A 57671-nucleotide genomic window follows, 5' to 3' on the forward strand; every position below is an offset into this window, starting at 1 on the left:
TTATCACATAATGTTTTATAAGTTTTAATCCAGGCAGTAGAGGGGTGCAATTTATATTCTTCGTATAATTCATCTATTGATTTCAGATCACCTTTAACAACCTCAACGTCATAACTTAGCTCTTTGGCTTTACCAAGAATGTTTTCTATATTACCAACGCCCCACTGATTGCAAACATATACCTTAATGCCATCATCGGTTTTTAGTGATTCAGAGTCTTTCTCAAAATATCTTTTTTTTGGATCATTACTGTGTTTATTTTTTTCTATTAAATCTTCCTCGGTTATCAATAAACCTCTAGTTCCCTGAAGATCTTGAGGAAATACTTCCTTCAACTCTGATAAGCTAGGTGAATTGGAAGTAACATAATACTGAACAAGCGCCAGAGCTAAGCGACCTTTACCATATGTTTCGCCATTAAAAATATATTTAGTTGTATCTTTTGCCACATTAATACCCTCTTATTTACTTTAATTACGCAAATTTTTTAATTTTTGTTCAAATGACTCTTCAACACCTGCATGTAACTCTTTTTCATCAGGGAAACAGCGCATGTAGCCTTTTTCGCTAAGTGAGAGCCACTTTTCGATGGCTAGTTGTACAGAGTGACCATCTCTAGTATTCAAGCCTTTTAGATAGCTATCAGGCATTTCGACGAAGTCAGAAACTATCCAAGAGCCGATGGTAGGGAAGTTAACACCGCCGTAACGCTCGTCAAAGTCATAACTAAGCAATTCCTGCCCTTCATAAACCTTGCTTAACCAATCTGGTTCAACAAATTTCCCAGTTACTAAAAAACCATGTTTATAAAGTAATGCACAACACGCTGTAAAATAAGCGCGTGATTTCCAGTAGTGAATACCCCAACGACCTAATAGGTGATATTTATATATTTCGCGTTGGTTTATTTCACCAATTGGTTCTGCAATAACGAATAACGAGTCATTATATTCATATATCGACTTTTTATGAGAAGTTAGTACGTAAGCTGATGGCTTGTATGCATTAGTATTATTTAACAATTCAGTTAGATAAAAATCAAAGTCTTCAGGGTGTTTGTAAAAGTCAGGAATATTATAAATTTCATTTGAACTGCCTTCGAGCCAATCTTTATTAACCCCGAATAATTTAGCGGCATCAGTGATTATTTCAGGGGTAAGTTTTTTTAGTAGTTCATCGTCAGTCGTACATGACGGAATATCTAAGCCATGACCGAAGAACTCTTCAATTTGATTACGGTGAACACCGTGAGATTCAAATAAAGCGACTAATCGTTGAGTAATGGTTGAAAATGGTTCTGTTGCCTGTGTTCGATTAAAGTATTTATTCTTAAAACGATCAAATAATTGAAACCCGGCTAAAATATCACCTAACATTTAAAATCCTTCTTATATAATTATGGTGTCAATTTAGAATTGTGTTTATTTACCACCCATTGGTGTATATGTGGTGCATTCAATAACCCATGTATAAATATGGAATGCCAATTATTAGGCGTCCCAAACTCATTATCATAATCATCTAAGCAATCAGTTATAAAATCAATAATTTCATTTCGACTTATTGGCTGTCTTTTAGGCAAAGTTTTAATAACTGTTCTGGGCTTTTCAAAAAGTTTATTAACTTCAGCTCTTAACCATTTCTCTATACCAATCTTAAGAATTATATTCTGTGTATGATATCTGATAGACGCAATATCAGGATGTAATAAATTAACATAACTAACCTTAGCTCTTATCCATCGAAAATCGTTAGCGTGAGTTATAACACAAGTTAAATGCCTATCATTCAAAATAGTATCAAAATAAGGATGTAAAACTCGTACACCTTGTGTATTTCCTTTTAATGCATTGCCTCGCTTCATATTGCAACCACATGCCGGCACCAAATTCTTAGAGTATAATGACCAAGCAGGGTAATCATCTTTAGGTAAAATATGATCTAAAGTAGTAGGGTGAAATCCGCCACACATAGGGCAAACATCAGCTGAAGAATCTCTTAATTTATCAAGATAAGTTATCGATACTGGTGGTGAGTTATAGTGTTTAATTAAGGCTACTTCTAGATTGTTGGAAAGCTTAAGTGGTGCAATATTCCAAGCGTTACCTTGATTATTCAAGTAATCTTGATAACCACGTTTAACCGCTGTTATTTCTCTTTTTAAATGAGGGTAACTAGTGCCTAATAACGCTTGGTTTTCAGATAATACATCGATGAAGCCTTCATCTCTTACTGTAGGCAATGGTAATTTTTTCATTGCCCTTCAATCCTATCTTTTAACTCCATTAAAGCAGACATAGATAATTCATTACCTAACAGTGCTTCCACTTGCTCAAAGCTTTGCCCTTTTACTTTTTGATATATTTTATCTGTCAGACGATTTTCAATATCTTCATTAAAAACAAATTGAGAAATTGAATCAATATCAGCGCCAAAGGTTTTTAATCGTGGTTTTAATATTGATATATGACCATTGTCACTTTCCTTAAAAACGTGCACTTGTTCGCCTGAGACTTCTCGTACAAAATAAGCAGAATGCGTAGCAACAATAGCTACTGAGCCAGTTTTTTCTAACAAGAAATCTAACATTTCAACAAATTCACCAATAAAATTGGGATGTAAGTGTGTTTCAGGTTCGTCTAATAAAATCAAGGTACCATTTTCAATATATAAACAGCATTGTAGTGCAAATTTAAAAAACGTTAATTGCCCACTACTAAGTTCATGATAATCATCTTTAATTTTTATTAAAGGTTTATTAACCTTGGTGAAAGCAGCACTTAATCTTACAACCTGATCTCCATTACCGTCTAGATAGGTACAATGTTGAATTGGCAAATAATAATCGTCACTTACTTTTAAATAAACCGATTTGATATCAAACGCTTTCGATATTACCGATTTAAAAATTTCACACCGTAAGGTTTCTCGTATTGTATTTTTACTTCGAAATATTTGAGAAAGTAGACTACCTAAATTTCGCTGAGATGATGAACGAGCATTAAGATCGATTCTTCGATAAAAAAGACGTTGGCTTTTTGCATACTCTCCAGGAAAAGTTGTATTAGTTTCTCCTGGAGTAACTAAAGCAATGATTCTATTAATCATAGGACGTTGAATATTTGAAATTGTATCAAATAACTTTGTAGATATAGGCTCAGGCCGTTCTAATGCTGCACGACAAAACTTTTGAAGTGTTTGACTTTTACCCAATCCATTTTTTCCAATTAAAACATTTATTCTCTTTGGAATTATACTGGCGTTATCAAACTTAAAATCAATAAAATGCTCGTTTGTAAAGCCATCAAGTTTAAATGTTAGCCTGAGATTTTGTGAAATAGCTAAATAGTTTTCTAACTCTATGCCTTGTAAGATAGTATCCGCATTATGAAAAGCGAAAAATTGCTCCGAATTCCGCATGAAAGCCATTTCAAATGGTGGAGATCCTAACGCATCTTTAAGCCAAGTTTCTTTTTTACTTTTAGTGTTGTGAAAAACTAAATCATTAATTGAATTTAAAAAATCATGTGCGTTGTTAACTCCTAATTCAGTAACAGCATCTCTATATGCTTGCATATTAGGTAATAAACAAAAATATTTAATTAAATGTTTGGTATCTTTATCCATTAATGACTGACAGCGAGATGACCAATCAGTATATTCATCACTTACTCTTTTTAGCCTTCCATTAAGATCTTCATAAGTTAGAAATGCCAATAACACTTCACCTGATAATATATTCTTCCCATCATGTGAACACGTTATAAATTCACAACGAACATTATAACCAAAGTCATTCCATGAATTACTTTGAGTAATGATAATTTGACCTGGTAAAGGTGGTTTTTCATAATGACTCTGAGCTTGTAAAATAACTTCGAATTTTGATTTATTACTATTTTCCATAATATTTTTCTTCTTTTGTACTTACAAAGTTAAGGTTAGCGAACATAATATACGCAAGTGGATTTGGGGTAGCCGGTTGGCGTTCTTGCCTCAGTGATTTTCATTGGGACTTTTCGCTTTTTAGCGACGGATAAATTTTCACCAATACTTTGCAAGCTATGATCACCGTTTTCATCAACATATACGATATATTTAGCAAACTCTGATTCAGGTAAAGGTTGTAATTGTTTTGTTTTAGTTTCCTGTGACTTAACAACCTTAGCTGTTAATTCGTCATCATCTAACTAAAATAAGGGGAGCTGCTGATTACCTGTAATATTGGATTTTTTAGGCATTAGCGACCTTTTTATTTACTGTTAATTTTTTCGCTATTTTTTTAATTTTTATATGCGTACCTTCTTGCTCGGTTTTTATTCGCGCTAACAACTTGCTGGCAGGTTCGTAATTTTCATCTTGTGGAACAAGTTCACCGCGAAAGGCTTTAGCTAAAATGGATTGAGTTAAGCGGTTAGTTCGTGCTTTGGCCACTTTGTATTGTTTTTCTAAGGAATCCGCCATAGTAAATAAAGATTCAACCCTCCGAAAGATTTCATTTTGTTCTTCAAAAGAAGGAAAATGAATACTTAATCCTTTTATAATTTTCTGATTTAAATTCACCATCGTTGAACCAACTGAGTTTGATGTGAAATAGTTAACTGCATTCTGAGATCGAAGTATTAAACATAAATAAGATGGTAATAAACCCGAATCATTTACCCTTAAAACCATCGAGCCAGTTCCACACAGCATTCCATTTTTTATATTTTTAACTTCAGCAGCCCTTCCCATTTCACCTCTGCGCCCTAAAATTATATCTCCAACTCTTAGATGCCATGCTTGAAGCTCATTGAACTTACCTAAAGTAATAGACATAGAATCACGTGGAGTAATGATGCCGTCATTTATATGCATTGGATTTATTACAGAAATTCCATTATTTATATAATCTGATTTGTGTAAAGCACTACCAAACGGACCCGTTTTAATGCTTACACCTGTGTCACCAAGTAACTTATAAGTCAATTTTTCATCATGCTGACCACGCCATTCTTTTGTTAACTCACCTGAGGTAGCGGCGGCGAGGACGGATTGGCGGAAGCGTTTTAGGATGTTGGGAATTTTGTCGAGGCGTGCTTGAGCGGCATCCACTTTAGCTAACATTGAATCGAGTTTATCCAAGATACGTGTTTGTTCATTTAAAGGGGGGATCGGAAAATCAAATAAAGCCAACTTCTTTCTAGTTATTCTTCGACGTGTAGTACCTGATGCTTGCATATCAATTAAGTTACGAATCGTTGGTGAATTTACCCAATACATAAATAATTTGTTTTTTAAAGCAGAACTAGGTGTTAATCGTATTAAGCATACATCCACAACTGTAACAGCATCATTTGGCAATTTAGGAAATAAACACGCTCTACCAAGAGGATCGGGCATTCGTGCAATTAAGACATCGCCTTCTTTTAATAAAGTACAACGTAACCTCTTAGTTTGCTCATTGTTCATAAACCGATTAGATTTATTTATGAATTTCCCATCACCTATGTCAGCAAGTTGTATTAATCTAACGTCACCATTTGGATCTTGGTCTTTTGATTCGACCCAATCACCATCCGATACAACCCCATCTAAAGATGTTATTCCAGATAGGTTCGATAATGCCCAACCTTTTGGTAATTCACTCACGAAGTTACCTCATCATTTTCTTCTGCGGCACCTAATTCGACTAAAATCGACTTCAATTCAGACATAGCGCCAGCCATTTCTTCTATCGCTTCGTTAATCAGTACATCTGGCTCAGGTAAGCTGCTAGCATCTTCGGTACTGTCGTCGCGGATCCAAGCTAAATCAAGTGAGTCGCCTTTTTTGGCAATTTCTTCACGGGTAAAACAACGCAATCTACAGGTATCAACATTACCTATTTCGCTGCCTTTACCTTGAGGTGAAGTACTGTGCTCGGTGATAAATTTCGCTCTTGCTTTTTCATCAACATTCGTTAGGTCGCTACCAACCGCCTCATAAAACTCTTTAAAGTGATCTTTGCCTAATACAGTACGTTTACCAAACATTGGTATATTTGATCGTAAATCATAAACCCAGACGTTTTTAGTTTGCGCTTTATCCTTCCTTACATCTTCCGGTTTAGAGAAAAACAATACGTTGGTTTTAACGCCAGCCGCATAAAAAATACCGGTAGGTAAACGTAAAATGGTGTGTAGGTTACATTTTTCCATTAAGTCGTTACGTATGGTTTTTCCTATACCACTTTCAAACAATACGTTGTCGGGTAATACCACGGCTGCACGGCCACCAGGCTTTAACATTTTGTGGTACATAAGGTGTAAAAAGGCAAGTTGCTTGTTACTGGTGTAATGCACTAAATCGTCACGGGTTGGTATGCCACCGCCCATTTTGGTGCCAAATGGTGGGTTAGCTAATATCAAATCAGCTTGAGGTAGCGCCTTACCTTCGTTTGATAGGGTATCACCGTAAAGAATACCTGCATTTTCATCATCAACCGCTATGTCATGTAGCATGAGGTTCATCATCGCTAAGCGACGCGTGTCTGGCACTAATTCCATACCAAAAAAAGTGCCGTGCTGGTATTTGTCGTAGGCCTTTTCGTTTAACGACATGATGTCGTTATTTTCTTTAATGTGATGGTGAGCGCTAATTAAGAAGCCTCCGGTTCCGGCTGTTGGGTCCACTATTACATCGTCTAGGGTTGGGTTCATTAACTCAACCATCACGTTGATTAACGTACGTGGCGTAAAGTATTGGCCTGCGCCTGATTTTTTCTCGCTGGCATTAATTTCTAGCAAGCCTTCGTACATATCGCCTAAGCCTTCTTCTTTGGCGCTGTACCAATCAAGCTTATCAACTTCAGTCACTAGTTTGCTTAACGTGGCCGGTTTACGAATTACCGTGCTTGCATTAGCGTAAATAGCTTTTGTTATTTGTGAGCCATGAGAGCCAAGGTGAATTAAGAGTAATTTATATTGTTCTAAGCGTGATGCGGCATCGTAGTTTTCTAGCTCTTTCCAACGGTAACCTTCAGGTATACGCACTTCGCCTGATTGGCTGTCGGTTTCAGTATCTGTTTCTTGCACCATTTTTAAAAAGATTAAATAGGTCAGTTCGTTAATGTATTCGTGATACGTAACGCCGTCATCTCGTAATAAATTACATAGATTCCAAAGTTTTGCGACTAATGCTTGCGTGCTCATAATGTATGTTTCTCTACTCTTATTTCAGAGTTTTTGGGGAAATTAAATAATTTTTATTTTGTCTGCTATTAACATTTTGTCTGCTATTAACTTTGGTTAATCAGACAACAGCGTATACAGTTCGTTGTTTAGGTAGTAATTGTCTTTACCTAATTTATGTTTAGTTAACACGCCAGCATCTACTAATTGATTTAAATATTTACTGGCGGTATTACGGTGTATGTTTAAGTCTTGCGTTATAAATTCTACTTTGGTGTATGGGTGCGTAAATAAGTTATTAATTAACTCGTGGCTATAAATTTTAGGCAATTTAGCTTTAATGATTTGCTTAGTACTTTGCATTAACGCAATTAAACCTTTAATGGTTTTTAACGTGTCTTGGCTGGTAACTTGTAAGGCTTTTAACATAAACAGCAACCATGATTCCCAATCCTTACTTCCTGTATTATTACCTGTATTGCTATCACGAACGGCTTGCAATAATTGATAATACTGCGCTTTGTTTTTATTGAGGTAGCGCGATAAATACAAAATAGGTGCACCTAATAAGTTTTGTTTACTTAGGTATAAAATATTTAAAATACGCCCTGTTCTGCCGTTACCATCGTAAAACGGATGAATGCTTTCAAACTGGTGGTGAATAAGCGCCATTTTAACAAGGTCGTCGTAGTCACTTAGCTCGTCGTTATTAATAAAGTTTTCTAATTCACCCATTAGGTCAACAATATGTTGTGCTGTTTGCGGCGGCGTATAAACCACTTGTGCATTTTGTTGACTAACGAGTTGTGTACCACCTTGGGTTCTAAAGCCAGCATTGTTGTTTTCAATAATTTGTTGAATATCAATAATGGTATTATTGGTAAGTAACCCTGTAGTTTTAATGGTATTAAAACCTGTTTCTAACGCTTTAGCGTAGTTGTGTACTTCTTTAGCACTTGACGATAAAAACTGTTGAGATTGATAGTTACTGCGGTACAAATCGTCTTGAGTGGTAATGATGTTCTCAATTTCAGAGCTTTCTTTAGCTTCTTGTAACGATAATGTGGCTAATAAAAGGTATTGATTTGGCATGGTAACCGCTAAACCTTTTAGCTCACCAAGGGCCTGATGCGCCTTAGCCGTGGCTTTAAGTACGGCTTTGGTCTCTATATCACCAAGCTGCTCTAACGGTATAAAATTATAATTACAGTTCACTTTAATTGCCCTAAACCTTAAACACCAAAACCTAATACATAAACTTAAGTTAACTTAAAATAAACATTGTTTGTGCACGTTTATTTTATATGCACACAATTTTACACTTATGTGTGCATGTAGCAATAACATAAACACTTATTTATCGTTATATGTGCATATGATTCTTTAATTGTGCTTTTAAGCTAATCGAAAAGCTAAGAAGTTAAGCCCAAAGCTCTCGGTTAAAATCTAACAACACTTCGGTAATCGGTTTTTCAAACAGTTTATTAGCGCGTTTAATACCGCCAAGTTGTTGTTTAAATATTCCGCTATCAAGTGCTACATCATCTACAATGGTGGTTGCTTTCATTTGTTTGGCGATGGCTTGTAACCATTGTTTTTGCGGTGTTTTCCATTGTTGTCTCAATAGTATTTTTTCAAGGGCATTATCTACGCGCGTTTCAAACGGTATTAACGCTTCGCCAATAGCTGCTTGTCTGATAAAACCTATAATACGAGCGGCAATTTCTTCGTTTTTAACTTCGTTCCATGCGGTATGTAAGGCTTGTTCTCTAAATTTGTTTTTTTCTAATTCATACGCCAGCTCTTTAAGGCTTTGGCGAGTTAATTCCCATGGGCGTTGTATTACGGTTTGAATAGCAACTAAGCGGTTACTGTTAGCGTTAATAAAGTCGGTAAACGATTGTAGATAATCTTCAGGCTTTTGGTTGTCGCCATAACCATGGCTAATGTCGGTAACTTCGTCTTGATGATCAGATAGGAAAATCGGGCTTGTTCCACCACCACTACCTCCTACTTTCATATCAAGTAATTCACCTAAACCTGGATGGTTTGTAAACCATTGTGCAACTTGTTCTGGTTTCATGGCTTTTAAGTCTTCTGCAAACTCTTGCGGTGTATTACCAACAATACGTTCAAAGTTACTTGTTTGCATATCGGTTAAATGGCGTTTTTTACTTTGCAATTTGGCTAAGAACTGATTTTTAGCCAGTTGTTGTAATTCAGTAGACTCTGATTGTTTTAGCTCTTGCTCAAGTTCTGAAAAGGTAATATCAACTTTAGTGACCACAGGCTTCATGCTATTTACGTGCTCAAGCTGTTTATAAATATCAACAGCATCGTAAATTCTAAATGTTTCTTTGCCGATATCGTCACAACGGCGTGTTGCTCGCCCTAACATTTGTTCGTAAAGTATTCGGCTATTTACGCGACGTAAAAACACTAAATTACAAATGGCAGGAATATCGACACCTGTTGTTAATAAATCAACGGTTACTGCTATATTAGGTAAACGATCATTTTTATAACGTTTAATTTTTTCTAGGGGTTTGTCGCTTGCACCTGTAATTTTTTGAATAGCGTCATCGTCAATTTCACCATGATATTTTTCACAGGCTTTTTTAAATGCTTCAACAACTTGATCCGCATGTTTGTCAGTAACACAAAAGACTAGGGTTTTAGCTGGGGAATACGGATCTATAGCATCGCTCTCAATAAGCCACTTTGTAACTTCTTCTGTAAAATTAGGCGATATAACTTTTCGGTTAAATTGAGCTACATCAAAATCTAATTCGTCTGGCGTTTTGTAGGTTTCTAACTTACTGTTTTGAGCATCATAAACCTGTACCTCGTCATTAACTTCGTAATGAATGCCCTTTTCCGCTAATTTGGTATGAATTCGAATAGGTGGTAAGTGATCAATTAAATGTCCGTCTATAACTGCATCGGTATAAGTATAGCTATACACGGGTTCGCCAAAAATAGCGCTTGTATGTAATGCAGGGGTTGCTGTTAAACCTATTTTAAAGGCATCAAAATACTCAATAACTGCACGATATTTTGACTGGTAGTCTTCTTGGTTTCTAAATTCTAATTCGGTATCGCTTAACTCTCGGTCAAGCAAGTAACCTCGGTGACATTCATCAACCACAATACAGTCGTATTGACCTACCCCTGGTTTATTGTCGTTATCATTAGGGTAAAGAATTTTCTGCACTAAACCTTGTACTGTTGTTATATGTACTTTGGTTTCATCTTCTGGCTTTTTACCTACAGGTTTATTAATTTGCATACCCATAATATCGAAAGTATCTGCAAATGTTTGTAAGTTTTCCATTCGCACTTCAGTAAAGTCATCGGTTGCTTGTATACCTAATGCAGAGCGATCAACTAAAAACAATATACGTCGAAAACGCTCTGATTTTAATAAACGGTAAACTAAAGCAATACAGGTTTTAGTTTTACCCGTACCTGTTGCCATAGCAACTAAGGCTTTAGATTCGCCTTGTTTGATTGTTTTTTCAATTGCTTGAATTGCATCAATTTGGTAATCGCGCAGTTTTAAGTCGTAAGCAAAGTTCATGTCATCAAGCTTCTTATCTGCTTGCTGTGGTGTTTGCTTTAAGTATTTTTTAATTTCGCTTGGTGAGTACCAACCTTTTAATGCTCTACGGCGATTGCTGTTATCCCGAACATCTAAGAACCAGATACCACTTTCTTGCTCTAGTTGCTTTAGGTAATGACGACCATTTGTTGCGAAAGTTAATGGTACTTTAAAGTCATTCCAGGTTTCTTCTATTTCAAAGCTTCCTTGTGGCTTTAATCCATTAGCATAACGCTTTGCCTGGTCAATGGCTGAATATACATTTTTACGACTTCGTTTTGCTTCTACCGTTGCTACGGGGGTTAATCCTATAAATAATACGTAATCTGCAGGACCCGACTCTGTTGGCCACTCTGCTATCGCTTTATTTTTATTAAGTTCTGGCCTGGTACCTATAGAATAACGAAGGTTCGTTGTATCAGCTTCCCAGCCGGCTTCGTTTAGCTGTTCGTCAATAATTATGCGTGTAGCGTCTTCGTCTAAATGGAAGTTTGATTGTTCTACTCTAGATATTTCTTGTGCTTTAGCCTGATTATCTTGCTGAGCAAATGTTTGAAAATACATAACATTAGCAGCATCCATCTTCGCTCTGTATTCAGTTAACTTGTTTTCATGTTCTTCAGCGACAGATTCCCAAACGGCTTTTTCTTCCGACATTTTATCGGCACGTTGCTTTTCAGCAATGGCTTTTTGTTCTGATACTTGGTTTAACTGTTCTACTGCTGCGAGGCGATCTGATGAGCGTTGTGATTCAATTTTTAAAGAGTTGAATTTTTCTTCAAGCTCTCTAACATATTGAGAAGGATCTACCGGCTTTATAAATGGTTTAAACTTGAAGCCTTTAGCTTTATTGCCTCCAAAGGTTATATGATACCAACCACTTAAGGCACAGCCTACTTGCATACACTTAAGAGCATCTCGGTGACTGGAAGATAAGTATTCATGATTAGCAATGTTGCCTAGCTTGCGGATAGTATGAAATGCATCTTTAACATTTTCTGCAAGTTTGAGGGTATATTCTAAGTTGTTGAGTAGATCTATTTGTTTGACGTTTTTACCAAAATCGACACCAACACGAGAGGCAATATTTTGTGCTAATGCTTCACCTAATTGACGCATTTTAATAAGAGAAGTATTGGGATCAGAGGCATAACAATGTTCAGCAGTTTCTGCTAAACGGAATAACAATTCGTCATGGTGTTTTAAGAATTCAAAATTACTGGTAAAAGAAGGCATATAACGTCCATTTATTTTTTTCGTTATTGTTGGAAAATACCAATAAATACTATGCGATGAATAAAATGCAATATTATCAACTCGCTGTCAAATGAATTGAACTAAAAACCAATTTAAATCAATAATACCATTTTATGTGACTAAATCAGGCCAGTTTATTTTTGATTTGTCTACACTGCCTTTACAGCTCATCGGCTCATTTCCTTTATAATTCCGACATCCCCAAAACTCACCATTTTTACTTGAACGCAAAACCATTTCTGCATTACATTTAGCGCAGGTTGGTATCAGGGTTTTGCATGCCTCATTTAGGCAAGATTTAAAGCCTGAGTGGCGTTTTCTTGTCATAGGGCTTTCACATTGGGTACAAGACTTTTCTTTATGATCACAACGAGGAAAGTGTGAGCAAGAAAAAAATGCACCATATTGTCCTGTGCGTTTTTTTAATATACCGGTTTCACAAACCAAACAATTTATGTCGTCTACAAATGACTGACTCACTGTCGCGTTAAATTCATTGCATTCAATGTTATGCTCATCAACAAGTTCTTTAACAAAGCTGCTGGCATCTGACATGTCTGCAATAATATAGGCTCTGTCTTTGGCTCGGGTTAGCGCGACATAAAATAATCGCCTTTCTTCTGCATATTTAAACGCTTCTTTTTTCGCAAGTAATGCATCAAGCAATGGCGGCGTTACTTTTTCAGAAGGAAAACCGTGTATCCCCTTTTTTAATCCCATAATAATTACATAATCAGCCTCTTTGCCTTTAGATGCATGAAAAGATTGAGATTCAATCGTTAGTAGCGGGTATCGGTTGTTTAATCGATTAATGTCAGTTTGGTTGGGTAATAGAAACCAAAATCGAGCTAATAAATAAACGTTAACGGGTTTGCATGTTTTAGAGGAAATAGCCGTTAAAATATCGTCAATAGCACCATTTGCCATTTCATCAACAATACCTGTTTTGTGCGAGTTGGTTTGACTGCTATCTCTTTTGAGTAACGAAACCGCAGGCGCTTTAACTTGCTTTAAAGACTTAATCACTTTAGGAATTTGTACCGGATTTTTACTGATAAAATCTCTGGCTACTTTACCTATTTGGTTATTAAACCGAAACGTTTGATCTAACACTGACTGAGTTGTTGCCCCAAAATATTGTGCAAATTGCGTGGTTAACGATAAATCAGCGCCACTAAATCGATAAATGGCCTGCCAATCATCCCCTACCGCAAAAACAGAACATTCTTTGTTATTGTCACGCAACGCTTTTACTAAGCGTGCTCTAGGCTCTGATATATCTTGAAACTCATCTACCATGATGTAACGCCAAGGCGATTGAAACTTTCCTGCCTGAACATACTTTATCGCTTTGTTTACCATGTCTTCAAAGTCAATGTCATTATGGGATTTTAGGTGGTTTTCATAAGCGGTTAAAATGGGTTTGAGCAGCTTTAACGCTTGTTCTGTTTGTTTTGGATCTGTGGCGTTAGCGATAACTTTATTTTCTAAGCTATTACCTAAGTGACTGTCTAGACAAGCCGCTTTGTAGAGTCCTACAAGCTGAGTAAAGATTTTAGCAAGCGCTGATATTCTGCCACTTTCATGTAGTGTTATGAGCATTTGTTCTTCAGTTAACGGTTTAAATTGAATTTTCAGCTCATTTAGGGAGTTTTCTAAGTAGCTAAGTAACTTACCCTGCTTGTGATGGGCATAGGTAAATTCAAGACAATGAGTGCCATATTCACGATGGGTGTTTTGTTTCCATTGAATACTTTCATGGTATTTATCTTTGTTTATATAGGGAGCAGTCTCTCCGTTTTCGTCTACCCCATAATATTCAATATATATGTTTAGCTCAGGAAGAAAGAAGTCTGGCTGATATTGTTTGCGCTCAACTGTAGCAACATTATGGGTATATTTTGCTTCATAGTGATATTTTATCCCGTTAGAAAACAACCAGTTTGCAATATAAAGTTCACCAAAACTTTTAACCTTTTCATCTTTCAAGGTGCGAATATCATTGTCATTATAATATTGGTGGCGTTCACCTAAACTTTTGAAGTGAAAGTCATTTTTCTCAACGTAATAATATCTACTAAAATAGACAAGAATAAGCGCGCGATACTGGGCATTTTCACAAATCAACGTTTCAAAGCAGGCTTGTATCCATTTTGATTTTGCTTTTTCGTCTTCAGCAAATAACGATAGGCTTGGTTTTTCCCCTTCAACTTGCGCGATAATATTAAGCCCTAAACTATGAAAGGTTGTTGCTTTTACTTTATCAGTTTGCAGCTTATCTTTTATCCGTTCATCCATTTCATTCGCAGCTTTACGACCGTAGGCTAACAATAATATGTCACTATGATTCGCCTTCAAGCTATTGATTAAATAACCTGTTCTGCCCACCATTACACTTGTTTTTCCTGTCCCTGCGCCAGCGAGTAACAAGTTGTTATCATTGTCAATAATACAGGCTCTGCGCTGTTTTAGGGTTAAAGGATTCGATTCAACCTTTTCAAAAAACGCTTGATGTTCATGAAGCTGTTTATTTATATAGTGTTCACGACAATCATCTATTTCCTGCTCTTGCCAATTTTGGTAATAAGATAATCGCTGAAGTTTCTCAAAGAAAATAGCCAGTGCTTTTTTTGACTTAACTGATTGACTTGATTTAACTGATTTAAGCCAAGGAAGCCAACGTTTATACTCCTGATTAACCGCTAATCGAATACGTTCAACATTTGAATGTCGTAAGTATCGATTAGTCGTGATCTTTTTTATTTTTATTAATAAGGTATCAACACGGTTAATATTGGCCGATGCCCAAAATTGTTCGCAATTACTCTTTTGCATACGTTTACTGTTATACGTAAGCATTGTAAAAACATAATTTTTATTTTTTGTTTTAAATGAAAGGATTTGTCCAAAAAAGCTTATTTGAAATAATGGTGGCGCTAGCAGATCTTCCCATGGAATATGATTAAAATCATTTTCAACTTCAATATCTAACCCACTATCACTTAATTTTATTATTGTTGGGGTACCAATAAAACGCCCCAAAAAACTCGAAGAAATACAATTCATTTACAGCAAAATCCAAATAGGGAAAAGAGAAAAATCAGGAGAGTGAATATTCTACCATTAGTACGATGTCCAGGTAAAAAATGAAGTGATAAAAACGATAGAAAACAATATCAAAGAATAAATAAAAATATTGAGAGTATATCTGAACTTAACTATTAATTTTTTCTTACGGATTTACTCACAAAATACATGTAATATATTTTTCAGCGTATTTCATTTACAAAACAATTAAATTTAAACAAGTGGATAAACAATGAAAAACTTCAATCTTACTCATGGTCTTAATTGGTTAATGGCCATTTTTACACTATTAGCATCTGTTGCCGTATTACAAACCTTTATTATTGGACGACACTTTATTATTCCTACTATATTATTGGTTATCACTATATTTATTGGCAACTTGGCTTGGTATGGTTTTAAGCAGGTTAAATGGGCGCAATATATCACTTTTTGGTGTGGATTTATTTTAACTAGCCATTGTTTTTTCGCTTTGTTTTGGGCAAAAAAATACAGAGAAATATTAGGTAGTGCATTCGAACCAGTAGCCGTTATTACTACCTTGTTATTATTTATATTAACGTGGTTTTATGCTCGTAAAAATCAATTATTTAATTGAGCATAAAACACAAATCATGATTGTAACTAGGCAGGCTAATAATTATTCGTTACAAGCTATTAAACGGCTTAAATATCGTAGTATTTGTTAGTCTTTCGTTACTTTACAACAGTCTATGCGTTAAACCATACTTCAAATTAAATACGTAATACGACCTGAAGCATTTTGAAATATTCGCTATTTTCATGTATCAATGCCTCTTTCAAATGCTTTATTAGTTTAGTTCAGGAGTATCAGAGGTGCCCACCGTTTTACTTCGTCTTTCCATTAAAACCACATCGCGCCAAACACCATGCATTTTACCAAGTTTTTCACGCAGTCCTACTTGACGAAAACCAGTATTTTTATGCAGCTTAATACTCCCTTTATTTTCTGGAAAAATAGCCGATTGCAACATCCAAATATTATTGGCTTCTGACGCTACAATTAATGCAGACAGTAGCTTCTGGCCAACACCTTTACCTTGGGCGTTCATGGCAACATAAACACTAACTTCAGCCACACCGGCATAAACTTCTCGATTTGATATGGGTGAAAGCGCAGCCCACCCTAGAATTGTATTATTTTCTACTGCAACAATACGCGAGTGACTGTGCATGGAGTTATTCCATTCGTCCCACGTTTTCGCTTTCAGCTGAAATGTTGCATTGCCAGTATCAATACCTTGCTGATATATGTCTTTTACAAAAGGGTAATCGCTTTGTTCAAATTTTCGAATAAACACTTACTATGTCTCCATCAACTATTTTTTACCTAACGCTAATCTATAACGCAGTTATAAAAACAACCCGTCAATTACACGCCTGCTATTTTGCCATCGACTATTCGTACAATGTCATCACAGTTTGCGGCAACGCTGTTGTCATGAGTAGAAATTAAAAACGTGGTGTTATCTGTTTGGTTTATATCACGAAGTAAATTCATTACTTGCTTTGCTGAGTCTTGATCTAAATTGCCCGTGGGTTCATCGGCAAAAACAAGTTTGGGGTTATTTATCAGCGATCGGGCAATAGCAACACGTTGTTTTTGTCCTCCCGATAATTGACTTGCCAAAAAATGACTACGGTGGCTTAGGCCAACTTTATCAAGTAATAATAAAGCACGTTTTTTAACCTCACTGGTTAACCGCCCTGTTGGCGCTGCTGCAGGAAAAGCGACATTTTCTAACGCGGTAAAATCAGGTAATAAGTTGTGATATTGGAAAACAAAGCCAAGATGTTGATTACGATAAGTAGACAACTGCGCATCAGATAAATTGATTAATGAATGATCTAACAGCCTTAGCTCGCCTGATGTTGGCCGCATTAACAAACCAAGAATATTAAGTAATGTTGACTTACCTGAGCCTGAAGCACCCTGCAATGCCATCATTTTTCCGTGCGGGATAGATAAATTAATGCCCTTAAGCACACAAGTTTCGTGCTCACCATTACGGAAAGTTTTTATAATATTGTTTGCGAACAGCAGTGTGTTTGTCATTGTTGAATAGCCTCAACAGGATCTACCGAAGACGCCGATCTTGCAGGTAATACAGCCGCCAAAGCAGAGCCAACAATGGTCAATATTATAACTAACATATAACTGCCCTCACTTGGCGCTATTGGTAACATTGCACTGCCATCAGCCTTGGTAATAGAGGCTAATTGAACGCATAATTGATAACCTGCCGCTGCGCCTAAAAAAGCACCTAACGCGCCAATAAAAACACCTTGTAAAATAAAGACAGTAGCAACAAATTGTCGAGATATTCCTGTTGCCCGCATAATGCCTATTTCAGCACGGCGACGATAAGTCGATAATAAAAGCGCGCTAGCAATAGAAATAACAATGGCTAACAGTGCAAAGCCTTGTATAAAATTACCTGTGCGCCCTTGTGCATCGGTAGCGTCTTGCAAGCTTTTGTTTTTTTCTTGCCAAGGGGTCGATTTTAACTGAGTCGAATTTTGTAATACCATGGCAATCGCTGGTGCGTCAGCGGGATTATCCACTTTTAGTCCTAATGACGTTATGCCATCTGGCAACTCGAATAATGGCCTTGCGACATTAATTGATAAGAAACCAACTCGTTTGTCTAAACTGGCTAAATTCACTCTAAAAATTCCTGTGATCGGCAACAAACGTTCTGGGCCTCGTTCCGACTTCAACAATACTGGGGTACCAACAAGTAGCCCTAATTCATCAGCTAAATCAGCACCAATAATTAAACCGCCCGTAGTTAACTCAGCAGTCCCTTTTATGATGTAACGGCTAATGTTAGTAATAGCATCAACCTTGCTCGGCTCAACGCCTTGAATAGCGATTGGTTGAGTTGCTTCACCGCGAACTAAGAACGCATTGCCATCAACAATTGGGCTGATCACACTCACGCCCGGCGTTGATTGTGCAATATCGATAACTTGCTGCCAGTTTCGTATTTGTTTTCGTTGTAAGGTAGAGACAGGTTGAGCCACAAAGCGATTGTCGTTGGTTAATACTCTCGCTATTTTGTTTGCAGGCTCTAATTCTATGTGGGCAATTTTACTGGTAGTTTCTTGTGTTAAAAAGATACTTAGGCCGTTAATTAACGCGGTGATAAATACAAACACCACAACGCTAAGCGATACACCAAGCACTAATAACAGTGTTTGTAGGCTGTTGGCAGTGATATAACGCCACGCGACTATCAGTGAAAATGGCATTAGTGATTATCTTTGCTAAGGTTCATTTCAGCGGTATTAATATCGGGTGTAGCAGTATTAGACGCATGAGCATCAGGAAGATTAGTTTTACGAGGATTAACACGCTTATTTTCAGCTAACGCTTGAGCGGCAATAGTGGCATCAAGCACAACGAACGCTTTAGAATTCAGCCCTGTTTTTAATACCACTGAGCTTCCTGGCCAGTCAATAAAAGTGACAACTGTAGGTTTTATCTTCTGCTCAACAACAGTGTAAACAAGCCAAGTTTCTCCCTCTTTTTTCAGTGCACTTCTTGGCACACTTAACGCTTTATCAAAAGATTTTACTAAAATATTTACATCAATTGAACGCCCAGGTACAAAGTCAACATTCGCTTTGTCTAACATTATGCGGGTAAGTCTTGAGCCATTTAACGAATTTACCCTTGGCGATATTTCAGAAATAAAACCATGCTCAATTTGTTGTTTACCTGTAGGGGCAAGTAATGCTTTCATTTGTAATGAGAGCTCTGAAGCATAAACTTCATCAATTTCAGCTTCAATTTCAACAGGACCAAGCGACCCTATTTGAAAAAGCGTATCACTAAGGCTAACAACTTGCCCTTGATCTATTGGGCGGGACAGCACAATACCGTCAAGCGGACTTTTTATCAGGTAATCGTTAACACGAATAAAAGCTTGATTACGCGCTTCTTTTGCGCCAATTAATTTTGATTTAGCGGTGGCAAGGTTAGTGCGAGATTGATCAAGTAATAAATTAGCAACTAAGCCTTTTTTTGATAATTCAGCAATACGGTCAAAGTCTTGTTGGGCAAATTCCAATTGTGCTTCAAGCATATGCAAATTAGCTTCTGCTTCAGCAAGTACCGCTTGTTGAGAGGCAGAGCGCAATTCCGCAATAATTTCTCCATTTTTTACTTTATCGCCTTCATCTGCTAGCAAGCGGATAATTTTACCAGGAAATTCAACTCTAACATTCACGACATCTTTAGTACGAACACGTCCCACTACGGCTAATACTAATTCTGCTTTACCAGCATTCACCTGTAAAACGTCAACATTTAATGGCGCGCTACTTTGTTTATATACATAATTAGCAATAAACACGATAACGAGTAAAAAACACATGATCAAAAATGGTTTTTGATATTTACTCATAGCTAAAAGCAACTTCCACTTATTTGAATTGATTATAATTATAATAAGTTAAAGCAATATTCTCAAACTTACTATCTAAATAGTAAATGTCTAAGTTGAAATACGACTAAATAAGATAACCAACAAATTAAGTTCGCTATCAACACCCGGTTTAACTCACTCTGTCACAGCTTTTTTAATTAAAAATCAATAAAAACAGCTCCTCTTACATAAAGCCTAGTTAATAATTTTACAACTCTATTCAAACCTATAATTATTGGTTATTACCTCTTATTACTTGGGCTAAAAAGTAGAATCGCCCTAAACTAGTGCTAACATTTGCTACTTATTGGTACAAAATAAAAATAAGGGCAAGTTACTTAAATCTTTACTATTGAAACGCAAGTTCCATATTACATGGCCTTGCAAGGAGTTATTAGCTACAAATTTTGCAATCAGTATTACCATAAATTGGTAGGCATGATATTTGCTGACACTATGTTCAACTTTTTAATGATTAGGTGGGTAAGTTACGTATGTCGTGTTTAAAATATGCCAAAAAGGCATTGTTTGTGTTGTTGTCCCTAAGTGTCTTTGGTAATCAAATTGCTAATGCTGCTTCTACAGAAATTATTCCTATTAAAACAGTGGTTGTCACTATGTTTGAAGATGGTGAAGCAATGGGCGATGATCCTGGTGAATTACAACTATGGTTAGAGCGAGGAAATTTCTCTACTAAATTAGATTTTCCTTTAGGTATGTATGATTTATACCTTAATAAAGACGGCGTATTAGTTATTTGTGTTGGTGGTGGTATTCCTAATGCAACAGCTTCAATTATGGCGCTTGGTCTTGATACTCGCTTTGATCTTAGTAAATCGTATTGGTTAATTACGGGTATCGCTGGTGGCGATCCGCAAGATATATCTTTAGCGAGTGCGGCTTGGGCTAAACATATTGTTGATGGTGATCTTATTTATCAAGTCGATGCTCGAGAAATACCAGCGTCATGGCCTTATGGTATTATCCCACTTGGTGCAAAAGCGCCAGCTGAAAAACCAGAAGATATCTCAACAGGCTGGTCTTTAGACACCGTTTCTTTCGCGTTAAATAGTGAATTAGCTGATTGGGCTTATGCACAAACAAAAGATGTAAAAATTGATGATTCAGCAGCCATTAAAGAATTTAGAGCGTTATACAAAACTTACCCAAATGCACAAAAGCCTCCGTTTGTTACTATGGGTGATACCTTAAGTGCGAGTAAATACTGGCATGGTAAACATTTGAATCAATGGGCAAATGATTGGTTAAAACTCTACGGTGGTGAGTCTGCAAATTTCATGACTAGTAACATGGAAGATTCAGGTACATTAACGTCTTTAATGCGCCTTGCTCGTATTGATAAAGTTGATCCTAGTCGAGTTATGGTGCTAAGAACGGTAAGTAATTACACAATGGCGCCAGCAGATAAAGAAACAAGCTGGAGTATCACCGCTCCTTACCCTGATGATGGTTTTCCAGCACTCAATGCAGCGTATGTAGTTGGGAATAAAGTTGTTCAAGAAATAGTGGCGAATTGGGGTAAATATGAAAACGCCCTGCCTTATCAAACAAAATAGCAGTTAAGCTTTATCCTTCATTGTTAGTTGTTCATTTTAGCCGTTAATTGTAACGGCTATTATTTAACTAGCACTGTGCTGTAATGATGGTAATAAAAGGATAAATGAACAATAAAAAACTTTAATTCACTGGATCTAACATTACCTCAATCGTTGTTGGGATTAAGCCACAACTTTCACCTTCTGGAATATTTAGCTCAACAGTTTTTGTTATATAACCCTCTTTTGCTATTTTTAAAGAGGTTCCACCTGTTTCTGTTTCGAGAATCACAGGGAGGTTGTCCGAGCAATTTATTAGACCTACAATGTTAAACTCACCAACGCTGACATACTCATCATTCACAACTTGTTGGTCTTCACCATCTGAATTTTTAAAATCAACAATAACATCACAACTTATAGGCTCAGCCGTATCTTCATTAACAATATTAAGTTGTAAATTAGGGTAGTTATTATCAATATCATCACAGCTCGTATCGCTCAAATTAATGAGGTTAGCGATACTAAAGCTAGATTCTTCATCTGCAGATGACAAAGACCAGTCAATGTATACTTTTTGAGGATATCCTAATTCAGGATGATAACTAACTATTACACTGTCAGCGTCTTTGAGCCCTGACTCGATAAGAGAAAACGCTTCATTGATGGTTCTAAATGATTGCTTATTCTCCTCTGAAACCATCATATCACGATCAATTAATGATTCTTCCTCATACCAAATGCTTCTATTTGTATAATAAACCAAACTTTTATCTTCGTCTTTAACTTGTAGAATTACCGGAGGAGTAAAACAAAAGCAAGAAACACGTTGGTCAATTTGATAATGCTGAATATTTTGAGATTCCCATTTAGCTTTATTGTCAACTAACTCTTGCGTTAATAATGTGACATCTTTTTGTCCCAATTCATTAACGGTAACCACAATATCACTTTGGCTTGAAGCACCTTCTTCATCGGTTACCGTAAGCTGTATAATATAATCACCATCCATACTAGAGATAAACTGGGGTTTAGTAGTCTCTGCATAATATATATCAGCGTTACTGTTTTCTGGCGACGTAATAATTGACCAACTATATGTAAGCTCAGCGCTCTCTGAGTCAAAACTATCACTTCCGTCTAAGAACACTGTTGTAGATACATAAGTTTCAATGTCATCGCCAGCGATAGCGGTAGGTGGTGTATTAGCAGGAATTGAAGTATCTGGCGCTGTTGATGACGCTTTGTCAGCAGAGCCTCCACAGCCATATAAGAATATTATAACGAGTAATAAATTAAGCGTTTTAATGTTGGTCATTTTTTTGGGCACCTTCCGTTGGTTATCTATAAATTTTGATATTATTCGTAGGAAAAAAGATAAAAAATATTGAAAATCTTTATATATTTGAATTCCATTTCTAAAGAGATAATGAACTAGTCTATTTAAAACAACAAGTAGGATAGTAAAGAAATTGAAGTCACATATAAAAACGCTATTTAAACCAAACCTTGCCGCCTATCATTTTATAGGCTGGAGTCCCTCTTATTAACATTTCTCTCGCAAATACCGTTTCACATTTAGGGCAAGTGCAAGGCTCAGTTGTATAATCTTTAAATATACGTTCTTTAAAGCATTTCACCAACGCGCCTTTCCCGCCCTTTTTGTATTTAAATAGTAAGTACTGACATTTATTACAATAAATATTAACGGTTCGAGTTGGCGCTTTGCTATTAGGTTTTGACATAATTTAGCTATTTTTTAACCATTTGATTCAGCCGAGCTATTTAATTATTTGAGTAATTACGTGTAAGCTATTATATGAATTGCGGTTATGAATTTTCAAAGCCGCAGCTCCAACATACTTCAAATGATGGTGCATTTTGCTCGGAGCATTGTTGACAGATCCAATCATCAGTTTTAGCGTTACTTTGTGACAAGTTAGCTATTTGTGTTGCTTGTTCAAAGTCGGCATCATTTGTAACCCAAACTTCTGGCCAAGAATCAAAGGCTGAAATACCGCCTATTGCGCCTTGTGCAAATTCATTTTTTATAAAGACACTTATCCCTTGTGCTTCAATAAGGTTTTTTACATTACTAACAAGAAAGATACTTTCGTTGGAATAAACCATTTTCATAATTTAGTACTCAATAATATTTTGATGGATGATAAAGGTATTAGTAATGACTTAGTATACACACTATATTTTTAGCGTTATAAAGGTAAAATTATTAACACACTAAGACCACCTTGCTCTCGATTTTTAAAGACTAACTGTCCTTTATGCGCTTCAATAATTTCTCGACATAATGCTAACCCTAAACCTGTGCCTGAATGCTTGGTGGAATAAAAAGGCAATAAGGCATTTTGAATAACTTCAGCCGACATGCCACTGCCGTTGTCATTAATGCTAATTTCAATAACATCGCTAGTCTCTTTAAAAGAGCAGGTAATACTGCCTGTTTCATCAGCTTCATGTGCATTTTTAAGAATGTTTATTAATACTTGTTCGAACTGTGCTATATCAACATGAATGCTTGAAGTGGGCAATGGCGTAGTAAGTGAGAACGGATAAAGTATTTGTAACTGTTCAATGAGTGCCGACCAATTGATGGGTTGCTTATTTGGGAGTTTAACTTTTGTCAGTGTCGCATAACCTTTAATGAAGTCATTAAGATGATTAATTCTACCGCTAATCGTATTAAAAACGCGGTTTAACCTTGGCTCTTCTAAGTTTTTAGCCAACAATTCACCGCTATGACACATAGAGCTGATGGGTGCGATAGAATTGTTTAGTTCATGACTAATCACGCTAATCACTTTCTTCCAAGTAGCGACTTCTTGCTTTGAGAGTTCTTGGGTAATGGTTTTTAATAGAAATAACTGATGTTTAGCTTGGTGAATAACCACACTTGAATGAGTTACATGCCAAGCTTGTTGCGCACCTTGATTATCAGTTAAAGTAAAAATGGACTCACCTTGATGACTTAACGCATGTTGAAACTCTGGTGCTAACGATTTAAGTAATTTACTCCACCTAAGCCCAACAATAGAGCCACTTAATTCAAAAGCTTGTTGTGCACTGTTATTGGTAAAGGTGATGGTATCGCGATGATCAACTAAAATAGTTACCATGGGCGAAGCATTCAACACCTTATCTAACATCATTTCACGTTGATAAAGCCGTTGACGCTCTTCACGTAATTTATTACTGGTTTGGTTAAAAGCATTAATAAGCGCATTATAACTTGCTTCTTTTTGCTGATTTAAACTAACCGAAAAATCGTTATCTCGTAGGCTTTGTAGACCATGTTCTAAACTTTGTAAAACTGTTTGATGACGTTTATATTGCTTTGTTAATAATAAAAATGTTATCAATAATGAAAACATTAACAACACACTAATATAAATAGGGTAGTCTACGGCAAAATAATACACCATTACCATTAATGTACTGTGTAATATTCCTAAAAGAATAATCAATCGCATTTATTGCTCTTCTTGGCTAAGTTGATATTTTTCAATACGTCGATATAACGCTTGTCGGCTTAATCCCAATTCATTAGCCGCTCTTGAAATTATCCATTCATGTTTGTTTAACACGGCTTTCAAATTATCTTTATCACTACTCGCTTTTTGCGCTGCACTTTCTACTTTATTTAATGCTAAAGAGCTCTCTACATTACTTGAATTTACTCCAAGCATAAAATGCTCAGGTAATAAAATTTCATCGGCACATAACACCATTGCACGTTGACAATGGTTTTCTAATTCTCGCACATTACCCGGCCACGGCTGTTGTTTTAGAAGCGATGCCGCTTGCTCGCTTAATTGATGACTACCTGAAATAAAATGACGTGCTAAAGGGATAATGTCATCTTGTCGCTGGGCAAGTGGCGGTAAATTAAGTTCAACAACGTTAAGACGATAATATAAATCTTCACGAAAGGTATTCTCTTCTATTGCTTGCGGTAAATGACTATTGGTAGCACTAATAACACGCACGTCTACAGTAATTGTTTCGCTCGAGCCAACCCGTTCAAATTGCCCTGTTTGTAATACCCGTAGTAGTTTCATTTGCCCTGCTAACGACAAGTTACCAATTTCATCTAAAAATAATGTCCCGCCATTTGCTGCTTCAAAACGCCCTTTTCGCATTGCTGTTGCACCTGTGTAGGCACCTTTTTCGGCACCAAATAATTCCGCTTCCATTAATTCACTCGCCAGCGCCCCCATATTAACTTTAATAAAAGGATTAGCATTACGCGGGGAGTTTTGATGAATATAGTCAGCAATACGCTCTTTACCGCTGCCATTTGCGCCTGTGATTAAGACACTAATATCACTGTTAGCGACTTTATCGGCCATAGCAACAAGCTGTTTCATCGGTTGGCTTTCGACAATAAAGTTTGACGATGACTTAATCTGGCTGGCGTTATTTGTTCTCTGAGGTGATTTTTCGTTGCTATTATTAGCTGAATCAACAATGTTAGCTGAAACAACAATGTTTTCCGCGATAATATCGAGTAGTTTCATATCATCCCACGGCTTAGGCAAATAATCGGCTGCACCTGCTTTAACTAATTCAACCGCAATTTCAAGCTGACTCCAAGCGGTAATAATTATAATAGGTGTGGCTGGCGATATTTCTTTAAGTTGATAAAACAGAGAGCGCCCTTCTTCGCCCGATGTGGTTCCTTGACTAAAATTCATATCTTGAATAATTAAATCAATACATTGATTGTTAGCTGCAAATACAGCGTCTTTTATGGTACTTGCGATACTTACTTTATAGTTATGTAAGCTCAGTAATAAGTCTAATGCATCTAAAATATCAGGATTGTCGTCTACTACTAACACTCGCTTCATTCTATCAATCCTTGGCTATTCTTTATTTTTATTAATTGTTGATTATTCATTAGAGTTATTGACCATCACAGGTAGTGACGGTCAACCTTGTATTTAAAAATGGAAGTAAAAAATTTGTATTACAATTCTATTATCACTCTGTACTACAGCGTTTTAGTTGCAATAACAGGCGATATTTTTGTTGTTTTATATGCAGGCAACCAAGTCGCTAATGAACCAGAAACGAAGACAACAAATACTGCTAAAGCATACAACAATGCTGTTGGCTTTTCGATAGTGATCACTTGTGATAGCGCAATATTTAATCCTATCATAGTTGCTATGCCGACAATGCTAGCGCCCAAATTAAGTAACCAATTTTCACTAAACACATACAACATAATATCTTTTTTACGCGCACCAAGCGCACGACGAATACCAATAAACTTACGTTGTTGTGTTACATGAAAGTGGGCATGTGCAAAGCTACTAACAACCGTAACTACAATCATTAATAACGACAACATGCCAAACAAACTCGCTAGACCTGCATCTTGACTGTAAAAATTTTTCAATCGCTCTGCCATACTTTGCACGCGTATAATGTCACGTTCTGCTTGTACAGATAAAATAGTGTCACTGAGCTGTGCTTGCACTTGCGCTAATTTTCCTGGCTCAACACGTACCACATAATGTTGCTGATAGTCTGCTTGTGAATACATGAAGTTACCAAATAAACCAAAAGTCTTATCTATGCCTTTACGTGTAGGGCTAATAGTAAAATCTCGTGCTATACCCACTACTCGTCCATTATTAGTTAACTCACCTAAGGCTGGCCTATTCGGGAATATTGCTTTAGCTAATGATTGCGTAATAATAATATTTTGTTCTATTTTCCCTCTATCTTGCAAGGTATAGAAATCCTTCGTTATATCATCAGCATCAGTTAGTGTTCTCCCTTCAATAATTTCCACGCCTAAATTTTCTAATCCAATTTTACTACTATAAAACTGCGGTACATAACGTAATTCCACGGGTAAAACTGCATCTTCAGGGAAGTCAGCAGCTTGCATATTACCGTTCCAACCTCCTCGTTGAATTGGCAATTGGTTATAATGAGCAGCGCTAATAACACCGTCTATCGCTGATATTTTTGCAATATCTTGTTGGGTAATCGATTGATAATAATCAGTATCACGATAGGCACCAGAGGTTGGCATTAAGTCAACGGTAATAAGCTGTTCAACATCAAAGCCTAATGGCTTATTGAGTTTTTCAATCGTACTCGCCGTTAATATAACCGTATTAACCATTAAACCTATGGTTAAACTCAGTTGTAATATTAATAGTGTAGTGGCGAATTTACGAAGACGTAACGCCTTAAATAATGCTTTAATATTCATAATAATACCTTATTTCAACGTCGTTGATAAAGACGTTCTACAAGAACGAATTAACGGATATAACATGCTAATAAATGAAGTAACTAGCGCAATGCCAATCCCCATCAATATTAATGTTATGTCTATATCACTGGTTTGTTTTAGTGCTGGAAATAATGTCATTGATATTTGCAAAAACAACCAGCCAAATAACAGCGTTAAAACTGCACAACATGATCCAATCAACATGCTTTCAACAACACCTTGATAGAAAACATCTTTCATTCGAGCACCTACCGCACGTCTGAGTCCAGTTTCGAATCTTGCACTATGATAACGAGCAAGTAATAAACTACTGGCATTAAAAATACAAACAGCTAAAAAGAGTGAACTAGCTAAAGCGAAGGCCAACATCCGTTCATCAACTACCTTTTGGTGTGTCAGCCATTCATTAACGTCTAACAAACGGTTGTCATTAGCTCGCAAGTATTCACCTTGTGCTTTACGGTGTTGTGAATAGTTATCAAGATATTGTTGCATTAACTGCTTCTGCTCAAGCGTATCAAGTTGTACAAAAGCTTGTAAAAAGAATCCATTTTTTCCACGGTTATCAGACACTGAATGAATTCGGTCAGTTGACATGTTTCGCAAATCAATAGCCCATTCATTATCCATTGCCGTTTCTATGGGGGCATAGATATCATCAGTCGAATTAAACGCTTGATCAAATGCGGCATTATAAAAAACAGGTTTTAAATTCCATGGTTTCAGCACACCAACAATTTCAAAAGGTTTACCACCAATTTCAAGGGTTTTACCGACACTATTACCACCACCAAAAACTTGTTGATTAAAGGTGTCACCAATAACAATCTGCTTGGCATAGTCTTGCTGCCAAACACCGCCAAAGGCAAAAGGCGCATCAGTTAGCGGGAAAAAGCCTTGCGTAGTGGCTCGAACTATTGCCTGATGACGCGTTAGGCTTTTAGCATTAATATCTCGGGTGTAAACTTTTGATTGGTAATGCACCATAGTGTGAGTTGCTATGTCATTTTTCAAAATATGCATAGCATCGTTATATCGCATAACTTCAATTAATTCTGCATCAGGGTTGTCCAGTGACCAAATATTCAGTGACACATTAAAAATACGATCGCTTTTATAAGGAATTGGGTCTGATGACATCGATTTAATAATGGCGATGTTAGCTAAGAACACGCCAACGCCTACCGCTAAGGTTGAGATCATTAAAATAAAAAACAGTCGATTACGGATTAAGTTTCTAAAACTCAATTTGAGGTAATAATTAAACATTTCCATAAGAAGTCCTTAAACCTTAACAGCGATCGATGCGTTATCATGCGTTGGTGCATAGACACTATGATCGGTAATTTGGCCATCAATCACTTGTACATTTCGACCTACTGCACGCGCTTGGTCAGGATCATGCGTTACCATGATAATGGTGCTGCCTTCAGTATTTAATGTATGTAGTAATTCCATTACTTGGCGTGCCATTAGAGAATCTAGATTACCTGTTGGCTCATCGGCTAATAATATTTTGGGCTCTCCCGCTAACGCTCGAGCAATAGCCACACGTTGTTGTTGTCCACCTGATAGTTGACTTGGTAAATAGTTAGCGCGACTAGCTAAACCGACTTGCTCTAACGCGTTAGTAATGCGGCGCTTTCTCTCGGCAGCATTAAAACCACGATATCGTAATGGCATGTCAATATTGTCAAACAGGTTAAAGTCAGGGATTAAGTTATAGTTTTGAAAAATAAAGCCAATTTTTTCGTTACGTAAGCGCGATAATTCATCATCATTAAGTCCTTGAATATTTACACCGTCGAGTTCATAAGCACCTTGGTCAAAGCTATCTAATAGCCCCGCCACATTTAAAAATGTAGACTTACCTGATCCCGAAGGCCCTGTCACTGCGACAAACTCACCTGCATTAACTTGCAAGTTGAAATCACGCAATGCGTGGGTTTGAATAGTATCACTACGATAAATTCGACTAATGTTTTTCATGTTAAGCATAATTATCTTCCTAAATAGTCTTTTGTAGACCTGTTGATTGTTACTTTTATAATTGGTTTGTTACTTACTTGTACGATATTTATTTCTTAATTTAGCGAAATCGTTGAGTGCATATCAAACGTTTCTGTAGATGAAATAATAATAGTGTCTCCTGACTTTAATCCCGATGTTATTTCAATAAATTCAATGCTTTGCGAACCTGTTGTTATAGGGGTTAACTTGGCTTCGTCTCCTTTAATAACATAAGCAGCTTGGCCACCGTGGCTAGCTTGGAAGCCACCACGTTTAACCATTAATACGTTTTCTTTATTTTCAAATTCGATACGTGCATTCAAACGTTGATTTTGGCGTAGTTGAATTTCGGCTAAGTTATCGATTGACACTCTAACCATAACTTGACTGTTTTTAACTTCAGGAGAAACTGAAATAACTTTACCAATAAGTGATTTTCCTGATATTTGCATTTTCACATCAAGACCAAGTCCTAAATCATCCGCGTAAAATTCAGGTACATTAAGCTCCGCTTCATACTGGCTTAAATCAACAATAGTCATAATGGCTTGGGTATCGCTAACTCGTTCTTTTTTCTGTACTAACCAGTTACCAACAATACCATCAACGGGTGCTCGAATATTCAGTAGCTCAACACGTCGCTGTAGTTCATCAACCACTAATTGCTGACTTTTAACTAAAAGATCACGTGTTTGGTTTTCAAATTCAAGACGTTGTATTGCTAGTTCGACACGTTTTTTGGCATGTTCGAATAGTAAGTCATCCTCAAGCTTTGCATCACGTTTACTAACTAAGTAAAGCTGACTAACCACTTGTTTTTCATATGACAGCTCTGCACGGGTTAATTCTCGGGTACTCGCATTAGCACGAACACGCGCAGTATCAAGCACCTGTTCGAGATCAAGCTGAGCTTCACGATCACGTAATTCACTTCTTCTAGCATCAATTTTTAAACTTTCTAACTTGGCTGTTGCTTGTTTAACTGTTGATTGTAATTCGGGACTTAATATAGTTGCCACAATGGCATCTTTTTTAACAATATCACCTGGTTTCGCTAATAAAGTAACTTGCCCCGGCTCTGAGCTATAAATGGTAGGGGCATTCGCAGCAACCAATTTACCATTAACAGCAATGTCACGAATTAAGGTACCGTTAACAACGGTAGCACGGGTAATAGTTTGTGGGTTAACACTTGGAATGCCGCCAGACCATTGGCTTAAAGTTGGTAAAATAAACCAAATAATCCCAATCACTACAACAGCACCTATGATTAACTTAATCCAAGGTTTTTTATTAGTAGGGTTACTTATTATTTCGTCTTGTCCGTCGGTAGAGCTAATCATATCAATTTCACTGTATTGTCATATATATACAGGATATAGCGAGTAACATGCCAACAGTAAAATAAAAAAATAACCAACTGTTTTTAAAGGGTTTAAATGAAAAACGTTACAACTAAAGTGTCCGGTTTTTTAATAATAAGTGTCCGTTCGGACGATGTGAGTGTCCGATTTATTCAAGCGGACATTACTGTAAGCGGACCATAATTTAAGCGGTGACACTGTAAGTAAGTGATAACTTAAACAGACAACAATTGCGTAGATGCACACGTAGTATGATTGTTTGACGATGAAAATAAAAAGTAGAAAGGCAGTTGATGAGAGACTGAAGTGGTTTATGTAAAATAAATGAGTTATCGCTATTTACATACAAATAACGATAACTCAACTTAATGGCTTAAAAACATTTGTGTTATTTAGCCAAAAATAGCGCGCATAAGCTCGATAACTTTCTCAACACTTTTACCTTTTTTTACTTGGGCAATAATCGAGTCACGCTTGCTTAACATATATTCTGGTAGATCTTCAGACATTAATGCTTTATCTACCATTTCCTCTACCGTCTCTTTACTATTTTTTCTAAAGGTAGAGTTTGATTTTTTGGGTGCTTTGTTTAGCGCTTTATCACGAGCACGAATATAGTTCGAGTTTTGTGATAAGTCAGCATCGGCAAATAAAAATAAATCAATTAATATGGCACGATTTTGCCAAATAATAAGCTCAAGACCAGGGTTTTCTTTTTCGTCAATCGCTTCCTCTTGTTCAGTAATCAGGTCAGAGTCAACATCAGAGCTATCATCAAGACTTGTTGTCGTACTACTCTCTGTAATACTTTGCTCAGGCTCTGCTTGATTCCACCATGGCAACGTACGTAAAGTACCAATCATATCGTGCCAATATGATGAAAAGTCAGTGTTTGAAAACTTCACAATAGATAGCCCTTTGCAGAACATATCAATTTTATTATTGTTTAAAGCGATAAATTGATCCGGACGACGCATCGCGAGTAATCGCGTTGCAGCAGGTAATGGCGCTTTGCTTTTAACAGAGCTGTCTTGCGATTGCTCTTGAGCATAGTCTGAAAATATTTTCTGAAAATCCGTAACAAACTTTTGATATTCGTCATAGTTTACATCACCCGTTAACGGAATATGTGCTAACGCCGCATCAAACTTTTCAGGGCATTGCTCAAGTAAGAGATGAAAAAGCTTAGCCCCTTTCGTACTGGCAAACCATTCTGTATCAAAGTCATAGGTATGATATACGTGACTGGCCGTATGCTTACCAGCAAATACTAATCGGTCTTCCATACTTAGCTCAGCTAGCGGAAGTTGACAATTGTTCTTAACATAATTCAATAAACGTAAACGCTCATCTAACGCATGTAATTCATGTTGCTGTTCAATAAAACCAACAAATATCGGCCAAGGTGCAATACGTGCCATTTTACATTGACTAATAGTAAAACCGGCTTCCAATGTATCTTGTAATTTTTTTAATGGTAAAAATTGTTCTTCATCTAAAAGTTCCATATTAAGATCTTCACGGCATAGCCTAATGAACTCTCGACACCACCCTGTAAATTCATCAGGTCTATTTACTACTTTCACTGCCATTAAATTTAAACTTAACGGCGTAAAATATTTAAGTACATTTTGATAAATCTGGTTTTCAGCGGCAGACAATGGCATTTTTACGGGTGAAGATAACAATTTTCTCATTAAATTTTACACACTCTTATTGATGATTTATTTCTAGCTATACAAGCTAATATAGGCTAAAAATAATAACGAAAGTCGCGCATAATACGGATTTATTGAGGCATTGCAATGAATAGTAAATATTATTCTATTTTAGCTTTATAGTTGTACTATTGTTGATTGAAAATAACACTAATAAATAACTTGAAAGATAAGAGTGAATAATTCTTCAGAAAAAATGATTTCGATTAACAAAACTAAATCATCCGCTATGAGATAAACCGCTATTTTTTTGCTTAATTGACGCTATTTTCATCCTTTACTTTACTTCCTTAAAAAAAGTCACTGATTTCCTATATAAAATAATATCGACTCCCGTATAATCTACCAATAAGCCTTAGTATAATCATAGAGCCTAATTAATGAGCTACATCCCACTAGAACAATTAAAGAATGCTTGGATCTTTAAACATAAAAGTCTTCCTATTAGTGAAAACGATTTAACCAAAATTAAACCTATGGCCAAAGATCGCGCGAATGTATTGTGGGATACTTTTATTAGTCGCCAAGTAGATCATCCTGACTTTTTTAAAAAAGGCGACTGGCCTTTCGACAAAAGTAATTGGAAAGAGCAGGGAAAATGGGAAAGTATTTGGGACAGCAACGATGAAGAATTACCTGAATTAATCAATACTCATATTGCTTGGGATAATAACACTGTGGTTTATTATTGCTCAAATAGGGAAAATGTTATTGAAACAACATGGGCGGTGTTTAAACGTTGTTGGAAAAACTTCTTATTTATGGATGATGGTCCTATTTTAATAGGAAAAAAACGTCAACAAGTAGTACAGTTTACTAGTAATGGTTATTTTAAAATTGGCGACAAACCAAAGTAATGACTATAAAAACCATATTACATCCACGTAATAAACATCGTCATGGCTACGACTTTGCGACCTTAAAAAAGGTCCATACTCCCTTATCAGCGTTTATTATAAAAAACCCATATAATCAACAAGATACTATTGATTTTAGCAATACTGATGCAGTAAAAGCCTTAAACTTTGCTTTACTAAAAAAACATTATCAAATAGATCATTGGGACTTTCCTCAAGGCTACTTGTGCCCTCCTATTCCTGGGCGTGTTGATTATATACATTACCTTGCTGACTTATTGAAAGAAAGTAAGGCATTGATAGCGGAAAAGAATAAAGCCATTAGCAGTAAAATCTCTGTATTAGATATTGGTACTGGTGCTACCTGTATTTATCCTATGTTAGGTGCTAGTGAATATAATTGGTCTTTTGTCGCTTCAGATATAGATCCCGTCTCTATAAAAGCGGCAAATGCAAATGTTAATGCCAATCCCAAAATTAAGCAGCAAATAAACTGTCGCTTGCAAAATAACAGCACTAAGATTTTTGAAGGTATTATTAAGCCAAATGAATTTTATCATGTCACTTTATGTAATCCTCCATTTCATAAATCATTAACTGATGCTGCAACAGGCACTAACCGTAAATGGAAAAACCTAAATAAAGGCAAAACAGCGGGTAAAAAAGAGCATAAAGTAGATACATTAAATTTTGGCGGTCAAAAAGCTGAGTTATGGTGTCAAGGCGGAGAATTGGCCTTTATTCGTCAAATGATCAAAGAAAGTATCGTTTTTCAAAACCAAGTGCTCTGGTTTACCTGTTTAGTGTCAAATAAAGATCATTTATCTAAAATAAAGTTATCGCTAAAAAAAGCGAAAGCGTCAGAAATTAAAGTTTTTAACATGGCTCAAGGACAAAAAGTCAGTCGTTTTATTGCTTGGCGCTTTGTTAAAAATAACCTAACTACAATGTAATTTAGACTTAACTACCATTAATAAAAATATTTAACCCCAAAACTAAAGCTTAAATATCAATAGCTTAAAATAAAATTATTGATGTTATATTAAGGGAGGTATAGCCCTTTAAAATCATTAAACGTAACCCATTAACAGTAATTAAAGAGATAACATGTCCTAAATAAATAGTTCATTGGCATAGTTTAAGCATAACTCCTATTGGAAATGAATCTTAAACCAACTAATAACTATAAAAGGAAAAATACATGTTAAGTTCAATTGTACTTTCAATGGCGATGTCAGTTTCACCTGTTCCAGCAGCAGATGCTAATATTCTAGATATTCAAGAAGTTAGCGCTAAACGTGGCTCTCGTAGATTAAGTGATGAATTCAATTTAGATGTTCAAGAGGTTAGTGCTAAACGTGGCTCTCGCCGATTAAGCGATGTATTTAATTTAGATGTTCAAGAAGTGAGTGCTAAACGTGGTTCTCGTCGTTTGAGTGATGAATTCAACCTAGATGTGCAAGAAGCTAGTGCTAAACGTGGTTCTCGTCGTTTAAGTGATGAATTTAACCTAGATGTTCAGGAAGCTAGTGCTAAACGTGGCTCTCGTCGTTTAAGTGATGAATTTAACCTAGATGTGCAAGAAGCTAGTGCTAAACGTGGCTCTCGTAGACTTTAATATTTAAAAATAAGTTTAATTTCAGAGGTCAACCATGTTCAACTTATTAAAATCGTTTTTCAATACTAGCAAAGCTAAAAAAGGTAACCCTATTGCTGCTCGTATCGAAATAAAAGAAACCTCTGCCAATACTTGGTGGAGATAAGTTATTAATAACTTATCTTTTATTTAAAAAGCGTAATTATCTGGTAAATCAATTGTCAGAAATGATAAATAAATATCTAATATGGATGTTAGATATTTATTCAATAGTGACACGTTCACTTAGCATAAGACCGTATACAATAGAAACTAAGCCCTAAAAATAAGCTGTTCAAAACCAAACAAGCTATTTAACCGCATACGCTTTTTCATAACAAACATCGGCCATATAAGCGGGCCAAATATTATTCCAGCAACAGTCCATCGTTTACGATCAAAACCTGCAACTAATGCCTGACAATAGAAAAAGGCACCGCAAACAACGCTTAATAATGTGCCTAAAAACACTAAAAATAACGACATAGTTCCTCGCCTAAATACCTATATTCAACAGATATTTATCTACACTTAAAGACGTCAAAAAATCGACAATAATATAGTTAACTGCCCACTTTTATTCAAGTTAAAATACCTATAGTTATTATTCATACCAGAAATAAAGCGGCATATTTTATCCGCCTTCGTGGCTAATTATTACCACATAACGGCCAAATATAACCCTAAATAGTCTTATACCAATCTCACTAACTATGTGATCATTTCTACTTGCTAAAATCACCAACTACATCGTTATTTATTTAATAATTAGAACAACTAGTTATTGAAATAAATGCCTTGTATTTGGCAATTTTTTCTACGTATAAATTTGTTCACTTAATTAATGAAACTGGTATTAATAAACAGAGATTAAGCCAACAGCATTAATCCAAAAAGTTAGTATTATAACCTTTAATAAAAGGAGTAGCATTTTAACTGACAGAATAAAAAGTAATATTAATTTTTTTGAGAAGCACTCAGCATACTAAGGTAATTCAATATGCTGAGCTAATTTGGTAGGTGAGCATTTTGCTCAATGAATAGAGTAAAGCGGTATAGTCATGTCACTTAACTATACCGCTTAACTATACAGATTAACTATGCCGCCTAGTTATAGGGTTAATAAAGTGACACTTTTTTAACACTCTTAATTTCATTTACAGCTTTGTATAAGCTTAATAATAGCTAGTACCATTTTCAGCCATTGTAATTAAAGCTTCACATGGTGCGTAACGTTCTCCATGCTGTTGTGACCATTGCGTTAATTGTGCAACTAAAGATTGCGCACCAATATTGTCAATATAACGTAAAGGGCCGCCTAAAAATGGTGGGAAACCTATACCAAAGATGGCGCCAATATCACCGTCACGAGCATTACGAACAATACCTTCATCAAGACAACGTGCCGCTTCATTAAGCATCAAGTAAGTACAACGTTTTACTATTTCATTACTTGATAAGCTACCAGCTGGATTTAAGTTTAATAAAGTATAAATTCCTTCATCAACTTGCTTCTTACCTTTTTTAGCTTGCTTGCCGTATAAATAAAAACCTTTATTTGCTTTTTTACCTAAACGGCCATCATCTAATAACTTTGAAAAAGCAGGTGGAGCAGCAAATCGTTCACCTAAATCAGCTTCTAAAATAGGTCCTATTTTAGCGCCAACATCAATACCTACTTCATCAAGTAATTGCATTGGCCCGACCGGGAAACCAAAATCAACTAATGCTTTATCAAGCTTATCAATTGGCTCACCTGCCAATAATAATATAGCGGCTTCGTTCATATAAGGCGCTAAAATACGGTTAACATAAAAACCCGCTTTATCTTTAACAACAATAGGTGTTTTGCCTTGTTTTTTAGCAAAAGCTACTGTGGTCGAAATAGTTTGATCTGAAGTTGTCGCATGAGGGATTATTTCTACCAATGGCATTTTATCTACCGGTGAAAAATAATGTAAACCAATAACGTTCTCAGGTCGTGCTGCTTTTTCCGCTATTTTGCCAATCGGTAAACTAGAAGTGTTACTAGCAAAAATGGTTGAATCTTTAGTTTTACTTTCTATTTCAACAACCATATTTTGTTTTAATTCTAAGTTTTCAAATACGGCTTCAACAACAATATCTACATTTTTAAAACCAGAATAATCAGTGCAGCCAGTGATCATGGACATTTGTTTTTGCATTTCACTTTTTCGCATAAAGCGACGCTTAACTTTTTTATTCAGTAAGTCGTAGCTATATTTTAGCGCATGGCTTATGCCTTCGTGACCAATGTCTTTAATACGCGCTGGAATATTGGCTTTAGTTGCGGTAACAAAAGCAATACCGCCACCCATTAAGCCACCACCAAGTACACCGGCTTTGAGGACTTTGCTCGGCATAACATTTTCAACACCTTGCTCTTTCTTCATCTCTGTTGTCGCAAAGAAAATATTACGAAGTTGTGCCGATTCTGGGCTCATCGCTAGCTCGCCAAAATGCTCAGCCTCAACTTGATAACCTTTTGCCGCTGATTCTTCTACACCAGTTTTCACACAATGAATAATTTTCATTGGTGATGGATAGTTACCTTTTGTTTTAGACAAAACTGATTTCTCAGCCTGTTTATAAACAATACCGCGACCAATAGATGTGCCTTCTAAAAACTTATTAATCAATGAAGATTTAAACTTCACTGTTCGTTTAAATTTACCCGAAAGCGCCATTTTTTCAGCTGTTTCAATTAAGATGCTATTTGGAACCACATCGTCAACCAAACCTAATTTCAACGCTTGTTTTGCGCGAAGTTGTTTGCCGGTTAACATCATATCTAACGCTTTTTGAATACCAACAAGTTTAGGTAATCGTTGTGTTCCACCGCTTCCTGGTAATAAGCCTAATTGAACTTCTGGCACACCTAACGCTGTTTTAACATTGTCACTACACACACGTGCATGACATGCCATCGCAAGCTCTAAACCGCCGCCTAAACAAGCACCATTAATCGCTGCTACAACGGGTATATTCAATTGTTCAAGCTGTGAAAAAATCATTTGCCCTTGACGAGAAAGCGACACTACTTCTTCTTTTGTTTGGCAATTATTGATCATATTAATATCAGCACCAGCAACAAAAGAGTCTTGTTTACCGCTACATAGCACAATGCCCGTAATAGCTGCATCCGCTTTGATTTCAGCTAAGACATCAGCAACCTGCTCTGTAAATTCAGCTTTTAGCGTGTTCATCGTATCGCCAACAACATCCATAACCAAATGAGCAATACCATTTTCCTGACGGACTAAGGTGAAAGCGCTATTGCTATTGATTACATTATCATCAGTTGAAACTGATGAAGTTTCACTCGTTACTACTTCTTTGTTATCACTCATTAGGCTGTCTCCACTACCATAGCTGCACCCAAACCACCCGCCGCACAAGCAGTTGTTAATCCAATACCACCGCCACGTCGATTTAATTCATTTAGCGTTTGTGTAATTAAACGAGCGCCCGTTGCCGCAAACGGATGACCGTAAGCTAATGAACCACCCATAACATTAAATTTACTCATATCTATTTCGCCAATAGCTTTATCACGTCCTAAATGCTCTTGTGCAAATTTGTCACTAGCAAACATTTTCATATTCGCAAGTGCTTGAGCTGCAAAGGCTTCATGCATTTCTATTAAATCTAAATCTGCCAATTCTAATCCAGCACGTTTTAAAGCAATAGGCGTTGCGTAGCTTGGCCCCATCAACATATCTTGCCAAACATCGATTGCAGCAAAACCATAACTACGAATATACCCCAATGGCGTATAACCTAGCTCTTTGGCTCGTCCTTCGCGCATTAATAAAATAGCCGCGCCACCATCAGTTAACGCAGTACTAGTCGCAGCTGTTACAGTGCCGTGTTTTCTATCAAAACAAGGACGTAATTTTGCATAACCTTCTAATACTGAATTTTCTCGAATACAGTTATCTTTATCAATAAAGCGATTATAAGGTTCACTGTGTGTACTCATCACTTCACCGGCTAATTTACCTTCCGCCCAGCTTTGAGTCGCTAGCGTATGTGATCTATGAGCAAGTGCATCTTGGTCTTCACGCGAAATATTATATGTTTTGGCCATTTGCTCAGCCGTTTGTCCCATAGAAATTCCCGTTGAATATTCAGCAACAGCGGGGGCTACCGGTAAAATATCTTTAAAGCCTAATTTACGAATTAAGGCTATTTTTTGTCCAAGTGTTTTTGTTTTACTTAAATCTAATAAGGTACGGGCAAATTTTTTCGATACACCAATAGGTGCTACTGACGAGGAATCTGCACCACCAGCAATACCAACATCAACAAAACCAGCCATTATAGACTCAGCAACATTTACTGTTGACTGAAAACTTGTCGCACAGGCTCTTGATACGCTATAAGCATCGGTATGCACATTCATACCTGTGCCTAAAACAATTTCACGTGCAATGTTTGGGGCTTCAGGCATCTGTACTACTTGACCAAATACACACTGATCAATAATTTTTGGGTCAATATCATGCTTTTGTAATAACTCGTTGACTACTAACTTACCTAAATCAACGGCTGGTACACCATGAAAAGCAGTTGCTTGTTTAGCAAACGGGGTTCTAAGCCCTGCTACAACAGCAATTCGCTCACCTGCTGATGTGGTCATTTTTATTGTCATGTATTTTTTCTCCTAATTAGTAGCGCTTCTTTTAATAAAAAGGCGAAGCGCGAAGAGGTCTGACCTCTCAATTGTTACCCTGATTTTAACTCACTATACGAAAATATCAATGCCTGATTTTTTTCTTAGTATAAAAGCATAGTTTATTAAACCACCACCAAAAGAAAAAAATTGTTACAACTAAGTCAAAGAATGCTTGTTTTCTTTAACAATACCCTTATATATACTCATGTCACTTCAATATTCGGGCTTAGTACGTCGAACTATTTAAATACCAGAATGTATTTCAATGCATTCTTAAACAATTAATAAAGATAAAATAATTATGGCAATTGAACATTTTTCAGCATTAAAACAGCATTTATCACAACAAATCATTGGTCAACCTGCTTTTGTAGAAAATTTACTTATCGCTTTATTAGCAAATGGTCATTTAATTGTTGAAGGTCCTCCTGGGTTAGCGAAAACACGTGCTATAAATGCCTTAGCTGATGGGCTTGAAGCTGATTTTCATCGTATTCAATTTACGCCTGATTTATTACCTGCCGATTTAACAGGTACTGACATCTATAGACCAGAAGATGGCACTTTTGTTTTTCAGGCTGGCCCTTTGTTTCAAAACTTAGTATTGGCAGATGAAATTAACCGTGCACCAGCAAAAGTCCAATCAGCCTTATTAGAAGCAATGGCTGAAGGGCAAGTAACTGTAGGTAGAAAAACATATCAATTGCCTGATCTATTTTTAGTTATGGCAACACAAAACCCGATTGAACAGGAAGGTACTTATCCTCTACCTGAAGCGCAACTTGATCGCTTTTTAATGCATTTAGAAATTGATTATCCTGATGCGGCTAGTGAGTTAGAGATTTTAAAACTCAATCGTGGCGAAGCGCGTACGAATACTAATGAAGAAAAGCCAAAATTAAGAGTGTTAAGTCAAGCTGAAATATTTAATGCTCGTGATGAAGTGCTTAATATCCATATGGCACCTTCCCTAGAGACCTATATGGTTGATTTGATCATGGCGACGCGTCAACCCGAAAAATATGATGAGAAACTTAAATCATGGTTAGCTTTTGGTGCTAGCCCACGTGCAACAATTGCCTTAGACAGATGTGCTCGTGCTCGTGCTTGGTTACACAACCGTGATTTTGTTAGCCCTGAAGATATTCAAGCAGTTTTACATAATGTGTTAAGACATAGAATAATACTTAGTTATCAAGCAGAAGCTGAAGGTATCTCGTCTAATCAATTACTTGATCATCTTTTAAGCTTAGTTGCAGTGGCTTAGCATTGAGTAATACGGTCGGCAATAACTATGTGGTTTAAACAAAAAACAACCCGCAATAAACAGAATTTAGCGATAAATGACTGTCAAAGTCAGCTAGCAAGCATTGATAGCAATGGTGTTGAACTTGCCATGACAGAGCTATTAAATTATCAAAATAAAACGGCACTTATTGACTTAGCTGCACGTAAGAATATTCAAGGACAAATGTCTGGGAATTACTTATCACGCATTAAAGGTCGAGGTATGGAGTTTGACGAAGTTCGTCATTACCAAACGGGTGACGATATTAGAGCAATTGACTGGCGTGTTACGGCAAGAACAGGTAAAACTCACACAAAATTATTTCGTGAAGAATTAGAACGCCCTGTTCTTATCGCCACAGATTTAAGTGCCAGTATGCATTTTGGTAGCCAATTACTTTTTAAATCTGTTCAAGCTGCTCATTTAGCCGCTTTAGTTGCTTGGCATGCTAAAAACCGTGGTGATCGTTTAGGTGGCATTGTTTTTAACCAACATGATCATCTAGAGCTAAAACCGAGAAGTCGCAAGGAAGGCGTGTTACATTATTTACACTCACTAACTGCTATTCATCTTGCTCAACATAAAGCGCAATATGACAATTCTCCTCAAGAAAACCAAGCTGAGATCAATAAAAAACCAGATAGTAGCACTGCTAATAAAAATTACTTTAGTGATAACTGTGCTCGTATTAGACAAGTAGCTAAACCAGGTTCTTTAGTATATTTAATTACCGATGGCCAACAGTTAAAACAAGCCCCTAATCGTGCACAACAAGATGCTTTACGACATTTAACACAAATAAGTAAACATTGTGAGTTAGTCGTTTGTTTAATTGACGATCCATTAGAGCAAGCGCTACCAAGCAGTTCTTTAAAACTTAACGTTGTATTAACGGATGGTGAAAATCGCCAACAATTAACCTTAGGTGATAGAAAAGCTGAAGAGAATTATCACAAACAAGCACAAACTATCAATGAACAATGTTCTGAACTACTTACTAAAGCTGGTGCTAGAGTATTTAATTTGAGCGCTGGTCGAACACTAGAGCAACAACTGAAAGAGGGAGCAAAATTTTGCAGTCGATAAACGCTCTACCAACTCAAGCCCCAATGCAAGCGAACACAATAGAATTAAAAGATATTCATGTACCAGAGCAAATATCTAACTTCCCTATTGCCTATGGTTGGTGGTTATTAGCCGCAATGATTGTTTTTATCGCGATTATCACTATCATTAAAATGAGAAAAAATGCGCAACGTAACCAAGTAAAAAAACAAGCATTAATACAATTAAAAAATACGCCTAACCTTTCAATAAATGACACGGTAGCCCTATTAAAATGGGCGGCTATGCATTATTTTTCTCGGACAGAATTGGCTAAGCTTTTTGGTGATTCATTACAGTCATTTTTAACAGCTCAATTACCAATAAAATATCAAGAAAAGTTCACTAGTTTAAGTAAAGAAGCCTTTATCAACCAATATCAGTCTCAAAAAGATGAACATAATGTTCCGTCATCAGATAGCGACTTTTATCACGCCGCTATTCTTTGGCTAACGCACGCACTGCCACCTAAACCATCAAAAAAGATTGAGACTAATACCGACGAAAATATGAGTTCACCTTTAAAGAAAAGTCAAGGAGTTAGCGCATGATAACGTTTGCTTGGCCTTGGTTATTACTTCTTTTACCACTCCCGCTATTAGTTTATTGGTTACCTAAGAAGGACAGTACTCAAGTAAGTGCAGCATTAATTATGCCGCAATTAATTGATAGTCATTCTGTCGATGTTACTCATCAACAAAATAAGAAAGCGCCATTAATTGTTTTGACCTTATGCTGGCTATTAACAGTATTAGCATTAAGTCAACCACAATGGCTTGGTGATGCTATTGATATTCCTACCGAAGGCAGAGAAATGATGATTGCCGTTGATCTATCTGGCAGTATGCAAATAGAAGATATGCAGCTAAATGGTAACACCGTAAACCGCCTTAACATGCTAAAAGTAGTGTTAGGTGATTTTATACAACGTCGTGTAGGAGACAGGCTTGGTTTAATACTCTTTGCTGATGATGCTTATATGCAAACACCAATGACCTTTGATAGAAAAACCGTTAAACAAATGCTTGATGAAAGTGTATTAGGTTTAGTTGGACAAAAAACCGCAATCGGTGATGCTATCGGGCTTGCTGTAAAACGTTTTGATGCCAAGCAAAAGTCTAACAAAGTTTTATTATTATTAACTGATGGACAAAATACCGCAGGAAAAATATCACCTGAACAAGCGCTTGAGCTTGCCATTGCCAAAGATATCACTATTTATTCTATTGGTATTGGTGCTGACGTAATGTTACAAAAATCATTATTTGGCACACGCCGAGTTAACCCTTCGAGCGAATTAGATGAACAAACCTTAACAAAATTAGCTGAAGAAACGGGCGGTAAATATTTTCGTGCCCGAGATGGACAAGATATGAGCGAAATTTATCAATTGCTCGATCAACTTGAGCCATTAGAACAAGAGCAACAACAAATGAGGCCACTTACTGCGTTATTTTATTTTCCGTTGGCCTTAGCTTTGCTGATTAGTATGTTCTATTTTTTAGCCATCAATTTTACTCGCTTCAATCGTAAATAACCTAGGTTTAAATATCACAATGACCTCTTTTAATTTATTTCTAAGCAACTTTCATTTTGTCAGACCTTATTGGCTATTGGCACTCTTTGCTTTATTTCTGGTACTTTGGTTATTAAAAAAACACCGTTTTCATCAATCACCTTGGCAAAAATTTCTCCCTAGCCATTTAAGCCAAGTGCTCGTAGAAGGAAGTGCTAATTCAAGCACCAACAAAAACTCATTTAGCAGTAAAACTTTTTTGTTAAAACCCTTTATTATCGGTTTATTGGGTATCATTGCCTTAGCTGGGCCTGTGTGGAAAAAATTACCACAACCGGTTTACCAAACGGAACGCGGCTCCGTTCTTATTATGGATATGTCTTATTCCATGTATGCCACTGATGTAAAGCCTAATAGACTGACAAGATCACGCTTTAAGGCTATTGATTTACTTAATAAAATCAATGAAGGTGATACTGGGTTAATTGCTTATGCTGGTGATGCCTTTATCATTAGCCCATTAACCCAAGATGTAAAAAACATAACCCTATTACTACCTTCATTAACACCAGGCATTATGCCAGTATCTGGCTCTAATCCTTTGGCCGCATTAACACTTGCCCATGAAATGCTGATCAATGCTGGACACCTTAATGGCGATATTTATTGGTTCACTGACGATATCGATAATGAAGAAATAAACGATATTTATGACTGGTCAAATGAATTTGGTCATCAATTAAATATTTTAGGTGTAGGTACTGAAAGTGGCGCTCCTATAACCTTACCTAGCGGTGAATTATTAAAAGATTCTTCTGGTGCTATCGTTGTGCCACAGCTGCCAAGCCATAAATTACAATCGCTAGCATCGCGTGGACAAGGAAACTATCAAACCATAAAAAATGATGATAGTGATATTAATAATTTAATTGTAAAAGACACGATGTCTGAAAGAAATAAAAGCGAAAAACAACAAAGCCAACAAACTGGTGATCAATGGCAAGAACAAGGGGCATGGTTATTATTACTAGTACTGCCCTTGATGCTGAGCTATTTTCGTCGTGGCAGTACACTTCTACTATTACCTTTAACTTGTATGCCTATGTTATTTTTACTTTCTTTTTCACTCGCTAGTTCTTCTAGTTTTGCAGCAACTGAACCGGCTGAAATTGAAAAAAATAACACTGTAGAAAATTCGCAAATGGCTACATCATCTTTCGCAAGTACCTCCAAAAAATTATGGCAAAACTTATGGGAAACAAGCGATCAACAAGCACAAAAAAAATATAACCAAGAAAATTTTCAAGGAGCTGCTGAACAATTTAAAAATTCACAGTGGCAAGGTAGCTCTCATTATAAAGCGGGTAACTACCAAGCAGCTTTAGATGCTTTTAGAAAAGGCGATGAAGCTAATAGTGCTGACTCTTTGTACAATCAAGGTAATGCGTTAGCTAAAATGCAACAATACGAGCAAGCTATTGAAAGTTATGAGGAAGCATTAAGTAAAAATCCTGAGCTCCAAGATGCTAAAGATAATATAGAAAAAATAAAGCAGCTACAAAAAGAGCAAGAGCAGCAAGAGCAACAGGGTGACCAATCAGAAAACGAGGATTCACAAGAACAAGATTCTGACGAGAATAAAAATCAAGAACAACAAGACTCGCAATCAGAAAATGATCAATCTCCAGGAGATCAGTCTCAAGAGCAAGACAATAAAGAAGGTCAACAAGGCTCTGAAGGAGATGAAAATAATGACAAAGAACAAGATAGTAAGCCTGAAGAATCTAACCAAGAACAACAAGAGCAAGAGTCTGAAGAAAAAGAACAGCAGTCAGAAAGTACAGAGCCAACTGAAGAACAAGGTAATGAAAATGAAGCAAAAACAGCCGCACAAATTGCTGCCGAACAACAAGCTAAAGAAACAGACCAAAAACATCAACAGTTATTGAATAAAGTAACAGATGATCCCTATTTATTACTGCGCAACAAAATGCAATTAGAATATCAAAAACGCAAACAAGATAGCACTAGTCCAGGAGTCAAAAAACAGTGGTAAAAATTATTTTGAACGTATTAGCCTTACTAACCGTCATTACCGCCATAGCAATAAGCCAAACAGCTTTTGCTCTTAGTAGCGTTACGGCAAGCATAGATGCTAATCCTGTAATGAAAAATGACTCAATCATTTTAACCGTTATCGCGGATGACAATGTTGAGCGAGATGCACTTGATACCTCAATGCTATTAAAAGATTTTGTTGTTGCGCGCACAGAAGTCAGCTCACAAACGAGTATGATCAATTTTGAAACAAGCAGAACCACGCGCTGGAAAATTATATTAATTCCAAAAACAATTGGCAGTTTAACAATACCACCTCTAACTATAGATGGGCATAGCTCTCAACCAATTAATGTACAAGTAGTCGAGCAAAGTAACGCAACGTCGACTCAACAAAAAGATGTGTTTATATCAACAGAGCTGTCCTCAAAAGATATCTATGTTCAGCAGCTACTTACACTTACCGTTAAATTACATGTTGGTGTTCAACTTCAGCGTGGTAGCTTAACTGAACCAAGTTTACAAGGAGCAACCATAGAGCAAGTAGGTAAAGATCAAGAAAGTGATAATATTGTTAACGGTAAGCGTTATAGAATAATTGAACGTACCTATGCTATTACGCCCGAGCAAAGTGGTAATTTAATACTAGAAACACCAATGTTCTCTGGTGATATTATGGTTCAATCACAACGTCGCTCTGGGTTTTTAAGCTTTGGTGACACTAAACCTATTAATATTATAGGTGAAAAAATAGCGCTTAATGTACGCCCAATTCCTGACAGCTTTCCTTTAGATAAGAATACTAGCTGGTTACCTAGTGAATTACTTACCTTGCATCAAGAATGGCAACCAGAGCCTCAAGAATTTAAAGTAGGTGAGCCGATTACACGTACAATTACATTAACCGCAGCCGGTTTAGCTAAAGCACAGCTTCCTCAAATAATGATGGAAGCACCAAGCGGTTTGAAAATATATCCAGATCAACCTGAATTACATTCAAACTTAACAAAAGAACGCTTAATTAGTCAAAAAAGACAAAACTTTGCTTTAGTTGCCAGCCAACCTGGTGACTATACTCTACCTAAAATAACCATTGCTTGGTGGAATACCATAACGAATAAATATCAAGAAGCAATCTTACCAGAGCAGACAATTAGCATTAAGCCGAATCCTGATGCCCCGACTTCTGTAACAAGCAATATGGTAAATACACCTATAGTATCGCAAGGACAAACAGCAGTTTCACCTGTACCCCTATCGCCACCTAACATTGTTGAAAAAACGAGCTCGTTACAGTGGTTATTTTTAGGCTTATGGATTTTAACCACTTTTGCTTGGGCGTGCCATGTTTGGTATTTAAAACGCACTACCACTAAACAAGTAGAACCTAACAAGATAAAGGCAGTAAATAATCATTATCTTGCCTTGATGGCTGCTTGTAAAAAAAATGATGCCGAACAAACTCTTAATTTAGTTCTACCTTGGTTAAATACCTTACCTTTAAATCAGGAAGGAAGTGCAATATCGACCTTATCTGAGGCTTTAATAAAAATAGATAATGAAGAATTTACTTCAGCTATTGATGAAATTCAGCTATACCTATATGGTAAAGACGTAACTGAACAAACATGGGTTGGAGATAAACTATTAAAGGCAATTCAACAAATTAATGCTTCAGGTAATAAAAATAAACAACAACCTAAATTCACATTAAATCCGTCTTAATACTAAAATAAACACATTTAATAAAGAATTTAAATAAAAGTTGAAATTAATATAATAAATATCAGGTCTGATATATTGAGTCCATTAAGGCATTTGCATGGCGACAAAACAAGTTAGGTATGAAGCTCTGGTAAAAGGGCTGCATAGTGATTTATACCGATACGCATATTGGTTAACTCACGACAAACAGGTTTCTGAAGATTTAGTACAAGAAACCTTTTTAAGAGCATGGCGTGCACTTGACTCATTAAAAGATGAAAAAGCCGCTAAATCATGGTTAATAACCATTTTAAGGCGCGAAAATGCAAGGCGATTTGAACGAAAACGCTTTGATATGAGTGAATATGAAGAGGACAGTATAATGGATACGCAATCCACTAGTACTGAACAAGAGATAGAAAACGAATGGTTAAGAGATAAAATAGCTCAATTACCGCCGGAATACTCCGAGCCATTAGTACTACAAATACTAGGTGGCTACAGTGGTGAAGATATAGCTAAATTATTAGACTTAAACAAAAATACGGTAATGACTCGATTATTTAGAGCTCGAAACCAGTTAAAAGAAGCTTTAGAAAAAGAGCCTGAAAAGGCGAGATTTCTCCATGAAAAATAGTACAACGAGTAAAGATATGACATCTGAAACGAAAATGGATGACTTACAATTTAGGCGCAGCATCTATGCTGACCCTAGCAGCTTAGATGAAGATATAATCGCGGCTCAAAATGATGATCCTGCGAAAAAGCAATTAGCCCAAGAGCTTTGCATGCTTGATGAAAGAATCAAACAAGCAATGAGTATTCCTGTGCCTGACGATTTATGTGATAAATTACTTTTACGTCAAACACTCAAAAGCCACCAACAAAATAAACGTAAATCACGTATCCATTTAGCTTTAGCCGCATCTGTCGCAATAATTGCTGGAATAGTAGTGAATTACTTACAATTTTCTAATAGCTATAATTATGACAATTTAGGTGATTATGCTCTTGCCCACGTCTACTATGAACAAGGTTCATTTTCTAATAGTACAAATGCTAAAGTCAGCTTAGACTCATTAAATCAAAAAATGGTTACTTTTAATGGCAGCTTTAGTGATTCAATGGGTGAATTGATTGCTGCAGATTACTGCCGATTTGATGGTATGAAAAGCCTACACTTAGTATTTAAAGGGGTAACCGATACTGTGGCGGTATTTGTTGTGCCTAAGAAAGAACATCTTGAATTTGTTGATAAGTTTCATGATGATAATTTACAAGGTGAATCTCTTAGTTATCAAGAAAATGATATTATTGTTGTTGCTAATAAAAACGAATCATTAAGCCAATGGCAACGTGCTATTAGCAACAATATTAACTGGTCTATTTAATTAGGACACTAATTAGAAAAACTAAGTACCACAAAAGGTTTGATAATATTGGTCTTTATCTTGCGGTGCGTCTTGGTAATATTTAGTATTCGTAAGTTCTTTATATGGTGAACAGATAACTTGAAGAAAGTCATTTACAATATCGCTAACTTTTGGGTTATCTGATGTATTAGAATTCATGTTATCTGTTACTACTAACTCACAACGATCAAGTAACTCCTCGATATGATGATTTCGAGGAATTACTAATGGATTGTTTTTAGACATCAAGCTTTCTGCTTCTACTTTTGAGATGTTAAGCTGAGTTAGGGTTTCCATCCATGTTTGATACCATTGACCAAATTCAGAGATTAACGCTTTTTCTTGGGCACTATTTGATAATGATTGTGTTAGTGCATAAAAAGTTTGTGTGTAATCCAGTTCTTGAGCTTGCATCATGGCTAAAAGCTCATTAATTAAAGTCATATGATTTTCACCTATGTCACTAATACCCAGCTTTTTCGCATACATTGCATAATAAGCTTGATCAAATTTACTTGTATATTGCTGAATGATCGCTTCAATGCTTTCTAACGTTTTTTCTTGGTTAACTTCGTCTTCAATATTATTATCCGCATCTTTTTCAGCTGTGTCATTCAATAACACTAATAGACAATCGGCTAATCTAGCCATATTCCACTGACCAATTTTTCCTTGATTACCAAAAGCATAACGACCATATTCATCAATAGAGCTAAAAGAAGCTTTATTGTCATAGATTCCCATCATTGCACAAGGACCAAAATCAATGGTTTCGCCACTTATAGCAGTATTATCTGTGTTCATCACACCATGAATAAAACCGATACGTAACCATTGTGTAATTAAGGTTATTTGCTTATCAATTGCTTTTTCTAAAAACTGTAAAATACGTTGTTCTTGCGAAGGCTTTTGATTACTAACCTTTGTACTATCAGCATCTGCATTGTTAAGACTAGGATCATCAATTTCAGGGAAATGACGCTCAATAGTATAATCAAGCAAGGCAGTTAATGAATCTATATCGCCGCGAGCGGCAAAGTATTGAAAGCTACCAACACGAATGTGACTAGCGGCAACACGGGTTACCACAGCGCCAGGTTTAGCCAAGCCTCGGTTAATCAACTCACCAGTACCTACTACAGCTAAACACCTAGAGGTGGGCACACCAAGCGCATAGAGAGCTTCACTCATCATGTACTCACGTAAAGCTGGCGCTAATGCACACTTCCCATCGCCGCGTCTTGAAAAAACAGTTTGCCCTGAGCCTTTTAACTGGATATCACGACGAATACCTTTTTTATCTAGCATCTCACCAAGTAAATGCGCTCGACCATCCCCTAAATTAGGATTGAAATGACCAAATTGATGTCCTGAATAAGCCAAGGCAATTGAGTTGACCCCTTTAGGTAATTCATTACCTGAGCCGTACTTAGCTAATAGTTTGTGATCTGCTTGCAATGTTTCAGTAATCGATAAATCATCGGCTAATGCCTTGTTCCACAACAAAAGCTTTGGATCTGGCACTGTATCTGGTGATACGCGCTGATAAAATTGTGCACCTAGTTCAAAATAACTATTATAAAATTTCAATGGGTTGTCCAAGTTATAACTGTATAAACAACGTCTGTTAACAGTGATTAATTTACACTGAACAGACATTAAACTAATGCCTGTTCATTTATATTATCCTTCTTTTATGTATTAAGGATGGTGGGTCAACATTTCGTCATGCTTGGCTAAAATAGCACTATCATTTTGAGGCGCCATATTACTAACAATATAAATAACCAAAGAACATAAAATAAAGCCTGGCACTATTTCATACATTATTGAGCTTAATGATTGCCCATTAATAGTGACCGGTAAATAAATCCACAGCAATACTGTGACTGCGCCAGTAATCATCCCTGCTAGGGCTCCATTTCTGGTCATTTTTTTCCAATACAAGCTACCGATAATAACCGGTCCAAACGCGGCACCAAAACCAGCCCAAGCATTACTCACTAAAGTTAAAATAGTGCTATTGCGATCATAAGCTAAAGAAATTGAGACTAATGCAACTAAGATAACAGAAATTCGCCCCACCATGACTTGTTGCTTATCAGACGCTTCTTTATGTAAAAATGTTTTATAAAAATCTTCTGTTAAAGAGCTTGATGTCACTAATAATTGAGACGAGATTGTACTCATAATAGCAGCTAAAATTGCAGCTAATAAAAAGCCTGCAATAAGTGGACTAAATAGAATTTGCGATAATAAAATGAAAATCGTTTCCGGATCTTTAAGAGACATACCTGTTTTAGCAACATAAGCTATCCCCGCAAAGCCTGTCCCCATTGCACCAATGATAGCCACTATCATCCAACTCATACCAATGCGTCGTGCTGCGGGCATATCCTTTACACTTCGTATCGCCATAAACCTTACAATAATATGAGGTTGGCCAAAGTACCCCAAGCCCCATGCCATTGCCGAAATAATACTGATTGCGCCAACACCATTAAAAATATCTAATAGTTCAGGGTTAATATTACTTACAGTATGTTGTACCTCATTGATACCACCTACTTCGTTAATCGCTACCACAGGCACTAAAACAAGTGCTATGAACATAATGCAGCCCTGAACAAAATCAGTTAAGCTAACAGCTAAAAAACCACCAAAAAAAGTATAAGCGACGACAACACCCGCTGTTACATACAGGCCAACTTCATAATTCAAACCAAAAGAGCTTTCGAACAGTTTACCGCCAGCAACAATACCACTTGAGGTATACAGAGTGAAAAAGACGACAATAACAACAGAAGACACCACTCTTAATAAACGAGATTTATCATTAAAACGGTTTTCAAAGAAGTCAGGTAAAGTTATAGAGTCATTCGCTACTTCGGTATAAGTTCTCAGGCGTGGCGCGACAATTATATAATTTAAAAAAGCACCAATAACCAAACCAAATGCAATCCACAAGCTACTCATACCTGAAACATACATTGCTCCTGGTAACCCCATTAACATCCAGCCACTCATATCAGATGCACCTGCAGATAAAGCTGCAACTCCAGGGCTTAAGTTTCGCCCTCCTAACATAAATCCTGACACATCATCTGTTGATGTTTTGAAGGCGTAAATTCCGATACCTAACATAATGATAAAATATAGCGCTAACGAAACCATTGTTCCAAATTCCAAGTGTTACCCCTTAAATTGTTTTTATTTTGTGAAATACCTACCTACGCTATCAAGAAAGCCACTAAAAATAAACCTTAGTGGCATAATCTTCCTATAAAAAGTACTTATTAAATAGATTTTACGACAAACAATAAAGCTCAGCTATCTTGCATCTTCAAACAGAACAGGTATATTGATTAGTAACTGCTTTTATTAAAAAAGATATTGCTCAAACTATGTACTTTTATGCCGCTAGACAGCCTATTTTAGATGTAAACAAAAAACTCTTTGGTTATGAGTTACTTTTTCGCGATAGTATAGACAATGTTTTTCCTGATATAGATGGTGATGAAGCAACAAGTAAAATGATTGAAGCAAGTAAATTCAATATGGGTATAAGTGAATTTACAAATAATAAACTCGCCTTCATAAACTTCACATTAGAAACCTTAGTTCAAGGTTATCCCGAGATGCTGACAAATGAAGAAGTAGTAGTTGAAGTTTTAGAAACAGTAAAACCTGGCAAAAAATTACTCGGCCTATGTAAAAATTTGCATAGTAAAAATTACATCATTGCTTTAGATGACTATGTACACCAAAATGTATGGATACATTTTTATCCTTATATAAAAATTATTAAGGTAGATATTCAAAAAACAGCTTTAAGTGAAGTAAATCAAATAATTGAAGCAACTAGAGATTACCCTCACATAGAATTACTCGCAGAAAAAGTAGAAACTTATGAAGAATATGAACAAGCTAAGCAGTTAGGCTTTACCTATTTTCAAGGCTTCTTTTTTGCTAGACCGGAAATGGTGAAAACTAAAAACTTATCACCTTCTCAACTTACAATGGCAGACCTACTATATGAAACGTCTAAACCAGAGTTAGATCTTGCAGGTATTACCCACGTTTTTGAGCGGGACGTTTCTCTATCTTATAAATTACTTCGTTATGCAAATTCTGCCGCATTTAAACGACGTAGTGAAGTTTCAACGATAAAACAAGCATTAATATTACTCGGTTCGAGCGAACTTAAACGTTTTCTTGCCTTAATGTTTGCTGTAACAGTAAACCCTGAAAAGCCCAATGAATTAATAAAAGCCGCACTTGCTCGTGCTAAATTTTGTGAGCTTATTGCGCGTGATATGAGCTATAGATCTGATGTTTCAATTGCTTTTCTTACGGGGTTATTATCCATGATAGATGCAATTTTAGATGAAAAAATAGAGGTTATCTTAGATAAACTTCCGCTAACCAGTGAAATTAAAGATCCTCTATTAACGCGAAAAGGCTTGATGGCAGCCATAATAAGATTAGCTGAACTAATTGAGCATGCCGAATGGGATAAAACAAATATTATTATGGAAAAACTTATAATAGAGAAGACTCAAACCCTAAAACATTATAATGAAGCATTAGCATGGGCTGATGAACAAAGTCAGATGTCTGAATAAACCATGACAGGAAACGGGTATTATTTTCAATAATGCACTCATTTCCTGTTTAGCAATCTCAATTATAGACAAATAATATTTAACAAGTTATTGGCCTTAATTATTAATTAAAAACCTTCTGGGTTTTCAGACTGCCAACGCCAAGTATCTTCAATCATAGTATATAAATTGCGAGTTGCTTGCCAACCAAGTAATTCATTAGCCAAATCTGCATTAGCGTATACCGTTGCTAAATCACCAGCTCTTCTAGGGGCTATTTTGTACGGAATATCTTGACCACTAATTTCTTTGAACGTGTTAACAATTTCAAGCACTGAGGTACCATTACCTGTACCTAAATTAATAGCCTTACAACCAGATATTTTATCTAAGTTTTGTAACGCTTTCACATGGCCTTGAGCTAAGTCAACCACATGAATATAATCACGAACACCTGTACCATCAACAGTATCATAGTCATCACCAAACACCTGTAATTGTGCTAATCGGCCAATTGCAACTTGTGCTACATAGGGTAATAAGTTATTTGGGATACCATTAGGGTTTTCACCTATTAAACCAGAACTATGCGCACCAATAGGATTGAAGTAACGCAAGCAAGCAATCGACCACTCACTATCACTTTTTGCGAGATCAAACAAAATATGCTCGACCATCAGCTTAGTTTGACCATAAGGGTTAGTCGCCGACGTTGGCATGCTTTCATTTAATGGCGAAACATTATCACCATAAACAGTAGCCGAAGAGCTAAATACTAATTTCTTAACATTATGCTCAGCCATCACTTGTAATAAAGTAACGGTACCTGAAACATTATTATGATAATAACTAAGGGGCTTTTCATTCGATTCCCCCACAGCTTTATGACCTGCAAAATGAATTACCGCATCAATATCATACTGGTCAAAAATAGCATTTATCGCGTTATAATCACAAACATCCGCTTTAATAAAAGTGACTGTTTTATTGGTGATCTGTTTAATTCTATCAAGAACTAGCGTGGAAGAATTAGATAAATCATCAACAATAATGATATCTTGGTTCGATGCTTCTTCTAATGCTAACGTTTGCAATTCAACAACTGTATGGCTACCTATATAACCTGTACCACCTGTTATTAATAAGCTCATTATATTCCCTTGCTTCTAGTATTTAACTTTATTGGTAATATTTTGCCACGCTAGCAAAAAAATCGCCAAGCATTTCTGCTGGCAAGGCATTAATTCCCGCAGCAGCAGCTCGCCCTCCCCCAGTAGGAAAGTTTGCACAGAGTTCCCCTGCTCCTTGTTTATTGTTTAATGGAGCTCTAAGGCTAATAGTATAAGTAGGCTCTTCATCAGCAAGACTTTCATTTAAGGTGACAACAACATGAGCTTTGTTAGGTGCTCCATTCGCAAGTGCATTACCAAAAACACCGCTAACTCTTCTTGCCCAAGGTTGATCAGCTAATTGTACAGCACAGATTTGCTCATTATTCACTAAAACAGGAGACTTATGCGCTTTTTCCATGTCAACTAAATAGGCTGTTTTAAGTTGATAAAATATTGAATTAGTTTCATTAATTAAATCAAATGGATCAGCGTAATCAGATAGCTTTTCTAATAGTTGTGTGGGATGAAAATGTAAATCATCAACACTACGACCGTAGCCATTATAGTTAATATAAATACCAAGCTCTTTTAACAATGCCTGCTGCTCACTTGATATATTATGCTCTTTGGCGAGTGTTTGCGCTGATAATTGCATATTATCACCGAACGCAGCTGCGATAGCCCAGTGAACAAATTCATTCTGTAGATACTTATTTACTATTAGGCTAGTACAAGTGTTGGCATCGGTGTCGATTAAATTTGTTAGATATTTTGATTGTGGAACTTCGCCTGCTCTGTGGTGATCGACGTAAAACACGTCAACTTCCTTTTCCAGCAAATTAGATAAAGCTTCAATGTTTTTTTCTAATGATATATCTAAAACAGTCACTGATGTTGCGGATTCTGCATTAACATTTTTAAGCAAACTAATGTCACGTTTTACACCTGTCACTAAAACCGACTCTTTTGGATGCAGTTTATTTTTAGACAGTCGAAGTTGCAACAACGCGATAATGCCATCAGCATCACCATTAAAAACATCATAATGCATAACTTATCCTTGCCCTAAACGACCAATATTGTCACTATCATTTTTATTCATAGTAATAAAACCTTGCTCAATTAAATAATGAACAATTTGCTCAGCACACTCTTGTATTGATAACTCAGCGGTTTTAACATGAATCTCCGGACTCTCGGGAACATCATAAGTAGAATCTATGCCAGTGAAATCTTTAATTTCACCTGCGCGTGCTTTTTTATAAAGCCCTTTAGGATCTCGCTGCTCACAAACACTGATTGGCGTATCGATATAAACTTCGATAAACTCACCGTCTTCTAATTTCGCTCTTGCTCTCGCTCTATCTTCTGTAAACGGTGAAATAAAAGCTGTTGAGACAATTAGACCTGCATCTAAAAATAATTTTGACACTTCACTAATACGGCGGATATTTTCTACTCTATCTTCATCGGTAAAACCTAAGTCACCATTCAAACCATGGCGAACATTATCACCATCAAGTAGATAGCTGTGACAACCCAACTTAAATAATAAAGCATCAACAGCATTCGCTACTGTCGACTTACCCGAGCCACTTAAGCCAGTATACCAAAGCAAACAAGGCTTTTGGCTTTTAAGGCTAGCACGTTGCTCTTTAGAAATATGTTGTTCATGCCAAACAGTATTTTCTGTTTTCATTATGTACTCTTTAAAAAATTAAGATCAAAAAGGAAACACTAAAGGGATCATCAATAATACCGTAGCGCTGTATGTGATTGACACAGGTAAACCAAACTTAACAAAATCACCCAATTGATAGTTACCTGCGTTATAAACCATAATATTGGTTTGATAGCCATAAGGACTAATAAAGCTTCCACTGGCAGCAAAAGCAACCGCCATCACAAAAGGGATGGGATCAACACCTAAACCTAGTGCGATATTATAAGCAATAGGAAAAATTAATGCTGCGGCGGCACTATTAGTGATTAGCTCGGTTAATAATAACGTTAAAACAAAAATAGCCACAAAAGCAATATAAGGGCTACTACCATTGAGTAGCTGTTCGATACTACTCGCAATAACTGCTGCAACACCAGTATTTTCAACAGCACTAGCTAATGTTAATGCGCCAAGTACTATCATCCAAATTTCTAATGGAAATCGACGTTTAATTTCATTTACCGTTAATGCTCCGCTAAAAATAAGCGCTGCCACATAAATAAATAAACAACTCAATAAAGAAACCGGCGTTAAAACTGAGACTAAAATAGCAAGTACAAAACCCCAAATAGTACCATGATCACGCCAGCCACTCAGCATGTTGACAGCCTGATGACCTGAAAGAATAAAAAAATTCTTCGATAAATTAGTTCTACTTGCAAAGTCTTGCCCTACTGCTAGCACTAAAAAATCACCTGACTGTAAAACAATATCGCCTAATTTTCCTGATAAAGCACAACCTTCACGGCGAACAGCAACAACTGCAGCGTCAAACCGAGCTCTAAACCCTGCTTTTTTCAAGGTTTTACCGGCAATAGCTGACTCACTTTTAATAAGTACTTCTGTTAAATTATCGCGTAACAGATCATTACGCTCTGCAAATAATGTTAGTCCATCAAATTGCTGTAAGGTTAATACTTTAGAAATATCACCACTGAAAATAAGCTTATCGCCTACTTGTAATGTTTCTTCAGGCGTAACAGGCGAGATCAATCGACCATAACGGACGATTTCAACTAAAAATAAAGCATCTAAATTTCTTAAACCATTTTCTTCAATGCTTTTACCAATGAGCTTAGAATCTATAGAGACTTCAGCTTCAAGCAAATAATCTTGAGTCGACAATTCACCCTGCGCCATATTAGGCAAGGTTTTAGCACGTAAAACAACAATTAATAAACAAAAAGCAAGTGCAACAATACCAATACCGGTAAAATCAAAAAAAGCTAAGCCTTGGCCACCTTGTTCAATTAACAAACTATTGACAATAAGGTTAGTAGAGGTGCCCACTAAGGTGAGAGTACCACCTAATATAGCGGCATAAGATAAGGGAAGTAGTAATTTACCCGCATTAATTAGCTTATTACTTTTAACACTGTTAATCAGCGTCGCAACTACTGCAGTATTACTCATAAGTGCAGAAGCAAAAGCAGTACCTATCACAAGTCGTAACATCGACTTTATTTTTGAACCACTAAAAACGCTA

At 36.4% G+C, this 57671-nt stretch carries 46 protein-coding genes (2 of these 46 only partly in view); 14 read left to right on the forward strand and 32 right to left on the reverse strand.

Annotated features, from left to right (window positions below):
* From Q4496_RS00960 to Q4496_RS01000, 9 genes are all read right to left on the reverse strand, one after another.
* Positions 1 to 449: the beginning of an McrB family protein gene (locus Q4496_RS00960; protein WP_303609773.1), read on the reverse strand. Its footprint begins 1849 nt before the window's first position; only the first 449 of its 2298 coding nucleotides appear in the window; its start codon is at positions 447 to 449; its stop codon lies beyond the left edge, outside the window.
* A 21-nt stretch (positions 450 to 470) separates the two neighbouring features.
* Positions 471 to 1376 (reverse strand): hypothetical protein, encoded by a 906-nt coding sequence (locus tag Q4496_RS00965; RefSeq protein ID WP_303609774.1) that lies wholly within the window; start codon positions 1374 to 1376, stop codon positions 471 to 473.
* 20 nt (positions 1377 to 1396) lie between these two features.
* Positions 1397 to 2257, reverse strand: a complete 861-nt coding sequence (locus tag Q4496_RS00970) for a hypothetical protein (protein ID WP_303609775.1) — start codon at positions 2255 to 2257, stop codon at positions 1397 to 1399.
* Entirely contained in the window at positions 2254 to 3906 is a 1653-nt protein-coding gene (locus Q4496_RS00975) for an AAA family ATPase (RefSeq protein ID WP_303609776.1), read from the reverse strand. The genes Q4496_RS00970 and Q4496_RS00975 overlap by 4 nt, the downstream gene beginning before the upstream one ends.
* A gap of 327 nt (positions 3907 to 4233) precedes the next feature.
* Positions 4234 to 5631: a restriction endonuclease subunit S gene (locus tag Q4496_RS00980; RefSeq protein WP_303609777.1), complete on the reverse strand. Its 1398-nt coding sequence runs from the start codon at positions 5629 to 5631 to the stop codon at positions 4234 to 4236.
* The gene (locus Q4496_RS00985) at positions 5628 to 7172 is read right to left on the reverse strand and encodes an N-6 DNA methylase (protein WP_303609778.1); all 1545 of its coding nucleotides are present in this window, start codon (positions 7170 to 7172) and stop codon (positions 5628 to 5630) included. Before Q4496_RS00985 ends, Q4496_RS00980 begins: the two co-directional genes overlap by 4 nt.
* A 96-nt stretch (positions 7173 to 7268) precedes the next feature.
* Positions 7269 to 8366: a Fic family protein gene (locus Q4496_RS00990; protein WP_303609779.1), complete on the reverse strand. Its 1098-nt coding sequence runs from the start codon at positions 8364 to 8366 to the stop codon at positions 7269 to 7271.
* Positions 8367 to 8571: 205 nt separating this feature from the next.
* Complete coding sequence (gene hsdR, locus Q4496_RS00995) at positions 8572 to 11988, reverse strand: type I restriction-modification system endonuclease (RefSeq protein WP_303609780.1); 3417 nt, start codon at positions 11986 to 11988, stop codon at positions 8572 to 8574.
* Between the two features lie 132 nt (positions 11989 to 12120).
* Positions 12121 to 15075 carry a UvrD-helicase domain-containing protein gene (locus tag Q4496_RS01000; protein WP_303609781.1) on the reverse strand — a complete coding sequence of 985 codons (2955 nt, stop codon included), beginning with the start codon at positions 15073 to 15075 and terminating at the stop codon, positions 12121 to 12123.
* A gap of 253 nt (positions 15076 to 15328) precedes the next feature.
* On the opposite strand from Q4496_RS01000, the gene Q4496_RS01005 reads away from it, so the two are divergent.
* The gene (locus Q4496_RS01005) at positions 15329 to 15694 is read left to right on the forward strand and encodes a hypothetical protein (protein WP_215973825.1); all 366 of its coding nucleotides are present in this window, start codon (positions 15329 to 15331) and stop codon (positions 15692 to 15694) included.
* 214 nt (positions 15695 to 15908) lie between these two features.
* Here Q4496_RS01005 and Q4496_RS01010 read toward each other — a convergent pair whose 3' ends face one another.
* The 4 genes from Q4496_RS01010 to Q4496_RS01025 all read right to left on the reverse strand — a co-directional run bounded on the left by Q4496_RS01010 (position 15909) and on the right by Q4496_RS01025 (position 19529).
* Entirely contained in the window at positions 15909 to 16418 is a 510-nt protein-coding gene (locus Q4496_RS01010) for a GNAT family N-acetyltransferase (RefSeq protein WP_215973824.1), read from the reverse strand.
* Positions 16419 to 16489: 71 nt separating this feature from the next.
* Complete coding sequence (locus Q4496_RS01015) at positions 16490 to 17173, reverse strand: ABC transporter ATP-binding protein (protein WP_303609782.1); 684 nt, start codon at positions 17171 to 17173, stop codon at positions 16490 to 16492.
* Positions 17170 to 18372, reverse strand: a complete 1203-nt coding sequence (locus Q4496_RS01020) for an ABC transporter permease (protein WP_303609783.1) — start codon at positions 18370 to 18372, stop codon at positions 17170 to 17172. The genes Q4496_RS01015 and Q4496_RS01020 overlap by 4 nt, the downstream gene beginning before the upstream one ends.
* Positions 18372 to 19529 (reverse strand): efflux RND transporter periplasmic adaptor subunit, encoded by a 1158-nt coding sequence (locus Q4496_RS01025; RefSeq protein WP_303609784.1) that lies wholly within the window; start codon positions 19527 to 19529, stop codon positions 18372 to 18374. Before Q4496_RS01025 ends, Q4496_RS01020 begins: the two co-directional genes overlap by 1 nt.
* Positions 19530 to 20044: 515 nt before the next feature.
* Between Q4496_RS01025 and Q4496_RS01030 the strand changes: the two genes are divergently transcribed.
* Positions 20045 to 21127 (forward strand): purine nucleoside permease, encoded by a 1083-nt coding sequence (locus Q4496_RS01030; RefSeq protein ID WP_303609785.1) that lies wholly within the window; start codon positions 20045 to 20047, stop codon positions 21125 to 21127.
* A gap of 121 nt (positions 21128 to 21248) precedes the next feature.
* Here Q4496_RS01030 and Q4496_RS01035 read toward each other — a convergent pair whose 3' ends face one another.
* The 10 genes from Q4496_RS01035 to Q4496_RS01080 all read right to left on the reverse strand — a co-directional run bounded on the left by Q4496_RS01035 (position 21249) and on the right by Q4496_RS01080 (position 32451).
* A complete protein-coding gene (locus Q4496_RS01035) occupies positions 21249 to 22424 on the reverse strand; it encodes a DUF6174 domain-containing protein (RefSeq protein WP_303609786.1) in 1176 nt (391 codons plus the stop codon).
* A gap of 175 nt (positions 22425 to 22599) precedes the next feature.
* The gene (locus Q4496_RS01040; protein ID WP_252727576.1) at positions 22600 to 22851 is read right to left on the reverse strand and encodes a hypothetical protein; all 252 of its coding nucleotides are present in this window, start codon (positions 22849 to 22851) and stop codon (positions 22600 to 22602) included.
* 85 nt (positions 22852 to 22936) lie between these two features.
* Entirely contained in the window at positions 22937 to 23242 is a 306-nt protein-coding gene (locus Q4496_RS01045) for a DUF2007 domain-containing protein (RefSeq protein ID WP_303609787.1), read from the reverse strand.
* A gap of 77 nt (positions 23243 to 23319) precedes the next feature.
* Complete coding sequence (locus Q4496_RS01050) at positions 23320 to 24594, reverse strand: PAS domain-containing sensor histidine kinase (RefSeq protein WP_303609788.1); 1275 nt, start codon at positions 24592 to 24594, stop codon at positions 23320 to 23322.
* The gene (locus Q4496_RS01055; RefSeq protein WP_303609789.1) at positions 24595 to 25974 is read right to left on the reverse strand and encodes a sigma-54 dependent transcriptional regulator; all 1380 of its coding nucleotides are present in this window, start codon (positions 25972 to 25974) and stop codon (positions 24595 to 24597) included. It lies immediately after the preceding gene.
* 143 nt (positions 25975 to 26117) lie between these two features.
* Positions 26118 to 27356, reverse strand: coding sequence for an FtsX-like permease family protein (locus Q4496_RS01060; protein ID WP_215973815.1), 1239 nt, complete (start codon positions 27354 to 27356; stop codon positions 26118 to 26120).
* Positions 27357 to 27365: 9 nt separating this feature from the next.
* The gene (locus Q4496_RS01065; protein ID WP_215973814.1) at positions 27366 to 28655 is read right to left on the reverse strand and encodes an ABC transporter permease; all 1290 of its coding nucleotides are present in this window, start codon (positions 28653 to 28655) and stop codon (positions 27366 to 27368) included.
* Between the two features lie 9 nt (positions 28656 to 28664).
* Positions 28665 to 29378, reverse strand: coding sequence for an ABC transporter ATP-binding protein (locus Q4496_RS01070; protein ID WP_215973813.1), 714 nt, complete (start codon positions 29376 to 29378; stop codon positions 28665 to 28667).
* A gap of 86 nt (positions 29379 to 29464) precedes the next feature.
* Positions 29465 to 30733, reverse strand: coding sequence for an efflux RND transporter periplasmic adaptor subunit (locus Q4496_RS01075; RefSeq protein ID WP_252727574.1), 1269 nt, complete (start codon positions 30731 to 30733; stop codon positions 29465 to 29467).
* 413 nt (positions 30734 to 31146) lie between these two features.
* Positions 31147 to 32451 carry a hypothetical protein gene (locus tag Q4496_RS01080; protein ID WP_215973812.1) on the reverse strand — a complete coding sequence of 435 codons (1305 nt, stop codon included), beginning with the start codon at positions 32449 to 32451 and terminating at the stop codon, positions 31147 to 31149.
* Positions 32452 to 32852: 401 nt separating this feature from the next.
* Between Q4496_RS01080 and Q4496_RS01085 the strand changes: the two genes are divergently transcribed.
* From Q4496_RS01085 to Q4496_RS01095, 3 genes are all read left to right on the forward strand, one after another.
* Entirely contained in the window at positions 32853 to 33329 is a 477-nt protein-coding gene (locus Q4496_RS01085; protein WP_215973811.1) for a DUF2947 domain-containing protein, read from the forward strand.
* Positions 33329 to 34282: a 23S rRNA (adenine(1618)-N(6))-methyltransferase RlmF gene (rlmF, locus tag Q4496_RS01090; protein ID WP_303609790.1), complete on the forward strand. Its 954-nt coding sequence runs from the start codon at positions 33329 to 33331 to the stop codon at positions 34280 to 34282. Before Q4496_RS01085 ends, rlmF begins: the two co-directional genes overlap by 1 nt.
* A gap of 248 nt (positions 34283 to 34530) precedes the next feature.
* Positions 34531 to 34947, forward strand: coding sequence for a hypothetical protein (locus Q4496_RS01095; protein WP_215973809.1), 417 nt, complete (start codon positions 34531 to 34533; stop codon positions 34945 to 34947).
* Between the two features lie 291 nt (positions 34948 to 35238).
* On the opposite strand, the gene Q4496_RS01100 is transcribed toward Q4496_RS01095, so the two are convergent.
* The 3 genes from Q4496_RS01100 to fadI all read right to left on the reverse strand — a co-directional run bounded on the left by Q4496_RS01100 (position 35239) and on the right by fadI (position 39640).
* A complete protein-coding gene (locus tag Q4496_RS01100; protein ID WP_215973808.1) occupies positions 35239 to 35451 on the reverse strand; it encodes a hypothetical protein in 213 nt (70 codons plus the stop codon).
* A gap of 689 nt (positions 35452 to 36140) precedes the next feature.
* A complete protein-coding gene (gene fadJ / locus Q4496_RS01105; RefSeq protein WP_303609791.1) occupies positions 36141 to 38336 on the reverse strand; it encodes a fatty acid oxidation complex subunit alpha FadJ in 2196 nt (731 codons plus the stop codon).
* Positions 38336 to 39640 (reverse strand): acetyl-CoA C-acyltransferase FadI, encoded by a 1305-nt coding sequence (fadI, locus tag Q4496_RS01110; RefSeq protein WP_215973806.1) that lies wholly within the window; start codon positions 39638 to 39640, stop codon positions 38336 to 38338. The genes fadJ and fadI overlap by 1 nt, the downstream gene beginning before the upstream one ends.
* A gap of 325 nt (positions 39641 to 39965) precedes the next feature.
* Between fadI and Q4496_RS01115 the strand changes: the two genes are divergently transcribed.
* The 8 genes from Q4496_RS01115 (at position 39966) to Q4496_RS01150 (ending at position 48725) form a co-directional block, all read left to right on the forward strand.
* Entirely contained in the window at positions 39966 to 40931 is a 966-nt protein-coding gene (locus Q4496_RS01115) for a MoxR family ATPase (protein ID WP_215973805.1), read from the forward strand.
* Positions 40932 to 40958: 27 nt separating this feature from the next.
* Positions 40959 to 42038, forward strand: coding sequence for a DUF58 domain-containing protein (locus tag Q4496_RS01120; protein WP_215973804.1), 1080 nt, complete (start codon positions 40959 to 40961; stop codon positions 42036 to 42038).
* Positions 42026 to 42607 carry a DUF4381 domain-containing protein gene (locus tag Q4496_RS01125; RefSeq protein ID WP_303609792.1) on the forward strand — a complete coding sequence of 194 codons (582 nt, stop codon included), beginning with the start codon at positions 42026 to 42028 and terminating at the stop codon, positions 42605 to 42607. Before Q4496_RS01120 ends, Q4496_RS01125 begins: the two co-directional genes overlap by 13 nt.
* Positions 42604 to 43593 (forward strand): VWA domain-containing protein, encoded by a 990-nt coding sequence (locus tag Q4496_RS01130; RefSeq protein WP_215973802.1) that lies wholly within the window; start codon positions 42604 to 42606, stop codon positions 43591 to 43593. The genes Q4496_RS01125 and Q4496_RS01130 overlap by 4 nt, the downstream gene beginning before the upstream one ends.
* A 19-nt stretch (positions 43594 to 43612) precedes the next feature.
* A complete protein-coding gene (locus Q4496_RS01135) occupies positions 43613 to 45628 on the forward strand; it encodes a VWA domain-containing protein (RefSeq protein WP_215973801.1) in 2016 nt (671 codons plus the stop codon).
* Entirely contained in the window at positions 45622 to 47355 is a 1734-nt protein-coding gene (locus tag Q4496_RS01140) for a BatD family protein (RefSeq protein ID WP_303609793.1), read from the forward strand. Before Q4496_RS01135 ends, Q4496_RS01140 begins: the two co-directional genes overlap by 7 nt.
* Before the next feature lie 97 nt (positions 47356 to 47452).
* Entirely contained in the window at positions 47453 to 47971 is a 519-nt protein-coding gene (locus Q4496_RS01145) for a sigma-70 family RNA polymerase sigma factor (protein ID WP_215973800.1), read from the forward strand.
* The gene (locus Q4496_RS01150) at positions 47961 to 48725 is read left to right on the forward strand and encodes a DUF3379 family protein (RefSeq protein WP_252727572.1); all 765 of its coding nucleotides are present in this window, start codon (positions 47961 to 47963) and stop codon (positions 48723 to 48725) included. Before Q4496_RS01145 ends, Q4496_RS01150 begins: the two co-directional genes overlap by 11 nt.
* A 21-nt stretch (positions 48726 to 48746) precedes the next feature.
* Here Q4496_RS01150 and Q4496_RS01155 read toward each other — a convergent pair whose 3' ends face one another.
* Positions 48747 to 50336: a YdiU family protein gene (locus Q4496_RS01155; protein ID WP_303609794.1), complete on the reverse strand. Its 1590-nt coding sequence runs from the start codon at positions 50334 to 50336 to the stop codon at positions 48747 to 48749.
* A gap of 111 nt (positions 50337 to 50447) precedes the next feature.
* The gene (putP, locus tag Q4496_RS01160) at positions 50448 to 51935 is read right to left on the reverse strand and encodes a sodium/proline symporter PutP (protein ID WP_289847548.1); all 1488 of its coding nucleotides are present in this window, start codon (positions 51933 to 51935) and stop codon (positions 50448 to 50450) included.
* 215 nt (positions 51936 to 52150) lie between these two features.
* Here putP and Q4496_RS01165 point away from each other — a divergent pair, with 215 nt between their 5' ends.
* Positions 52151 to 53371 (forward strand): EAL and HDOD domain-containing protein, encoded by a 1221-nt coding sequence (locus tag Q4496_RS01165; protein WP_215973798.1) that lies wholly within the window; start codon positions 52151 to 52153, stop codon positions 53369 to 53371.
* A gap of 107 nt (positions 53372 to 53478) precedes the next feature.
* On the opposite strand, the gene galE is transcribed toward Q4496_RS01165, so the two are convergent.
* The 4 genes in view from galE to Q4496_RS01185 are tightly spaced (at most 28 nt apart) and all read right to left on the reverse strand, a layout consistent with a single transcriptional unit that may run on beyond the window.
* Positions 53479 to 54501: a UDP-glucose 4-epimerase GalE gene (gene galE, locus Q4496_RS01170; protein WP_215973797.1), complete on the reverse strand. Its 1023-nt coding sequence runs from the start codon at positions 54499 to 54501 to the stop codon at positions 53479 to 53481.
* 28 nt (positions 54502 to 54529) lie between these two features.
* A complete protein-coding gene (locus Q4496_RS01175; RefSeq protein WP_303609795.1) occupies positions 54530 to 55513 on the reverse strand; it encodes a DHH family phosphoesterase in 984 nt (327 codons plus the stop codon).
* 3 nt (positions 55514 to 55516) lie between these two features.
* Positions 55517 to 56161 (reverse strand): adenylyl-sulfate kinase, encoded by a 645-nt coding sequence (gene cysC / locus Q4496_RS01180; RefSeq protein WP_303609796.1) that lies wholly within the window; start codon positions 56159 to 56161, stop codon positions 55517 to 55519.
* Positions 56162 to 56185: 24 nt separating this feature from the next.
* A protein-coding gene (locus Q4496_RS01185; protein WP_303602479.1) for an SLC13 family permease crosses the window boundary here: on the reverse strand, positions 56186 to 57671 show its 3' portion. Its footprint extends 242 nt past the window's final position; the window shows 1486 of its 1728 coding nt (coding positions 243-1728); its start codon lies beyond the right edge, outside the window; its stop codon occupies positions 56186 to 56188.

Origin of the sequence: Colwellia sp. 5_MG-2023, assembly GCF_030547795.1 — a bacterium.
GTDB lineage: Bacteria > Pseudomonadota > Gammaproteobacteria > Enterobacterales > Alteromonadaceae > Colwellia.

Coding starts and splice junctions, on each gene's coding strand:
- Q4496_RS01035 (WP_303609786.1), bottom strand. CDS start 22,424: ATGACCAACATTAAAACGCTTAATTTATTACTCGTTATAATATTCTTA.
- Q4496_RS01000 (WP_303609781.1), bottom strand. CDS start 15,075: ATGAATTGTATTTCTTCGAGTTTTTTGGGGCGTTTTATTGGTACCCCA.
- fadI (WP_215973806.1), bottom strand. CDS start 39,640: ATGACAATAAAAATGACCACATCAGCAGGTGAGCGAATTGCTGTTGTA.
- Q4496_RS01005 (WP_215973825.1), top strand. CDS start 15,329: ATGAAAAACTTCAATCTTACTCATGGTCTTAATTGGTTAATGGCCATT.
- Q4496_RS01070 (WP_215973813.1), bottom strand. CDS start 29,378: ATGCTTAACATGAAAAACATTAGTCGAATTTATCGTAGTGATACTATT.
- Q4496_RS01075 (WP_252727574.1), bottom strand. CDS start 30,733: ATGATTAGCTCTACCGACGGACAAGACGAAATAATAAGTAACCCTACT.
- hsdR (WP_303609780.1), bottom strand. CDS start 11,988: ATGCCTTCTTTTACCAGTAATTTTGAATTCTTAAAACACCATGACGAA.
- Q4496_RS01120 (WP_215973804.1), top strand. CDS start 40,959: ATGTGGTTTAAACAAAAAACAACCCGCAATAAACAGAATTTAGCGATA.
- Q4496_RS01050 (WP_303609788.1), bottom strand. CDS start 24,594: ATGCGATTGATTATTCTTTTAGGAATATTACACAGTACATTAATGGTA.
- Q4496_RS01085 (WP_215973811.1), top strand. CDS start 32,853: ATGAGCTACATCCCACTAGAACAATTAAAGAATGCTTGGATCTTTAAA.
- Q4496_RS01150 (WP_252727572.1), top strand. CDS start 47,961: ATGAAAAATAGTACAACGAGTAAAGATATGACATCTGAAACGAAAATG.
- cysC (WP_303609796.1), bottom strand. CDS start 56,161: ATGAAAACAGAAAATACTGTTTGGCATGAACAACATATTTCTAAAGAG.
- Q4496_RS01130 (WP_215973802.1), top strand. CDS start 42,604: ATGATAACGTTTGCTTGGCCTTGGTTATTACTTCTTTTACCACTCCCG.
- Q4496_RS01045 (WP_303609787.1), bottom strand. CDS start 23,242: ATGAAAATGGTTTATTCCAACGAAAGTATCTTTCTTGTTAGTAATGTA.
- rlmF (WP_303609790.1), top strand. CDS start 33,329: ATGACTATAAAAACCATATTACATCCACGTAATAAACATCGTCATGGC.
- Q4496_RS01060 (WP_215973815.1), bottom strand. CDS start 27,356: ATGAATATTAAAGCATTATTTAAGGCGTTACGTCTTCGTAAATTCGCC.
- Q4496_RS00975 (WP_303609776.1), bottom strand. CDS start 3,906: ATGGAAAATAGTAATAAATCAAAATTCGAAGTTATTTTACAAGCTCAG.
- Q4496_RS01055 (WP_303609789.1), bottom strand. CDS start 25,974: ATGAAGCGAGTGTTAGTAGTAGACGACAATCCTGATATTTTAGATGCA.
- Q4496_RS01095 (WP_215973809.1), top strand. CDS start 34,531: ATGTTAAGTTCAATTGTACTTTCAATGGCGATGTCAGTTTCACCTGTT.
- Q4496_RS01100 (WP_215973808.1), bottom strand. CDS start 35,451: ATGTCGTTATTTTTAGTGTTTTTAGGCACATTATTAAGCGTTGTTTGC.
- Q4496_RS01080 (WP_215973812.1), bottom strand. CDS start 32,451: ATGAGAAAATTGTTATCTTCACCCGTAAAAATGCCATTGTCTGCCGCT.
- Q4496_RS01145 (WP_215973800.1), top strand. CDS start 47,453: ATGGCGACAAAACAAGTTAGGTATGAAGCTCTGGTAAAAGGGCTGCAT.
- Q4496_RS01040 (WP_252727576.1), bottom strand. CDS start 22,851: ATGTCAAAACCTAATAGCAAAGCGCCAACTCGAACCGTTAATATTTAT.
- Q4496_RS01020 (WP_303609783.1), bottom strand. CDS start 18,372: ATGCCATTTTCACTGATAGTCGCGTGGCGTTATATCACTGCCAACAGC.
- Q4496_RS01065 (WP_215973814.1), bottom strand. CDS start 28,655: ATGGAAATGTTTAATTATTACCTCAAATTGAGTTTTAGAAACTTAATC.
- fadJ (WP_303609791.1), bottom strand. CDS start 38,336: ATGAGTGATAACAAAGAAGTAGTAACGAGTGAAACTTCATCAGTTTCA.
- galE (WP_215973797.1), bottom strand. CDS start 54,501: ATGAGCTTATTAATAACAGGTGGTACAGGTTATATAGGTAGCCATACA.
- Q4496_RS01030 (WP_303609785.1), top strand. CDS start 20,045: ATGTCGTGTTTAAAATATGCCAAAAAGGCATTGTTTGTGTTGTTGTCC.
- Q4496_RS01015 (WP_303609782.1), bottom strand. CDS start 17,173: ATGACAAACACACTGCTGTTCGCAAACAATATTATAAAAACTTTCCGT.
- Q4496_RS00985 (WP_303609778.1), bottom strand. CDS start 7,172: ATGAGCACGCAAGCATTAGTCGCAAAACTTTGGAATCTATGTAATTTA.
- Q4496_RS01135 (WP_215973801.1), top strand. CDS start 43,613: ATGACCTCTTTTAATTTATTTCTAAGCAACTTTCATTTTGTCAGACCT.
- Q4496_RS01115 (WP_215973805.1), top strand. CDS start 39,966: ATGGCAATTGAACATTTTTCAGCATTAAAACAGCATTTATCACAACAA.
- Q4496_RS01175 (WP_303609795.1), bottom strand. CDS start 55,513: ATGCATTATGATGTTTTTAATGGTGATGCTGATGGCATTATCGCGTTG.
- Q4496_RS01025 (WP_303609784.1), bottom strand. CDS start 19,529: ATGAGTAAATATCAAAAACCATTTTTGATCATGTGTTTTTTACTCGTT.
- Q4496_RS01165 (WP_215973798.1), top strand. CDS start 52,151: ATGTACTTTTATGCCGCTAGACAGCCTATTTTAGATGTAAACAAAAAA.
- Q4496_RS00965 (WP_303609774.1), bottom strand. CDS start 1,376: ATGTTAGGTGATATTTTAGCCGGGTTTCAATTATTTGATCGTTTTAAG.
- Q4496_RS00970 (WP_303609775.1), bottom strand. CDS start 2,257: ATGAAAAAATTACCATTGCCTACAGTAAGAGATGAAGGCTTCATCGAT.